Below are 57,671 nucleotides of genomic sequence, written 5' to 3'. Positions count from 1 at the left end.
CATTAATGTTAGTCGTAAATGCCTTGTCTATCAAATTCTTTTCTCGTTCAGTTAAGCTATTGTACTTTGCCAAAACTTCGTCGGCAGAAAGATTTGGAGTTACTGTTTTATCACCATTTTTTCTAAAATATGCCGACAATTTCACCCGATGCCTTTTCACATATTCCAGGGCATTGTCTCCATAGTTGCCCAACCAATCATCCGTTTCTGATGGTAGTTGCGCAGTCCAAATTTCGTTCTGGTAAACTCGCCAATCAACTCCATTATCTTCCAATAACTCTGGAAAAGTAGGCCAATCTACAAATTTATTGGTATGCGATTCGGCTTGATAATTACTCACCACAGGTCGCAAAGATTTATCGTTGGGGTTAGGCCGAACATTTCCGGTCCAATAGAACAATCTGTTTGGAGTAGTACCGGTTAAAGACGAACAAAAATGGTGATCGCAAACCGTAAAAGCATCTGCCATTGCATAATAAAATGGCACATCTTCCCGCTTATAGTAAGCTAAGGACATTACCGATTTTACGGGCACCCATTTGTCGTATTTCCCGTCGTTGCGAGCAGCAATTTGATCGGGCCACGAATGTGCCAAACCACCCTGCCAAGTCACTTTAGTTTTATTAAGGTCGATGTGAAAAGGTGTATAAGCATTTCCTTTGGCATCGCGTTGCACCCAAACTTTATCTTGATTTGGCAAAATATGAGGATGTGGGTCGTTGAAACCACGAACACCTCTCAGCGTACCAAACATATGATCAAACGAACGATTTTCCTGCATCAGAAACACCACGTGCTCTGCATCGTAAAACGTAGTTCCCGGATTGGGATTAATGGCTAAGGCCTTTTGGATCGCTTCTGGAAAAACATTTGGCAGTACCGCAGCTCCCGACAACAGGCTTGCTTGTTTAAGGAAATTTCTTCTGGTATTCACTAGCGTTGGTTGATAGTTAATGGCTCATGGTTTATAGTTGGTATCAGACGTAAGCTAGTTGTTTTAAAAACAGCAAACTTCCCAGCTGCGTTGCCAATTTTGTCCAGCTGCCAATTTCTCTATCCCTTCTTTTTCTTCTAATTTTCGGTTGTGGTTTACACCATCGGCAATGCCACACCAAGGCTCCAAACAAACAAAATTAGCATCTATTGCTGCCCAAATCCCAAAAAATGGGAAACCCTCGAAATGAAAATTGATGCCATTGTAGTTCCTAGTATTTAACAAACGGATTTGGCTGCTCTTCAATTTTTTAAAAACCAATGCGTCACCGTAAAAAAGCTCATGTGTTAAAGGCAACATTTTGTCTTTCAATTGTACCGTAGTCGTTTCATCAGCAATTAAATTATCTACGATATGATGATAAGTAAGCTCATCGTCTTCATTAAACTGCAAATAATAATCAGTGTAGATACCTTCTCCATTTAGTGGTGCCGCAAATGCGGGATGCCCACCAATTGAAAATAGCATTTCCTTATCGCTCGGATTAAAAACCTGATACGTACATTTTAAACTCGAACCCTGCAGACGATAACTGATGATCAATTCAAACTGGAAAGGATAGTTTTTTAGTGTTTCTTCAGTATGCGCTAGCTTAAATGAAATTTCCGCTTCACTCAACTTCTCATAACTAAAATCCATATCACGAGCAAAACCATGACGAGAAAGATGATATGTTTGACCTTGAAATTCGTAAGTATTATCTTTCAAAGCGCCTACAATCGGAAATAATATCGGGCTAAATTTGCCCCAAAATTTTGTATCGCCGCTCCACATATAGTTGATTTGGCTATCTGTACCAACAATGCGCTGTAGTTCGGCACCTTTTGTAGAAAAATCAATGGCTAGATGTTCGTTCTTTATGGAAACTATCATGAAATAAAAATATAATTTTTATGAATAGCTTTTTTAAATTTTAACAAACACTAACAGTTTTGCAATACTTGCCCAAATCGTCATCCCAGATTTCTTTTAGGATCGTAATGCATAATACTTTTCTAACGCTTTAAGATTCCCGTTTTCACGGGAATGACGGAATTGTTAAATTTTCAGTTGCCATAAACCTCTGGATTAATTACCTGCGGCATTCTTTCGCCTTTCAACGCAGCAACGATATTCTCTGCAGCCATCATAGCCATTTTTTCTCTAGTTTCTTTTGTGGCTGAGCCGATATGAGGCAGCACGCAAACATTTTCCATATCCAACAATGGATTGTCTTTATCCATAGGTTCTGGATTGGTCACGTCTAAACCAGCTCCCCAAATGGTTTTATTTTGCAATGCTGCTAACAGATCTTCTTCATTATGGATTGCACCACGAGCAGTATTGATAAAAATTGCATTAGGCTTCATTTTACTGAAAGCATTCTTATCGAAAATCCCTTTGGTTTGTTCAGTTAAATTTACGTGGACACTCAGTACATCGCTTTGCGACAAAAGTTCATCAAACGAGAAATATTTAGCACCAACTTCTTGCTCAGCCTGCTCGTTTCTATTTCTGTTATGATAAATGATATTCATATTGTAAGCTGCCTTTGCCTTCTTCGCCATTTCCAAACCAATCCTGCCCAAACCTAAAACGCCTAAAGTTTTACCATACAGCTCCTGCCCCAAGTTTTCCATTGGATCAAAGAATTTCCATTCGCCACGAGCAATAGTTTTGTGCATATAAAATGCCTTTCTAGCAACCGAAAGCATTAGCAAAAAAGCGGTATCGGCAGTAGCTTCACTCAGTACATCAGGTGTGTTGCTAATAGGTCTTTGATGTTTGTTGGCAGCGCCCAAATCTACTTTGTCGTAGCCCACACTCATCAAGGCAATACCTTTTAACTGCGGACAAGCACTTAAAAAACGTTCATCAATTTTATTAGGACCTACACTTAATAACGCACTGTGCCCCTCGCATAACTTAATGAGATCGTCTTGAGAAATGTTTTTAAGTTCAGTATAAATAGTAACTTCAAAACCAGAATCTTTAAGATAAGCCAAGGCATTGTCGCTAATACGACGGGTAATTAAAACTTTCTCCATAATGTAAATTGCTTATAAAAATAACGCTTTTTACTTGGTATTGTTTATTAAAATGGGCATTTGTACGATGCAAATAATCTTTTTCTCAATTAAACGACTGACGTTTTAAACTTTACATCGAAATTTCAATCTATGAAAGTATGAAACCAAACCACTTTCTAAAAGCAACCTTTTTGCTTGTATCATTTTTTCTTTGGAATATAACTTCTTCTGCACAAGAATTACCAAAAACTGTTGAATGGACAATTAATGGCGAAATCAGGAAAGCGATCATTTACGTGCCTACATCAGCAAAAACAAAACCTACACCAATCATATTTGCATTTCACGGACACGGAGGCACCATGCAAAATATGTATAGAAGCCGGGGCTTCGACAAGCTTTGGCCAGATGCAATTTTCGTTTGCCCACAGGGATTGAATACCAAGGGGGTACTAACCGACCCAGAGGGTAAAAAAAGCGGTTGGGTAATGACCAATCAAAACGACTCTAACCGAGATTTACAGTTTTTTGATGCGATGCTAAAAACACTCCGCACTGACTACAAAATAGACAATAACCGAATTTATGCCACAGGGCATTCTAACGGTGGCGGTTTCACTTACCTGCTGTGGGTTACACGACCAGATGAGTTCGCAGCATTTGCACCTACCGCAACGGCTGGAGGAAAACTCCTACCAAAATTAAAAACTCCGAAGCCCGGCTTTCATCTAATGGGCGAAAATGATCCTTTGGTAAAACCAGAATGGCAGAGAACAACCTATAATAAAATGTTGCGTATCAATGGATGTGTTGATGAGCCCTTGAAGATAGATGGTAACCTTCGCACTTATAAAGGCAAAGATGGTAATGATTTTCAGCTGTTCATACACAACGGCGGGCACGAGTATCCTAAAAGTGCAAACCAACCTATTATAGATTTCTTCAAGAAATACATTAAAAAGTAGCTATCAAAAGAGATAGCTAATGAGCCAAAAAAACAAACTAAATCTTAACTTTAGGGTTTAGTAAATATGGCAAAAAACATTCTCATCGCAGGTGCCACAGGTGTTGTTGGCGAACAACTCGTTTCAAAATTACTGGCAGAGGGGCATCAAGTTTCTATCTTGGCAAGGAAGCCGATTTCCACAGCAAACGTAAGAGTTTTCCAATGGGATGTCTATCAACAAACTATCGATAACAGCGCCTTCGAAGGAATTGACACCATCATCAACTTAACAGGCGAAGGAATTGCTGATAAACCTTGGACTGCAGAACGCAAACAGCAGATTATTGACAGTAGGGTTAAATCTGCCGAATTGATCTTTAAAGCAATAAGAGAAACTAACGCTAATGTAGAAAGTTATATTTCGGCGTCGGCAGTTGGCATTTACGGAGACAGGGCAGATGAGGTGTTAGATGAAGAAAGCTTAGCGGGAACTGGCTTCATGGCAGATTGTTGCCTAGCTTGGGAAAAAGCAGCCGACCGTGGAATTGCACTCGGAATTAGAGTAGTAAAAATTCGGATCGGGATTGTACTCAGCGAAACAGGAGGTGCTTTAGGTTCTATGGAAAAACCAATTAAGTATTTTGCAGGTGCCGCATTAGGTTCTGGAAAACAGTGGATGCCTTGGATACATATAGACGATTTGGTGAATATCTTTATTCATTCTCTTAAGGATAAAAATATGTTCGATGCTTACAATGCCACAGCACCATCTCCGGTAACGAATAAAACTTTTACCCAAGTTTTAGGCAGTGTATTGCGCCGACCAATTTGGCCTTTTAATGTTCCGAAATTTGTATTGAAGACCATTTTAGGAGAAATGAGTATCCTACCTTTAATTAGCAATAATACTTCTGCACAAAAATTATTGAATACAGGTTTCCAATTCAGATATTTGAACCTTGAAGATGCCCTAAAAGCCATTTATGAGCGAAAAAAATAAAAAACCTAAAATTAACATCTGTTGGTTAAGGAGAGATCTGAGATTAGACGACAATGCTGCGCTACACCATGCACTAAAAGCAGATAACCCTGTTCTAATGGTTTTCATTTTTGATAGAAATATCTTAAATCAACTAGAAAACAAAGCTGATGCCCGAGTAGATTTCATTCATCAGCAACTTTCGAAAATCAATGATCAACTGGTAAAAAAGGGGTCGTCTTTACTGGTAAAGTTTGATACTCCTGAAAAAGCCTGGAAAGATATAATTACGGAATTTGATGTTGAAGCAGTTTATGCTAATCACGATTACGAGCCCTACGCTAATCAGCGAGACAAAACTATAACCGTTTTTTTAAAGCAGCACAACATAGCATTACATACTTTTAAGGATCAAGTAATTTTTGAAAAAGATGAAGTGCGAAAAGCGGATGGCACACCATATACAGTTTTCACTCCTTACTATAAGCAGTGGCAACAAAAGCTCAATCCATTTTACTTAAAATCGTATCCAGTTAACAAGTACCTCAAAAACTTATATCAGACTTCCGCTTTTAAATTCTCCTCATTAACAGATTTAGGATTTACTGTTACTGATATAAAATTTCCATCTGCAAATTTTGAAGATAAGCTGGAAGGCTACGAAAAGGAAAGAGATTTTCCCGCAAAAAATGCGACTACCCACATCGGTCTTCATTTGCGATTTGGGACGGTAAGCATTAGAAAAGTTGCTAGTGAGGCTTTGACCCAAAAGGCAGACAAATGGCTTTCCGAATTAGCTTGGCGAGAGTTCTACATGATGATTTTATGGCACTTTCCACATACGGTGAACAAAGCATTCAAACCAAATTACGATCACATTCAATGGCGTAACAACGAGAAAGAATTCGAACTTTGGTGCAAAGGTGAAACTGGATATCCTTTGGTTGATGCAGGAATGAGACAGCTTAATGAAACTGGGTTCATGCACAATCGGGTGCGCATGGTAGTGGCAAGTTTTTTATGTAAGCACTTATTAATTGACTGGCGTTGGGGTGAAGCTTACTTCGCAGAAAAACTGCTCGACTACGAACAAGCCAGTAACGTTGGTGGCTGGCAATGGGCCTGTGGAAGCGGTAACGATGCTGCACCTTATTTCAGGGTGTTTAACCCGGAGCTACAGTTGAAGAAATTCGACCCGAAAATGGAGTACGTTTTTAAATGGGCACCCGAATACAAAAAGGCAATTGCTCCAATCCCAATTATAAATCATGAATTTGCTAGAAAGAGAGTTTTGGAGTCTTACAAAAAAGCTTTAAACGAAAAAATCCCGAGTTAATCGGGACTTTTTTATGTTAATTATTGGTAACTGTAGTTACCTCAATATCAAAATCTAGTGGTCTAGCACCGTAGGCTAAATGCGATGGAATAATAATTCTAATTTTTCCACCAGCAGTAATTCGATCAGGTAAAATCAATTGCCATCCTTTAACTAGTTGATCTAAACGAAAAGTTACGCCTGTACCAGAATCGAAAACTGTTCCATCTAAATATCTGCCAGTATAGTTTACAACTAAAGTAGAAAATTCGCTAATCATATCCGTGCCTGTACCCGGATTAATTATATTATAACGAATTCCAGAAACATCTGTGTTGAAAGTTAAGTTGTTTCTACTTATAAAGGTTGGAATTTCATAAGCATCAACCTCATGTCTCTTTTCATAAGTATACAAACCTAAATCAACTACAATTACTTCGTTAGAGCCTATACCAAAATTCGACAATCCATTTTTACCAAATGCCATTCTAGAAGGTAAAACGAGAGTAGCCTTGCCACCTCTATTTAATTTCGCAAGAACTTCACGTACCGGCTTAAACGAGTAAGCAGAATTACCAACTGCAAATTGATCTGTATAACCTAAAAAAGTTCCCGGTATCATTAAATCACTTGTTTGGTTATAAACTTTACCAGAGGTAGATTTGAAAGTATAAGAGTAATAAACTGAATCCGAATTAAGCACCGTATTTCCTGTACCAACATCTATGATACGGTATTTGTAACCACCTTCTCCATCAGAAAAAGTTTGCCCCGTGCTAGCTACATAAGCACTAATATTCTTGTTATCCAGCTCTTCCATGGTTTCATATTCCTTTTTACAAGAAGAAAAAAGAACAATTACACTAAAAAGTGCAATGATATATGTGGTTATTTTACGCATTAAATTTTATTGTGCTTGAAGTAAATCAATAGTGAAATCTAAAACTGAATTTTTGGCTATTGGCCCTTGTGACCTATTTCCATACGCCAAACCAGAAGGGATAATTAACCTGATACGTCCGCCAACTTTAACTAAGGGAACACCGATAGTCCAGCCTTGTATCACACCAGTTAATGGAAAGGTGATCATTTTTGTAGACTTGTCGAAAGTTGTTCCATCTAACAATTTACCTTCATAATTAACGCCTACTGTAGATGCAGCTGTAACATTAGCTCCAGTTCCTTGTGTAATAACTTGATAATATAAACCAGAACTGTGTTTTGTAGCTGGAATATTATTTTTTGCAATAAACTCGACAATTAGGGCATCATCTTTCGCAGCCTGCTTCTCCGCATCGTAATCATCTTTACTGCATGAACTTACTGCTGTAACAACCACAGCTAGCATCAGTAAAAACTTTGTTTTCAACTTCATTCAGCAAAAATAAACTTTTAAACCCGTTGCTACAATATTTAACCAAATTTAACATTACAAGGTTGAGGGCTGGAAGTTGGTATGCATAAGGTTTTAACTCAAAAAGGTGGAAGAATTGAGTATGCACCCAAACCTTCCACCTTTAAACCCTTAACCTTCTACCTCACTAAAAAGTATACTTGTTCGCTTCTATAATCTCAGCAGCAACATTCTGACGAGCTTGTTTCACATTAAATGGTTCCATTTTCGTAAAACGACGCAAGCCAACCAACATCATACGCAGTTCATCCCCTTCTCCAAAAGCCCAAAGTGCTTCTTTACCTGCTTTAGCCACGCCATCAACCGCTTCTACAAAATAGATACGCATTAAATCTAATTGGCCTTTTGCAGCTTCTTCGCCTTTTAAGCTCACTAGTTTTTCGGTTCTAAGCATCGCTGATTCAGCTACATAAACATAACTTGCCATATCGGCGATATTCATCAAAATCTCCTGCTCTTTGCTTAGGCTCATCATCAGGTTTTGCACCGCAGCACCAGCCACCATTAAAGTTGCTTTCTTTAAGTTTTGCAATGTCTTTTTCTCTGTGGCAAATAGAGTATCATCTTCCTCTCCAAAATCTGGGATAGACATTAATTCATTTGCTACAGCTGTTGCTGGCCCCATTAAATCTAGCTCGCCTTTCATTGCACGTTTCAACATCATATCAACTGTCAACAAACGATTAATCTCGTTCGTACCTTCGAAAATCCTGTTGATACGGGCATCACGGTAAGCTCTATCCATTGGTGCATCGGCACTGTAGCCCATACCACCGTAAATCTGCACACCTTCGTCTACTACATAATCTAAAGCTTCTGAACCCCAAACTTTCAAAATCGCACATTCTACAGCAAACTGCTCTACAGATTTCAGCTTTGCTTTTCCAGGCTCCATTCCATCTGCCACTAAAGCATCGTAAGTATCATCAATGTTTTGTCCGGCACGGTAGTTTGCTGCATCTACTGCATAAACTTTTGCTGCCATCTCGGCGATTTTATAACGAATAGCACCGTATTTAGAAATAGACCTACCAAACTGCTGACGCTCATTCGCGTAATTTACCGCTGTGCTAATCGTAGCCTTTGAAGCACCAATTGCCGCAGCCGAAAGTTTGATACGACCAATATTTAAGATGTTCACTGCAATCTTGAAACCATTCTGACGGTCGCTCAGCATATTTTCTACAGGCACAGGGCAATCGTTAAAAAACACCTGACGCGTAGACGAACCTTTGATACCCATTTTATGTTCTTCTGGGTTCATGGTAATGCCGCCGAAATCACGCTCTACAATAAAAGCAGTTAGGTTTTCATCATCATCAATTTTGGCAAAAACGATTAAGATATCTGCAAATCCACCATTGGTAATCCACATTTTTTGACCGTTGATGATATAGTTTTTACCATCTTCGCTGAGCTTTGCTTTTGTCTTTCCAGAGTTGGCATCAGAACCTGAGTTTGGTTCGGTTAAGCAGTAAGCTGCCTTCCATTCCCCCGTTCCCAACTTCGGAATATATTTCGCTTTTTGCTCTTCATTTCCGTAGTACAAAATTGGCAAAGTACCAATTCCAGTATGTGCCGATAAAGCCACGGCAAATGAATGTCCGGCGCCAACTACATCAGCTACCAACATCGATGTGTTGAAGTTTTTACCAAAACCTCCGTATTCTTCAGGTACTGAAACACCTAAAATACCCAATTCGCCTGCTTTGGTTAAAAGCGTTGGCATCAGTTCCGGGTCTGCGTGACTGTCTAATTTTTCTAAGTTTGGATAGACCTCAGCTGCTAAAAAATCGCGACAAGTCTGCGCAATCATTTGCTGCTCTTCATCAAACTCTTCTGGAATAAATACATCATGATAAGAAGTTTCCTTAATTAGGAATTCTCCACCTTTGATAGCTTTTTTGTCTGTTGTTTCCATTTTAAATTGGATTTTGGAGTGAAAAACTAGATTCCACTCGATATTTTATTTGAAAATCAATTTCAGTATTTCTATTTATGTAAGTCCCGCTATTCGTTTCAAGTCCTCGGCTTCGTTAACTCAGCCTACGGGCTTTTCACTTCTATCGGGTTTAACTGGCAATTACACTACAAAATTTCGAAGATCCCTGCAGCCCCCTGCCCTGTTCCTACACACATCGTAACCATGCCATATTTAGCGTTTCTTCTCTTTGCTTCGTTAAACAACTGCACCGAAAGTTTAGCTCCGGTACAACCTAGCGGATGTCCCAAAGCGATTGCTCCACCGTTAACATTGATTTTGCTCTGGTCTAAGTCTAAAGTTCTGATGATAGCCAAAGATTGCGATGCAAAAGCTTCGTTCAGCTCAATTAAGTCGATTTGGTTTTGCTCCATTCCTGCCATTTTCAAGGCTTTTGGAATTGCTTCAATTGGACCAATCCCCATAATTCTTGGCGGAACGCCCGCTACTCCATAACTTACCAAACGGGCAATTGGCTCTGCACCTAGTTCCTTCATTTTCTTTTCAGAAACTACCAATACAAAAGCAGCACCATCTGAGGTTTGAGACGAATTACCTGCCGTAATGCAACCATTCGCAGCAAACACAGGTTTCAACTTTGCTAAACGCTCAATCGTCGTATCCGCTCTCGGACCTTCATCCGTATCTACCACGTAAGATTTGGTTTTCTTTTTCAAAGCCGCATCCAAATAAGTTTCATTGACTGTAATTGGCGCAACACCTGCATTTAAATGACCGTTATTAATGGCCTCAATCGCTTTCATGTGCGATTTAAAGGCAAACTCATCTTGGTCTTCCCTGCTCACGTTGTATTCTTTTGCCACCGCTTCTGCTGTTAAGCCCATTCCCCAATACCAATCTGGGTTGGCTTTTGCTACATCTGGGTTTGGCACTAATTTCCATCCACCAAATGGCATTCCCGACATCACCTCTACACCGCCAGCAATGATACAATCAGCCATACCCGCTTTGATTTTAGCAACTGCCGTAGCAATTGTTTCTAAACCCGAAGCACAATATCGGTTTACGGTTACACCTGGTACTTTATCGGTATCCAAGCCCATCAAACTAATCATACGACCAATATTTAGTCCCTGTTCCGCTTCTGGCGTTGCGTTACCCACAATCACATCATCAATCTGCTCCTTATCTAAATTAGGTACCGACGCCACCAATTGTTTAATCACATCGGCTGCCAAATCATCAGCTCTGGTAAAACGAAATACTCCACGAGGTGCTTTACCTACGGCGGTACGCAATCCAGCAATTATATAAGCATCATTCATTTTCTTATTATTTAAGATTTGAGCCGTGACACAAATCGTTAATACTATTTCATTTTATTATCCGCATTATTTTATTCTTGCCGTCATTGCGAGGCACGAAGCAATCTTAATGCGATAGAAACACTTCTGTTATAAAGAGATTGCTTCGTACCTCGCAATGACGAGGTGGTTAGCAAGCTCCAAATTAATTACGTAGTGGCTTACCTTTAGTAACTATCGATTGTATCCTTTCCAACGTCTTCCTTTCTCCGCAAAGCGATAAAAATGCTTCCCTTTCTAAATCCAACAAATATTGTTCTGTCACTTCTGTCGGAGCCGATAAATCGCCACCGCACATTACCCAGCCTAGTTTTTCGGATATCTTCTTATCGTGTTCCGAGATATAGTTACCCGAGTACATGGTATTTGCTCCGGCGTAAACAATACCTAAACCTTGCTTACCTAAAACCTTGATATTTTTACGTTGAACTGGTTTCGTGTAACCTGCATCCGCCAGTTCGATTGCTTTAGCTTTGGCATCTGCAATTAAACGGCTCTTGTTCATACTAATTGAGTATTTATCTTTTTGCAAGTAACCCAATTCGAATGCCTCAACGGCAGATGTAGAAACTTTTGCCATACCAATAGTTAGGAAGCGGTTTTTCAACGCATTTTGTACAATCTGGTCGTCAGCAAACTCGTCAGATGCTCTTAAAGCAAACTCCTTCGTTCCTCCACCACCTGGAATTACACCCACCCCAAACTCTACCAAGCCCATATAAGTTTCCGCACTCAATTGTACGTGGTCGGCATGTAAGCTGAACTCGCAACCCCCACCTAAAGTTAAATTATGTGGCGCAACTACCACCGGAATTGAAGAATAGCGAATACGCATCGATGTATTTTGGAACATTTTAACTGCCATGTTCAACTCATCCCATTCCTGCTCTACCGCCATCATGAAAATCATTCCCACGTTCGCACCAGCAGAGAAATTAGCGCCATCATTTCCAATCACCACACCTCTGTAATCCTTCTCCGCCATGTCAATCGCTTTGTTGATAGCTGTTAAAGTATCGCCACCAATAGTGTTCATTTTCGAGTGGAATTCCACATTCAAAATACCATCGCCTAAATCAATAATTGACGCACCAGCATTTTTATAGAGTACTTTATTGTCAGCTTTTAAATTCTCAAGGATGATAAAATCGGCTGTGCCCGGAATAGCTTTATAACTTTTAGAAGGAATATCATAGAATTTCTTCACGCCATCTTCCACTTTATAGAACGAAGTATGACCTGCCGCCAACATCTCGGTTACCCAAGCCGCTGGTTCATTGCCATATTTTTTCATTCCTTCAATGGCATCGGCTACGCCAACAGCATCCCAAACCTCAAACGGACCAAGCTCCCAAGCAAAACCTGCTCGCATCGCATCGTCAATTTTATAAAGTTCATCTGCAATTTCAGGAATACGGTCAGATACATATTCGAACAACCCAAAGAAAGAAGTACGGAACAGTTCGCCTGCTTTATCTTTTCCAGCAGCAAAAACTTTCATTCTATCCGCAACTTTTTCAATGCTTTTAGTCATCTCTAAAGTAGCCGATTTGATTTTTTGCTGAGGTTTATATTCTAGCGTCTTCAGGTCGAGCGCTAAAATTTCACTCTTACCATCCGCATTTTTAATCTTTTTATAGAAACCTTGTTTGGTTTTATCTCCCAACCAATTATTCTCCGCCATTTTTTCTACGTAGGTAGGCAGCTTGAATAAATCGTGAGCTTTATCGTTTGGCACATTATCGTACAAACCTTTGGCCACCTTCATCATGGTATCTAAACCCACCACATCCGATGTACGGAACGTAGCCGATTTCGGTCTACCCAAAGCTGGACCAGTGAATTTATCCACTTCCTCAACCGTTAAATCCAGTTTTTCTACCGAATGTAATAGCGCCATGATGGAATAAACTCCAACTCTGTTGGCAATAAATGCTGGTGTATCTTTACAAAGCACTGTAGTTTTGCCTAAGAATTTATCGCCGTAGTGCATTAAAAAATCTACCACTTCTGGCTTGGTGTGCGGCGTTGGGATAATCTCCAACAATCTCAAATAACGTGGCGGATTGAAAAAGTGAGTTCCGCAGAAGTTAGCCTTAAAATCTTCGCTTCTACCCTCGGCCATTAAATGAATTGGAATACCCGAAGTGTTAGAAGTAATTAAAGTACCAGGTTTACGGTATTGCTCCACTTGCTCAAACACCTTTTTCTTGATGTCCAAGTTTTCTACCACCACTTCTATCACCCAATCGTAAGCAGCAATTTTCGACATATCATCATCGAAATTACCCGTACTAATTTTCTGTACAACTTTTTGCGAATAGATAGGTGAAGGATTACTTTTCACCGCAGCCTGCAAAGCTTCGTTTACGATTTTATTTTTCTGCTGAGGACTTTGTTGCTCGCCCTCGTTAGCCTTAGCTGCAATATCTAACAATAAGACTTCTACTCCAATATTGGCAAAGTGGCAGGCAATACGAGAACCCATAATACCCGACCCTAAAACCGCAACTTTAGTTATGTTCCTGTTCATTATTATTTTTTTGCTGGCGGATAAGCCAATGTTAACTGGTTAATTTTTTCTAAAGTGGAAATCAGTTGTTCCCTTTCCCTCACACTCAATCTTTCGTTCAAATATTCATTAAAAGAAACGACCACATCACGAGCAAGCTTTCGTTTTTCGATACCAAAAGGTGTTAAATAAACCTTTACCGAACGCTTATCTCCCTCAGAGGTTTCCCTATAAATCAACCCCGATTCTTCCATATTGTTTAGCATTCTTGATAAACTTGTAGCTTTAACACCGAGCAGTCCCGCCAAAGCAGAAACAGCAGTACCCTCGGCCTCAATGTTGATTAACATGTAGCCAATAGCTTGCGTAATGCCAAATCCGGCCGCAACTTGGTTGTAAGTGTTCGACACATTTTGCCAAACTATCTTAAGAAAATAATCTACGGTTTCTTTCTGCTTCATTAAATTACTATGCTTGCATAACAAATTTATAGAATTGATTTTTATTATGCAAGCAGAATATTAATTTTTATTCCGGATTGTTCTAGAGGCTAAGTTTCCCGCTGATGGACGCAGATAAGAACCGCAGATTTAGCAGATACCGATTTGCGTAATTTGCGTAAGTATCAGCGAAAATCTGCGGGAAAGATTTTTTTTGAAAAGCAATTGTTGTGGTGCTATCTTCCGAAAGTCCGGCTGTACGTTACAAGTCCGCACTCGTTTCTCTCGCTTGCGGGCTTTCCACTACCATCCGGTTTAGTTGGCAGTTACAAAAGTTATCCCGTCACTAAAGAATGTCGAATATCAAGGTAATTCCCGCTTTAACTTCGTTATCAGTTCACCATCCATATTCTTTTCTGAGAGCGATGATATAATAAAATCAGAGTCTAAAGTAAAATCAACAATTGGCATTGGGGTATAACCTCTGACGAGCAACATATCATCTTGTGAATAAAACAGTAATACATTTTCGTTTTCTATATTCTCACGTATCTTTATTCCTAAATTATCTCTTTCAACATTCCAAATAGGCGTCTCGCTATCATTATCCGATTCAATGTAATAACTGTCTCCTAAAACTTCAATCTTTGTAATCAAGAACTGATTAGGAAGCTCATATCTTAGGACAGGAAACTTTCCTATCACCTTCTCAAAACATTCAATTTCATTGACTTTACTTATTTTAAAAGTAATAAAGTCATCCCCAAAACTAGTTTCATCAAATTCTGCCAGTATTTTTACAAAACTATCATCACCCTTAAAAGACAAGAAAATAGCTTCAATACAATTAGTCAGACCGTGAGCATCTAACTCTTTATAATGATGATGACTGTGTATAGAAATCAAAGTTTTGCCTATTAAGTCTTGCAAAAGGCTATTTTCTTCATTCGAAAAACTGTGAACTTTATCAATTACTTTCATATCATTTCACCTCCCCAACAAACTTCCACTTTGTGGTAAAATCTTCTGTTAAAGCTTGGTTCGTTAACAGAGCTCTCACCATTTCTACAGGCATGCAGTTTTCCTTCAAAATACGGTCGTGGAAAGTAATGTTACTCATTTTACCACTTTGCACTACTTCTTTATGCAATGCTCTAAACTGCAAGCCACCCAACATATACCCAATTTGATACAGCGGACCATAATTTCCAGTAAATGACCTGCGCACTTCTGCTTCGGCATTGGCTCGCTCAAAACCTACACGTTCTACCAAGAAATCGATGCACTGCTTTGGTGTCCATTCGCCTAAATGGTATTTGGTAGAAAAAATGATACGAGCACAACGGTGCATACGCCAAAAAAGCATTCCAATTTTATCTTCTGGAGTTTTTGCGAAGTTGTTATCCCAAAGCAGCATTTCCCAATACAGCGACCAACCTTCGGTCCAAAATGGGGTACTAAAAGCCCTACGATAAGGTTTGTATCTGCTTTGCATATAATATTGTAAGTTATGTCCCGGTATCAGTTCATGAAAAACCACGGCTCTTGAGAAATGTCTGTTGTTCCCTCTCAAAGTCATCATCTTCGCTTCCTCGCTCATATCTTCTGTTGGATAAGCAATCAACACAGACTCCCCGCCTAAAAAGAAAGGTGCAAAACGTTGCTCTTCTGGTGTCAACATGCGCATGCGCCAACCTTCCTTTGCCATTGCAGGCACGGTTATCAATTTATTTTGTTCAACAAAGTTGATGGCTTCATTCGCCAACTCGTAAACTAATTCGGGCTGTTTACCTAACGGTGGATAAGCTGTTTTAACTTTTTCTAGCGCAGCTCTCCAATCGTTACCGAACCCCATTTCACGTGTAGCTTTTGCCATTTCTGCATCGCACCAAGCAAATTCTCTTTGGGCAATGGCAGCAAGCTGTTCGGGTGTGTAGGCTATCATTTCATCCTTTAACCCATCAATTAAAGCCGCCCTTCCTATTGGATTACCAACGATCCCAGTTCCATCATCTACTGAAGCACTTTGCTTTGCAATCTTCTCCAAATCTGCAGCATAGTTTTTCAATGAAGCTATTACTTCTGGATATATGTTCTTTGTTGCCTTAGTAAAAACAGGGTCATAGCCATCATAAAATTTATACGCCTCCGTAAATACAGCCAGATACTGATTAACTGTTTGTTGCGCCCATTTTGCTTGTACCGAACTAAGGGAAAGTTCCTTTTTGTCAATTGCCTTTTTCGTAGCTTCAATTTGTGATTTCAACCTTTCAAACGCCGAAGCAACTTCCACTCCGTCTTGCTGTTTTCCAATCCTTCTTTTTTGTTCAAAATCGATAATGATATTTGCGAATGGCAACAAATAATTGTTCTTGCTAAATTCTTCTGAAGCTATTTGCAAATTTCTCGCATCTGCCTTTATATCTCTCTTCAATAAAATATAATCTACCTTTTCATTTTGTGATAGCTTAGCAAAAGGCAAATTCATCACTTTTTTCTCCCATTCGGCGTAAAAACGGTGCATCCTCAAATAATATTCTTCAGTTTGCTTTAGTGCATACTTTCTATTAAGCATATTTTCATCAGCCTGATATTGATTAATGTATGGTTGTAAAACGCTGGCTTCGTTATTTGGAAGAGATACCGAATTTTGTGCATTAGCTATTAAAACAAAGCTCAGAACAATGGACAGAAGAACTTTTTTCATCATTAAGTGTTAAGGAAATCCCAATATAAGCAATGATTAGCCTAATCCACAGAAATTCATTTACTTTGTAACCGATGAAAAAATTAGCACTTACGGTTTTAATCTTTTGCTGTGCCAACCTTGCTTCGGCACAACTAGGATTTGTAAAACGTATTTTCTCGAACGAAAAAGACACTACCCGCAAGGCTAGTTTTATGCCCATCCCAGTATTCGGCTATGCCCAAGAAACAGGGTTTGAGTTTGGTATAGGAAGCATTTATTCGTTTTATGTGGATAAGTCAGACACACTTAACCGAAGCTCTAACTTTTTCGGCGCTGCTTCTTATTCTACTACCAAGACCTACAACGTAACACTACGCGGCGATGCTTGGACTAAGCGAAACGAATGGCATTTTATTGGCGAAATTCGGTTTAGAAATATGCCTTTTAACTTCTACGGTATTGGCAACAATACTTCGCACGTTGATGAAGATAAGTTGGTACAAAGAATGGCTAAAGTACAGTTTGATGCAGAGAAAGCCTTCGTCAAAAATGTTTATACTGGCATTTCGCTAGGCTTCGAAAATTACAAGTTTACCGATAAAGAAGCTGGTGGCATTTTTAGCGTTGGAAATGGCTTGCGTGACAGAGACGGAGGTTCGGTACTTTTCGTTGGTGTATCACAAAGTTACGACACCCGCAACTCTAACAACTATCCTACAAAAGGCTTTTTTGGGCGTGTGAGCTACCAATACGCCCCTCCTATATTTGGTGGAGAAAATTTCTCTGGCAGCCAAATTAGGGTTAACATACGTAATTTTTGGTCTTTAGCGCCAAAAGTTGTTTTAGGTGTGCAGGGAATGTACCACACTGTACAAAGCAATAGCACTTCATTTTATATGTTACCTCAAATGGGCAACGACGAAATGATGCGTGGCTATTATGGTGGCCGCTATCGCGATGAAAACTTTTTAGCAGCGCAGGCAGAAATCAGATATCGTTTTATGGAAAGGCTAGGAATGATTGTTTTTGGCGGTGCGGGAAAAGTTTTCGCAAATGAAGAAAATCAATTGTTAAAGAATTTTAAGCCTAATTATGGTATTGGCGGGCGTTATTTCTTTGACCCAGCAAAAGGTTTAAGTTTACGCTTAGATTATGGAGTTGGCGAAAAAAGACCAAACGAAAAGCGTCAAAGCGGGTTTTATATCAGCTTTGCTGAGGCGTTTTAACACTATTATCACCACCTAAGAAACCTAAGTACATTTTAGTTTCTTGTTTTAATTGAATACAATATTTGGCTGATGAAAAATTTACTATTTTCTCTTTTACTTCTACCTTTTTTCGTATTTGCACAAGAACCTAGTTCTAAAGAAATAGGCGATTGGGTAAAACAAGCACAGCAGATAGAAATTATTAGAGATAAATGGGGCATTGCACATATTTACGGTAAAACCGATGCTGATGCTGTTTTTGGAATGTTGTACGCCCAATGTGAAGATGATTTTAAGCGAATTGAACTCAATTACATCGAAAAACTTGGCCGATTATCAGAAATTGAGGGAGAAAAAACGCTGTACAATGATTTGCAAATTCGTTTGCTGATAGACAGCACACAGGCCATTAACGATTATAAAAAAGCAGAACCTTGGATGAAGAAATTGCTAGACGCTTATGCGGATGGCATCAATTTCTATTTGTATAAAAACCCAAGTGTTAAACCTGCTCTGCTTACCAAATTCAAGCCCTGGTATCCTTTCCTTTGGACTGACGGAAGTATTGGCGCCATTAGTACGGGCAATTTGACCATAGCAGAGCTGAAAAAATTCTATACCAATGACCATTCGCCTACTGGCTACATTCCACAAATAAAAGATCAGTTTAGCGGTTCTAATGGATTTGCATTTGCACCGAAAATGAGTAAAACTGGTAATGCAATGCTGTATATCAATCCGCATACAACATTTTATTTTAGGCCAGAAATACACATGCAAAGCCAAGAAGGATTGAATACTTATGGTGCCGTAACTTGGGGGCAGTTTTTTGTTTATCAAGGCTTTAATGAGTTTTGCGGTTGGATGCACACCTCTAATAACGTTGATGTTGCAGATATGTATGCAGAGAAAATCACGAAGCTTAAGGATACCTATTATTATACTTTCGATAAAAAATTATATCCCATAGGGAAGAAAAATATAGAGATTAAATATTTGGAGAATGGTGTTTTAAAGACAAAGAAATTTGAAACTTACTTTACCCACAACGGACCAATTATGGCTAACAGAGATGGCAAGTGGATTAGTTTGAAACATCAAAATCAAAACCCGCAAAGTTTGGTTCAAAGTTGGGTGCGCACCAAATCTAAAAGCTTCGAGGATTATCAAAAAGCAATGGATTTGACAGCAAATGCATCTAACAATACAGTTTATGCAGATGCCAAAGGAAATATCGCCTATTGGCATGGCAATTTCATCCCAAAACGTGATACGGCCTACAATTGGAGCGAGCCTGTAGATGCGACTACATCAGCAACTGCTTGGAAAGGTTTGCACCCCGTGAGTGAAAGTGTACATGTTTACAACCCAACAAATGGCTGGCTACAGAACTGTAATTCTACACCATTTACTGCGGCTGGGGTAAACAGTCCTAAAAAAGCAGATTATCCTCCTTACATGGCGCCAGATGGCGAAAACTTTAGAGGTGTAGCAGCATTAAGGTTATTGAACAAACCTAACAAGTACGATTTAGATGCTGTTATTGCCATGGGTTACGACACTTATTTGCCTGCCTTCGAGGTTTTGTTACCAGCATTGATTAAAGCTTACGAACAATTGCCTGCTGAAAATCCTTTAAAAGCGAGTTTAAAAGAAACTATTGCAGAGCTAAAAAAGTGGGATTATTATTCTTCGACCACATCTATTGCAGCAACTTTGGCTATGGAGTGGGCACAAAGGGTTAATCGCGATATCCAGAACGTTTACATTAACCAAGGTGAGAAAGATCAAGTAACCAAAACCATTGAATTTGCTAAAACCGCAAAAGCAGAAACGCTATTGCAGCCTTTAAAAACAACTATCGATGATTTAACCAAACGCTTCGGCAAATGGCAAATGCCTTGGGGCGAAGTCAATCGCTTCCAAAGATTAACTGGTGCAATGAACGAGAAATATGATGATTCTGCCCCTAGTTTTCCTGTAGCATTTGGCTCTGCTTTGTGGGGACAACTGCCATCCTACCGCAGCAATCAATTTGGCACCAACAAACGCTACGGGTATAGTGGCAATAGTTTTGTATGTGCAGTAGAATTTGGCACAAAGATTAAAGCTAAATCTATTTTGGCAGGTGGAAACAGTGGCAATCCTAAGTCGAAACACTTTAACGACCAAGCAGAAATGTACAGCAAAGGCGAGTTTAAGGATGTATTGTTTTACAGAGAAGATGTAATGAGCAATATGGAAAAAAGTTATAAACCTGGTGAGTTGTAAAGCCTTGAAGAGCTTGCAAAGTTATGGTGGGTGAGGACACCCGCCAATATATAATGTTTGAAATCAAGTTAAGCAGCTATTTTATTTCAGGTAATTTTTAGTTTTATAGCTGCTATTTGCTAAATCTATCTCGATTACCTCAGCTTCTATTTTTAAATTATTTTCGTCTTTCACAGAGCCGAGGTAAACGGTTACCATTTTCTTTAAGTTATCTAAGTGAATAACTTTACCTTTCGCTTTGTACTTCTCTATATCGAGTTCGGCTTTACCTGACAATAACATACTTTCTAAAACTCTATTTATTTTTACTGAATCTGAAGCTTGATAACGCATTTTAGCAATAGACACATTTTTACTAAGTTCTAAATTGCCCTCTTTACCTGGACCAGAAACTAATCTTTCTTTAACTTTTTCTACACTTTGCTGATTAAAGTCTCGGCTTTGCAGTATATCATCATTTACATTGGCTCCTAATGCTTGCGCAGGTTGCTTTGGCCATCTATCAAATAACAACTTTCCATCCTTCATTAACTTATAGCTTGTTAACATCGGAATCTCTACATTAGGCCAGTAACTTGCATTATAAATTTTAATACTGATTTTATCGCCTTTGTTAATCATGGCTTTAACTTGCTGAGCAAACTTTGCTTCAACATTTGCTTTTAATACCTGATGATTAGGAGTTTTAACTAAAAAGCCATCCATAGCTTTAGTTGTTGGCGAAAATGTAATTGCAGTCACCTCTCCCGTCACAGTTTTTCCATTGTAACTTTGCGCATATTCTATGTCTTTGGTCTTAGCAAAAGACAATTTTGGCTCTTGGCCAAACCAAAACACTACTGCCTCATTTTTATCATTAATCTCAGGAAAATCAAAATCGTTAACAAAAGAAAAACCTCTATTTGTTGATAATTTAGAAATGAAATCTTTATCGAATTTTAAACTTTCTTGTTCATTGAACAGCTTGCCATTTACGTAAATATAGATTTTTGCAGGCTTATGATTTTGTCCAGCGAAAACCATTTTGGCAGAAAGTATTTTACCACTGTAAGTGTTTAATGTAATTCTTTCCTCTCTGTAATCATTTCCTTTTAAGATTGAAGTTTTCGATATAAATGGTTTTTGTTCGTTTTTAAGCTCATACAAAAGTTCGCCACTAAATGACCTAATTTCAGATGCTGTTATGCAAGACGCTTCGAGGTTCTTAATAACATTTCCTTTTGCGTCAGAAACTACGATGTTATGAACTGTCCCGCTAACTTTCATGCTAAGTTCATCTCCAATTTTGACTTTTCCTTTTATTGGATTAAAAACTCTAACTACACCTTTATCATAAGCAAAGTTTAATACTTCCCCGACTTCCGTAAACAAAATGGTTTTTACCTTTCCCTTGATAGTTTTGCCAAATAATTCTTTGCCAGTTTTTTCTGTTAGTCGGTTTAACTCACTCGTAATACCACCATCAATTAGTTTATCGTCTTTAGTAGTGTTATTTATCGTCTTTAAATCTGGTAAGTTCTTATACGCAATCACCGCGTCAATAATAGATTTTGCCAATTCTTGTTGTTTCTCTTTGTTAGTAATGAATTGGAAATCGCTCTTATTAGTTAAGTAACCTAGTTCCAAGATTACAGAAGGTATTTTGCTCTCTCTAAGTAGCAGCAGGTTTTTATTTTTAGGATTACTATCGGCATCAATTCCGTTTAAGTTTTGAAATGCCTTCAGCATTTGACTTGCCAACTTGCCTGTTAAACGATTTTTTTCATTGCCCTCATCTCCAATGGCTGTAAAAATTTCTATACCGTTTGATTGTTTCGCTTTTGAGGTTGGTTCTGAATTTACATGTAGAGAAACCAAAACAGCTCCTTCTTTTGCCAAACGCTCTTTAAAACTCACATCTTCATCCGCATTTCTAGTCATTACCACTTTAATACCTTTAGACTTAGCAATAGCATTAACTTTCTGCGCAATAGCTAAAGTCAATTCTTTTTCTGTAATACCATTTACTTCGGCACCTTTTTGCTTTCCGCCGTGACCAGCATCTAGAACTAGTACGAAATCGCTTTGCTCCGTTTCGTTTGGAAAAACCTCTATCACCTTCACCGTAAATCCCCAGATTAAGCCTAAAACTATAGGCGCAACCAGTAAATACATTAATTTTTTCATATTTGTTGATTTTGAGTTGAACAACATTTTGATACGCTCTTTCACTGGGCTTTTCACGAAATTGTGTACAAGCGGAGCTCTACTTTGCTCTACCGCAAGTTTAAGTAACAGGGAAGCATATTCCTTCGAACCAAAATTATTTGAGGTGGCTTCGTCGGCTTCGTATTCGTGCACTTGCTCCAAAGCTTTATCCCACAAATAAACTATTGGGTTGAACCATAAAGCTGCCTTTGCTAACATCATCACTATTTTATCGACAGAATGATATTGTTTGGCGTGAACACTTTCGTGCTGTAGTAAAATGTTTAGCTCGGTTTTGGTTAAGCTTTGTTCGTTGATAAATACGTAGTTGAAAAAAGAGCAATTGGTAAATCCATCAGCTTTGCTTACCAATTTAAGTCCATTTACAGCTATTGCTTTTTGCTTGGTATGTTTAAGGAGCAGTGCTAATTTCTTGAGGCTAAACAATAAAATCAGCGATGCGACAATGATGTAGGCATAGGGAATTAAGGATAGCCAATCTATCGACGTTACTTCTGCTACTGTACTTTCTGCAGCAACAAAATGCGGTGCCGTTTCCATAGAATGGATTTCAGTTGCTGAAAATTTGACTGGCTCTTCTAAAACTATTGGCGCTTGCTCCACTACCCTTTCTACAGTGATTTGCAGCGATGGAATTACGAAACTCAAGAGCAACGTAGCGAGTAAATAAAACCTGTTGAATTTAAAGAAAGTAAGCTTTTTAAGCACCAACAGATAGAAGGCGAAAAACAGTACCAAACATGCACTTACTTTTAATAGGTAGTAGAACAATTCCATGTTATGAGTTTTTGTTGATGAGCGATTTTAGTTCTTCGATGTCGGCTTCACTTAATTTCTCTTGCTTTACCATAAAAGAGAGTAAACTTTTTGGTGAGTTATCGAAGTAAGCAGAAAACAGTTTGGAAAAACTAGTTTTTGCATATTCTTCTTTGCTGATCGCAGGAAAATATTCGTAGGTTTTACCGTAAGCTTTGTAGTTTACATAGCCTTTCTTCTCCAATAATCTCACAATAGACGAAATTGTATTGTAAGGTGGCTTAGGTTCATCGTCTATTTGTTCGATGATATCTTTTACAAATGCATGCTCTAATTTCCATAGAATTTGCATGATACGTTCTTCGGCTTTGGTTAATTCTTCCATAACCTAAAGTTATAACTGATTTTTCAGTTATACAACTAAAAAATCAGTTATTAATAACAAATAATTGAAAATCAATAAGATAATTTTGAATACACTTTAACTGATTAAATTGAAATGGTTGAAACCATTAATAAACAATATCAATTTAAACCCTACTTATTTAGTTTCGGAAGTTTGTCATATATAGCGTGCCGAACGATTTACGAGCGTATAAAATAGATGCCTCGAAACTCGACATGACAGGTAGCCAAAAAGAGCAAGTGCTTTATTTTATTACCCCTAAAGGGAAAAAATGACGTTAGTCGAAGATTTGGAACAATTAGTACTTCAATTTGAAATGCTCTTTGGCTTGTCCTTTTTTGAAGTACACCAAACCAATCCAAAATAGATCTACAGTTACGGTTACATCGGGATGATTTTTAATTTCCTCCCAAGCCTGCTTCATACCTTCGCTCCAGTAGATGTCGTCGAAAATAAGTAGCGAGTTTTCTGTGATTTTTGGCAGACACCAGTTGAAATAGTTGAGCGTTGCTTCTTTGGTGTGATTACCATCGATGTAAACGAAATCTAACTGTGCTCGTTCTTCGATCGCTTTTGGCAGCAAATCGTTGAAGTTACCAACCTGCAATTCCACATTCTTTAAGTTAAGCTCTTGAAAATTTTGATAAGCAACTTCGGCAGTTTGCGGACAACCTTCGATGGTTAAAACATTGGCTTCGGGCTGTGCTTTTGATAAATATGCAGAGGTAATACCTAAACAAGTGCCCAATTCTATTATGTTAGCTGGCTTATGGTTGGCCGCCAAACGATAAATTAGTTGTGCTAAACGAGGAGATTTTAATGCATTCTTTGCAATTTGCGAAACTTTCTTCGTTCTGCTTTTGTTGAGATGAGAGCCTGCGCCTAAGTCGGTTACGGTAATGAGATGTTGGTCATTCAAAAGTTTTTTTCGCTGTGCTTCGATTTCTTTGTATTCACTTTTTATGGAAAAATCGTAAATTACCTCATCTGCTAGCTTGTAGACAAATGGCGAATGTGTACCATGACGGGTTTTAGCGGTAAACTGATGTTTAAGGTAATCGGCGAAGAATTGTAAGACCATGGGACAAATTAAGGGAAAAAAGATGAAAGGTGGAAGAGGGGTGTGAAGGTGGAGGGTGTGAAGACTAAAGACCAAAGACTAAAGTTTGAAGGCTGAAGTTGGGATGAGCCGGGTGTTAAACCTTTAGCAGCGGGCATTTGTTTTGGTGTAGAAGTGGATGTGAAATAAACCCGATTGAAACGGCGTACTTTTTTGCTGCAGATGCTTCGACAAGTTCAGCATTACATGGCAACAAAAAAGACAAAGTTGAAAGCGGGACAGGTGGAAACGATGAAAAACTGACTTTGATTTTCTAAAAAAGAACACAATAATTGATAGAAAGGTATTACAGATGAAAGAGCGTGGTAATGTGACTGAAATAGATGCTTTAGTAAAGTTGCTGGACGACCCAGATGAGGAGGTGTTTTTGAATGTGCAAGAAAAATTGTTGGAATATGGCAACGATGCGATTTCACATTTAGAAACTGCTTGGGAAAAATCGTTGGATACGATGATGCAGGAGCGCATTGAGAATATTGTGCACACTATTCAGTTTACGAATGTGAAGCAAGATTTGAATTTGTGGTATCAGAGTGGTGCCTTTGATCTGCTGCAGGGCGCTTTAATTATTAATCGTTATCAGTTTCCAGATTTAGACGAACAGTTGATTATTAACCAGATTGAAGATATTAAACGTGAAATTTGGGTTGGTTTGCAGTACGAGATGAGCTCGATTGAGAAGATTAAGCTGATTAATCATGTGTTCTACAATCAGTTTGGCTTTAGCGGCAATACAAAAAATCACCACGACCCGCAAAACTCATATTTAAACCAAGTACTTGAGAGCAAAAAAGGCAACCAAATTTCGTTGGCAATTATTTACTCAACCATTGCACAGAAATTGGATATTCCTGTTTACGGCGTGAATTTACCACAGCATTTTATTCTAGGATATATTGACGAAAGTAACCCTGACAGAGAGCAGGCGGTGTTATTTTATATCAATGCTTTTAACAAGGGAGCTATTTTTGGCAAGCACGATGTTGACCAGTTCTTGCGCCAGCTGAATTTAGAACCGCAGCCTGGCTTTTATGCGCCTTGTAGCAATGCGGAAATTGTTCGTCGTATCATTAGAAATTTGATTTCGGCCTACGAAAATTTGGGAGCTGCAGAAAAGGTGACAGAGTTAAAGCAGATGCAAGATATTCTATCGGACACTAATAATTAACGATTATTTATAGCGTCGAAAGAAATCAATTTACTTCGACGCTATAAAATCACCAAGATAACTGCATTCGTAAGCTGCTTTTTTGAAGTAGGCTGTACCACTATAACGCTGTTTCAACTCTGCAAAGTAGCGATTTTGTCTATTTACATCAGCTAACATATTATCGGCTTCTTTATAGCCAAGGTCGTACCAATTATGCTGATTAAATAATTTGTTCGACTCGCTTTTTTGTTCGCATTTAGCCAGCATAAATGTACATTTTGCTTTAAACTCTGGGTCGTTACTTAAACTGCGTGCCTTTAAATACCACTGTTTCGCTTTTGCCGCCAACTTAAAGTCTTGATCAAACACATATCTAGCTGGCTCGTAAACAGAATAAGAACTCCAATTATAACTGATTAACGACCAAGCGTTGCCATAGTAACCAGTTTGATAAACACCATTAGCCATTTTAAAGTAGTGCTGAGCCGCATTTTTCTTATCTGTAATACTGAGCTTTTGTAGTCGCAACATCTCTTTGGCGAACGATTGCTTATCGTACTTTTTAGTAGCGTTGGTATATTTTTTCGGATAATCGTTTATGGTAGTTTCAAATGGATTTGCATAAAGTTTCTCGTCTTCATACCAGTCGCTTGGGGTTAAAAACTCGTAATTAGCAGGTAACTTTTCGAAACACTTTAAAGCTTTCTCATACTGATGCTCACGTAGGTAAGCAGTGCCGAAAAGTTCATAAAACCCTGTTCTGTCTATTTTAGATAAGGCATCGTTCAAATAAGCGTCGAAACTGCTCGTTGCTTTTCCTTCAAATCTTCTTTCTAATTTTGCCAAGGTAGATGAACTCAAATAATTTCTCCAAAATTCTAGTGTAGTCCAACTCATAGCGTTGGCCAAGCTACCTTGATTTGCAGTTTCAGTATTGTAATCGCCTTTCATCATCAGCAACGCGGCTGTAGCTGTATCTCCTAATTTGATATAAGTTGGTACCAACAACTCCTGATAGAAATTTCTGGTGGTTGCCAAATATCTATTCTCTCTACTCTGAGCAAAATAATCATCTTCCACAGTTGGAACATTTTTCTTACGCTTCTCATCAAGCCATTTCAAGGTTGGCACCAATTCGTCTGGGTTAATTTTTCCTTGCTTAATTTTTCTTGCGTTTAGCAGTAAATTGATGATCTGAAATTGACTTTTGTATCGATCTTTTAACTTTGAAGGATCTAACTTTTGCAACAGAGCCGCTGCCGCAACATCATCTCTTTTTAACCAATTGATATAAGCAGCGCTGATAGTTCCCAACTCGGATTCTGGATATTTTTTGTCATCCGCCAGTTTTAAAGCAAAGTTTTTGGTGAGTTCCAATTGCATTAAGCTAGCATTGTTTACAGTATCGCCTTTTGCATTTGTTTCGAAATAGTTTCTTGAAAATCCTCCAGGCTTATTGAAATCTTTCTCTAGCTTATTGATTTGCCTTATCAACAATGTTCCATTCATTAAGCTGTTTGGCATATAGCTATAAACTTTGTGCAGTGCATCGAGGTCGTAATCTGGGTTACCGAAACTTTTAATTGCAATGATGTTTGCTTTCTCTTCATCGCTTTTAGCAAATGGCAACACATCTTCTACTGCGGTAGAAGTATAATGGAAATTCTTATAAGCCTGTACTTTTCGTTCTGGATTGCTACTAAAAACCTTCGAGAATAGATATGCAGCTTCCGTTGGATTTCCTGCGTAACGAACCGAACCAGCATACACTGACATTGCCCAACCTTTGGCTAAATCTGTAGAAGAAATTGGCTCGATGTACTTTTTGTAAACAGTTTTGCAGGCTTCGTAACTTTCTGCATAATGATACATTCTAGCTGCTTGGTAAGCATAGCGAAGTTTTAGGAAATTGTCCTTTTTCACCTCGCTCAGTAGCTGTATGGCTTCTTGTGCCTTATGGATCATTTGCGAGCTATCTCGTTCAACCGGATTCCAAAGATCAAACGCTACCGTTGCAAATGGCTCACAAGTTTTGGCAAAGTCAAAATATTTTAAGGCATGTTTATTTTTACCCAGCGCTTGAAGGAATGTATTTTGCTGCAAATCTTGTGGCAAATGTTTTAAGTTCTTCTTGGTTAAACCTGCCAAAAGCACGTTCGTGGCACTATCACTTTCGTACATTACCCTACGTACGTCTTCCTTTTTCACGCTTAAATATTTAGCCCACTCTGCACTGTTCAAATCATACTCATCTACCTTTTCTTCATCGTGGTAAAGGTATTCCCACTCACTAAAATTGAATTGATCGTAATCTTTTCCCTGCACATCGTTATGAAAGTATGAGATGTAATAATCGTAGGGATCTATTTCTCCGCCACAGGCGATATTGACTACAATTTCACCAAAAAATACCGTTAAAAAACTAACGCAAAATATGAGTAATTTCTTCCAGTTCATGAGTGTTAAAATTTTTCAATGTGGTTTCATCTAAATGATAAAATAAAAGAGTAAACGGCTTATTGGATAAGTATTCGGATAAGTAAACGGCACTTTCTTTTATGTCTTCAAATTTACTTTCTTCAAATCTAATTTCATCATTTTTATAGAGTCCAAAATCAGGCAAATCTGTTTTGATTAAATACAAACCATTAGCTTGTTTCAAAAACATCGAGCTGTTAGCCAAATCTATACTTTTTAAGCGCTTAGAGATGCCAGTGTAGTTTCCATTTCTAAATACAACCGCCCAAGAAAACAGTGGCAAAGCAATATCTATCTGCATTGGATAATAACCTAAGTTTTTCCCTGCGTACTTCTCCAATTCTTTTAGGTCTAAGATGGAGTTTTGTGTACCATACTTACGAAGGTTTCCCATGTTGTAGCACATCAGCAATACCTTGTCAACGGGCGGAATACCACTTTTTTCTTGATTTTTTAGTTGATGTAGACGCAGCGTCGATGAAATTATTTTACCGTCTAATAACTTTCTGATTTCTTCTAACAGCAAAAAATAATTGGCTCTGGTGGTAGCCGTCCAATCGCAATCTATTTGTAGTTCAGTATAGCTGGATTTTCCCGACTGTTTAACCTTTCCATCCACAAATTTTACAATGTTTGCCGCCAGTTTTTTAAGCTGATTTTCGCTGATCTCTTTAAGAACATCATTAACCACAAAAACTACTGGAACCAATTCTAAGTTGGCAGGAATTTGATCTTTAAACTTGATGGGAGCTACAGGAGCAATTTCTCCATTGAGATTTCTATCTACATCTAAAATTCTAACAAATATTTTTTTGCTCTTGAAGTGCTGCAAATAGCTTTGTTCAACTGTGTTGGTTTGATAGACCGTTTTCCAAAAGTAAAAACTAGTTTCTACTGCTCGTTTTTGTTGGCAGCTTATTAATAGAATAAGAAACAATAACCCCCATCCCCCTAAAGGGGGCTTTACTAGTTTGAATTTCATTGTGACTATAAAAGTACTTAAATTGGCCGTAGAAACATCCTCAACAAGAATTAACAGAATATATTATTTGAATTTTAGAAAAAACATTCCCCTTTAGGGGACATAGGGGTATGAGAGCAGTTATACAAAGAGTAACCGAAGCAAGTTGTAAAGTAGATGGAGCAATTACGGGGGCAATTACAAATGGCTTTTTGGTTTTGTTAGGAATTGAGGATGCAGATACGCAGGAAGACCTAGAATGGTTGTCGCAAAAAATCGCCAATATGCGTGTTTTTGGAGATGAAAATGGGTTGATGAATAAAGCCTTAGCTGATATCGATGGAAATATCTTATTGATTAGTCAGTTTACTTTGTTTGCGGCTACGAAAAAAGGCAACAGACCAGGTTTTACGCGGGCAGCAAGACCAGATAAAGCCATCCCTCTTTATGAGGAAATGAAAAAGAAGTTAAGCCAGCTAATTGGAAAAGAAGTGGCTTGCGGAGTTTTTGGTGCGGATATGAAAATAAGCTTACTGAATGATGGTCCGGTTACGATTGTGATGGACACGAAGAATAAAGAGTAAAAGCCCCAAACCACTAGTGGTGCTTTTTTAAAATAAAAAAACGTCCCGAATTAACATCGGGACGTTTTACTTTTAGAGAGTGTTAATTTAGCCCTTTAAGGGTTGGAATTTAGTAAGCGCCTATGTAGCGATTACCTGCTGCATTTTTCAGTTTAGCTCCTACAGTCATAGCGCCTGTTTTTCTATTAAAGATGTATAGATTTCCATCAGTACCTATTCCTGTAACTGGAATATAAACATAATCTCCATGAACAGCTATTCCTTGGTGTTGACCAAAATCTAAAGTTGCCTCTCCAGGAATAGAGTATTTGGTGATTTTTTTATTATTTAAATCAACACGTGCAATGTAACCTCCGTCTCCGTTTACACTATAAATTACGAATCCAATACCATCTCCAGCATATCTCCAAGTTTCGATATAACTATTAGTTACGCCTAACTCCGTGTCAAGACTTAACACGTAGCTATTATCATATTGATTGTTTGTTCCTATTTTAAGGATTTTAGAACCTCCGGTACCAGCAATTTCTCTGTGAGTGGCTTGGTAAACTGCTCCGTCGGTACCAACGTAAGACATTGGGCTACGGTAACCACTGTTGTCGCCCGTAGCTTGTGTAGAAGTAATAAATCTAGGATTCTCTAAAGACGGATAATCGACCACTAGTGTGCGGGTCGCTAGCCTTGGAAGAGTACCTGTAGCGTAAACTGGTGTACCAGAAGCATTATAAGTTACAAAGGCATTCATATTGTACTGACGCATCCAAGTGCCAATATATAATTTATCGCCTGCTTTGTTTAATACAGGAGCATCAAAACGGAAAACATGATATCCTTTGGCAATTTCATCAGCACTTAATGCTGGCAACTCAAAATACTCTTTGTTAACATTGCTGATACGAGGGTTATTTAGGTCTAACGTAAGGATGATACCTGAGCTTTTAATAGTATTAATCGTTTCGTTTGGTGCAGTACCTTTTCTAGTTACATCCACTTTTACATCCACAGCTACACCAACGCCTTCTGCTGCTTTTACCCAACGAGGTGAAGTACCAACATACACAGACGTATTGATAGCAGAGCCTACTTCTTTGTAAACGTTACCTCCACCTACTTCATATTTATTAAATACTCCTCCATCAGCGCCAGTATATTGTATATTATATAGATATTTACCATCAGCTGAAGCCTGTAGTCTTGCTGTACGCGAAGATTTCACGCCAAAACCAATATCATTTCCGTTAGCACTTTTTCCAAAAACATCTATTGTAAAATTTGAGTTGTGGGCATCTTCCAAATTAACGCTGTACACTTTAGTTCCGCCATCACCATCGCCAGGATTAGTTCTCATTAATGCTCCCGATAGCGTAATCCAGCGATCTGCCTGACCTGATTCATCAGGTCCAGCACTACTTTTTTTACAACTGCTTAGAGATACTGCTGTTGCTACAGTACCCATCAAAACCATTTTAAAAAGGTTCTTTTTCATATTTGTTGAATTAAAATTTATCTATAATGTAATTTAATTTGAAGTAAATGGCACGGCCTGGTTTCTGTACCGCAAAGTTGTCGTACACTTCTGCATTGAAAGCATTTTTAAGGTCTAAACTTGCTACTAATTTGCGGTTTGGGAAACGGTAGCTGGCTCCAAAATCGTGTGCCAATTGTGTTGGAGTAGTTCCGTAATCAGTTTTGATCCAGCCAGTGCTAAAAGGAGCTACATAACCAAAGTTGTAATATAAGCTCAAAATAGATAACTTTTGAATCACGTTATTTAACCTATATTGTGCATTTCCATTAATTGTAAAAAATGGCTCATTAGGGATTTGTTGGTTATAATATTCCAAGCGCAAACCAGAATTAGGATCAACCTCTTGTTTAAATAAAGAGTTGAATTTTGAAAAGTTGAGCATGAAATTGAAATTGTTATTATACCTATAAGACACTTCACCCTCAAAGCCTAAAGATTGTGCAAGCCCTAAGTTGACGAATGGCGCAAACTCGAGGTCGTCTTCTATACGTCGAATATTGGTTTGGCGCATGATTTTATCGGTTACGTTACGCCAAAAGGCATTTGAGGAAATTGATAGCTTATGTTTGCCAAAATCAAACGTCCCTAACCTAAATCCAATATTGAGGTTATTGCTTAACTCTGGTCTAATACCTACATTGGCAGTTACATTTTCATCTGGGCTACCAAAAATTTCTGTTTCGGACGGCATACGTACCGCTTTTTCTGCTGATGCAATTAATACATATTTTGGTGTAATGGAGTAAGAAACAGCTAAGCCGTAACCAGTGATGCTTTTGCTACTTTTAATTTCTTCACGAAAAAATGTATTCTGACCATTTATCAATTTTCGTGTAGGATTTAGCATAGTCATATCTTGCATGTATCGCTTTCCAAACAAATTTGTCTTTAAACGACCTTCAAAGAAGCCAGCCTCGTAATTAAGTGATAGCACATTTTTTTGCAAATCATTCTCTGCCCTATACATTCTATCTACAACCACCTTAAGAATATCCTCGTCAAATCTATCTACAGTGTAATAAACATGATTAAGAGACAATCGATGTCCGTTGATGATGGTATAACCAAGATTAGATCTTACTGTACTAATTGTTCTGTCGATGGTATTCATTGTAGGTTCACCCTGCTGTCCTCCCAATCTAGTTTTTACAGGTGTGCCATGAAAACCGATCATCTTTTCTCCACTCCAATTGTATACCCAGCTTACCGTATCCTGCACATAGGTTTCTCTTTTACTATAATTGGCATTTACCGTCAAATCCAAACCTTCGGTAAAAAGATTGCTTTTGTTATAATTTAAGCTGAACACATTTGAACGAGCTTCAGTAAACCTTCCCATATAAGGCTGCGACATGGTTTGTCCGTGCTGTAATTCACGATAGGTGTCTCCACCGTTAAAACCTATAAAAAACTGATCGGCCCATTTTACATTAGTAAAACCTGCTTCAAATCTACCCCCAACCGAACGATATCCATCCCAAAATCTTTTGGCAGTTACATATTCCATTGTTCCGTCTGGCCTGGTGTTACGAGCAAATTTGCCCCAAATTTTGTAGCTATTATCGGTATGGGTATAGAAACCTGACGCCCTTACTGTTAAACCTGTTTTATCATGGCGGTACATCGCCGAAGCATCACTTTGGAAGGTGTTAAAAGATCCGTAAGATGCAGCTACCGTAATGTTATTATGTGAAAATCCTTTCTTCAATACCACGTTAATTGCGCCTCCAAGCAAATCTCCGGTTAAATGCGCTGGCAATACTCCTTTGTAAACCTCTATCCGTTCAATCATTGCCGGAGGGATATTATTTAAGTTGAAAGATGACCCATAGGTAGAAATTTCTATTCCATCAATAAAAATCCCTACGGCTCTACCCGACATACCATTCAAGTTATACTCCACATTAGATCCCAACCCCCCGTTTTGTCTAATCCTTACCCCTACGCTTCTATCTAATAATTCGTTCGTTTGTAAATTCCTTAAGGAAGCTTCCTTAGTATCAATCACATTTACGGCAAAGCCTTGGGTTTCGATCTGGCGTTTTTCGGTTTTCCCAGTAATGGCAACTTCATTTAACACACTATTATCTTTCGCCTTTGTAGTGATATTGAAGGTCTGCTCTGGTTTATTTACAGTAATTTCTTGTCTTTTAGATACGATCTCCATAGAGCCGATTTCTAAAGTATAGCTACCGTATGGGATGCTTTTTAAAACGTAATTTCCTTTTTCGTCGGTTAAAGTGTGTTTGTTTAATGATTTAATATTCACTACAGCGCCTACAACGGGCTCTCTGTTGTCCATCACAATTTTCCCAGAAATACTGCCATTTTGTGCATTAACAATAGAATTAAACGTAAACGCAAATAATAGCGATAGTAAAAAGTGCTTCATCTTTCCAAATAATTTCACATTTTAATTTAGAAGAAGTCTAAATAAACGTAAATTGCGGCAAATATAGCCGCCAGCATTTTTTAAGATATGACCGCATCCGAAAATTTAGTAACGCAAAAAGAAAAAGCAGCCCAAGCAAAAGCGACGTTGACCATCACCGAGCAAAGCCATCAATCGCAGCAATTGGCTACTGAACTAACACTCGATAAATTTTTGGTGAAAGAATTTTCCACAGCTGAAAATGGCAAAAATCCTATTGTAATTGCTGTAAAGCAAGATACCCTGCTACTGCAATACTGCATTCAAGGGCAAGCTAGCATTAAAAACATTGAAAAACCAAAATCAATATTGTTTAAGCAGGCAGAGTACAATGTGCTATCACTAAAGGCAGGCGAATGGTCTATCAATTTAGATGATGAAGATGCCAAATTGATTCATATCTACCTTAGTGAAGATTTTTTCCATCGTTACACCCCTAACGACTATAGTGCTCCTCTTCATAATTTGGTGGCTTTAGGTAAATTATTTCCAAGAAACCTGTATTTGGGACCTCGGTTAAAAAGCGTTTTACACGAAATAGACCAATGTGAGTTTAGCGATCATTTAAAACAACTCTACATTAAGGCAAAAATTATAGAACTACTTACGCTCCAATTGGCGCAATACGAGGAAGAAAAGCTTATCCCATCTGCACTAAAACCGCAGGAAGTAGAAAAAATGATCGTAGTTAAAGAACTAATCGAAAACGACCTCAGTAATTCACCAACTATTTCTGCCTTGGCAAGAGCCGCTGGAACCAATGAACAGTACTTAAAAAAACACTTCAAATTGCTATTCGGAAATACAGTTTTTGGGTACATCACTTCTTGTAAAATGGAAAAAGCAAAAGAACTCTTGCTAAGCGAAAAATACCGTATCACCGAAATTTCTGAAATTGTGGGCTATAAGCATGCTACCCATTTTACCACTGCATTCAAGAAATTCTTTGGCTATCTACCTCAGTCTCTAAAAACAACACTGATATTTGGAAGCTACGTTTCTTTTGTTGAAAAGCTGCAAACCATAGAGATGGTGATGTTGGTTCACTAATTTTTGGTTAATTGTTTGAATTGGTTAACTATTTAATTGCTTTATTGCTGTTTAACTGGAAACTGTGAACTATTCAATCATTTACTCATTCAATCATTATATTTGCTCATGACCATTACCGAAGCACAAGAAACCATAGACCGCTGGATCAACACCACTGGTATCCGCTATTTTAACGAACTAACCAATACTGCCATTTTAATGGAAGAAGTAGGCGAAGTTGCCCGTATCATGGCCCGTAAATATGGTGAACAATCTTTTAAGAAAAGCGATGAAGAAATAAATTTAGCCGATGAAATGGCCGATGTACTTTTTGTATTGATGTGCTTGGCTAATCAAACAGGTATCAACCTAGATGAAGCATTGGTAAAAAACTTGGAGAAAAAGTCCATCCGTGATGCGGAAAGGCATCAAAATAACGAGAAATTAAAAGGTTAGATTGTCATTCCGAACATAGTTAGGAATCTAAGAATAGATTTCTCGTCCCTCGAAATAACATAAGAGAAACCTACAGCTGCGCCTTAATCTTCGCAGCAACCTCAGCCAATTGCTCTTGGCTCAGTTTCAATTTTGCATTGGCAAAGTTCATATCGTTCATGGTGTTAATTGGAATTAAATGCACATGCGCATGTGGCACTTCCAAACCAATTACAGCCACACCTACCCTATCACACGGATAAGCTTTTTTAATACCAGCAGCTACCTTTTTAGCAAACAACATCAAATCTTGGTACAACTTATCTTCAATATCAAAAATATAGTCAACCTCTTTTTTAGGTATTACCAAAACGTGTCCGTAAACCAACGGACTGATATCCAGAAAGGCCAGAAATTCATCCGTTTCGGCTACTTTATGCGCCGGAATATCACCTGCTATTATTTTAGAGAAAATGCTGCTCATGATGTGGGGTATAAGAAAAACGTTTGGCATTAAGCGTTTATCGCTCTACGCCAAACATCTATTCGCTTAACGCGAAATTTCCAAAATTTCGAATTCAATTTTGCCTGCTGGCACTTCAATTTCCGTTTTATCACCTACAGATTTACCCAACAAGCCTTGGGCAATAGGAGATTTCACAGAAATTTTTCCCGATTTTAAATCAGCTTCACTTTCTGCCACCAATTGATAGGTCATCGTAGCACCGTTTTTTATATTTTTAATTTTTACGATAGACAGCGCCAATACTTTCGTTAAATCCAATTTCGACTCATCCAACAATCTAGAATTAGCCAAAACTGTCTCTAATTTTGCAATTTTTGCTTCATGTAAACCTTGCGCCTCTTTCGCCGCATCATATTCTGCATTTTCAGATAAATCGCCTTTATCGCGAGCTTCTGCAATTGCTTTTGCTATCGAAGATCTACCCTCAGTCTTCAACTGATGTAGTTCTTCCTTTAATTTATCTAATCCTTCTTTAGTGTAATAGGTAATTTCTGCCATAGCGCTATTTCTTTTCTTTAATCCTATAAAAAACAAACAAGACTACATAGGTAATTACCCTACATAGTCTTGCTTTGTGTAAAAACGAAGATATAAGCCTTAAACCAAAAAAGCAAATAAATGCTTCAAAATTTAGCTCAAATTGGCAAGGCCGTGACCAAAATCACTAGTCCATTTTTTTGAAAAGCAAAACCTGCATTCCATTGGTCCCGATAGCCCTGCTTTCAACTTTGTCTTTTTTGTTTTCGGTTCATTGTCATTTCGAACGATAGTGAGAAATCTTTAAACTAGTAGCTGTAACTAACAGATTTCTCAGTCGTACCTCCTTCGAAATGACGGAACAAAAAAGTACGCCGTTTCAATCAAGTTTAGGCAACTCCTTTTTTCCCGCAGATCTCACAGATTTTACTGCAGATTAAAGAAGATGCAGATCAGCGAATATCTACGGTTTCTTATCTGCGAACATCAGCGGGAAATTAGGTTACCCAATAATTACCATACAAACCGCCTTATGATAAGAGAGTTGTCATCCAAAGCGTAGCGAAGGAATTTAGGAAAAATTTAAAAATAGATGCTTCATAAACTCAGCATGACAAGGGAGCTTAAAATAAATTCCAACTTCACAAATTATCTGCGCAACACTAGCCACCAATTGCAGTACAAACTGCCTTATGCTTCACCGGAAAGTTCAGCGAACTTGCTATAAAACACATTCTATTAGCTTCTGCATGTAAAGAGTTTGCCCAAGAAATATCTTCAGGCTTAGAAATTACCACTTCTGGACGTAAAAGTATCTCGGTAAACTTACCGCTTCCGTCAGGATTTTCGGTCATGGTTCCTTTAGCTCTATCCTTATATTCAATTACCACAATTCCGTTTTTAGAGCACAGGTGCAAATACCACAACATGTGGCACGAAGAAACAGAACTCAACATCATATCTTCTGGATTGTACTTCGATTTATCGCCCAAGAAAATAGAATCCGATGAGCCAGAAAGAGATTCCTTGCCATCAATTTCTACTGTAAAATCTCTATCGTAAGAACGGTAGTCCATCGTACCCGAACCTTTGTTACCAGTCCAAACCAAATTGGTTTCGTAAATATGTTGCTTTGCCATAAATTAGATATTTAGTCCCAATAGTTATCGGGATAAGATATGATCTCCGATAGTTATCAGAATGAGACTAGGCTCATATTCATATCTTTTGCCTTAAAATTGTTTTGTTTATAGCAGCAATTTAGAAATTTATCTGCTGATTTCAGCCAGTTTATCAGCTAAAACCTCAGAAATTTTACGGTACGAATCGAAAGTCCAGCCAGCCACATGAGGAGTTAAAATCACTTTCTCATTGATTTTCAGCGAATCATACCAATCTTGCTCTGCCAACACTGGAAATTTTTCGGCCTCCAAAACATCTAATCCAGCACCTAATATTCTGCCATTAGCAATATTATTCAGCACTGCTTTTACACTTACAATTTCACCACGAGCAGTATTGATAAAGAAAATAGGTCTCTTGAAATGAAAGAAATATTCATCATCCACCATTTGCTTGGTTTCTTTGGTTAAAGGAATATGTAAGCTGAGCACATCACTATGCTTCACAATTTCTTCCATACTTACTTCCCTAGCAAAATCATCGCTAAAGCCCGTTTTATATTTATCGTAGGCAATTACGTTCACGCCAAACCCCGAAAGTTTACGAGCAAAACTCTGGCCCATAAAACCATAACCGATAATACCAACTGTCTTGCCTGTCAACTCGTAGCCACGGTTTGCTTCCCTATCCCAAATACCGTTTCTAATTTCTACATCCGCTTTGCGAAAATTATTCATTAACGATAACAGTAAACCAACAGCATGTTCACCTACTGCATCCATATTACCTTCATTAGCTGCCAAAAGCGCAATACCTTTTTCCTTTGCAATGTCGATATCGATATTATCCAAGCCAGCACCAGCTCTGGCTACAAACTTTAATTTCGGAGCAACATCAAAAATTTCTTTATCTATCCTAAATTTGGTACGTACCGCAATGCCCTCATAATCCTTAACCATAGCCAAAGTTTCTGCTCTGGTAATCTCAGGTCTGTCATCAACTTGGTAACCTAAAGCTTCTGCCCTTTCTTTAAAAATGAGATGTAAATCGTCAACTATTAATATCTTTTTGCTCATGCTTTTAAGGTTTCTTTTTAATGTATTCCAGAGCTTGTGTAATCCAATCACCTTTAAAAACATCTAGCGCAACATCTGGATCAACACCTTTACTTTCGTAAACCAGCTCTTTGGCTAAACCATTCATATCTGTTGGTGAGAAAACAAACCTGCCGCTAGGCAAATCTATTTTTTTGCCATAATTACTACCATAAGTAACAGTTCCTTTAGTGGTTTCTCCTAGGGTTGTGATATTCTTTCTACCTTTTAGGTTAATTAGAAATTGTTCGGCGTTACTAACACTAAAACCGTTCTGAAGAATATAAACATGACCTTTATAACTCTTCAAGAAATTGATGAACTGTTTAGATGTTTTATAACCTCCGCCACCGTTATTTCTAACATCAACAATTAAATGCTGCGCTGTAATTAATGGCTTTGTTTCATTGAAGAACTCAGTAGCTTTCTTTATGTTGGCAGGTCTTGCAGAGAAATTACTCAGCCTCAAATAATCAACTCCCTCTTCTAGTTTTTTATACTCAAAATTCTCGCTGCCCTTTACTAGTTCGTTATACGGAGTTTTTTGTGTCTTGATGTATCCTAAATCATCTATCCTGCCGTTTCTAAATCTCACATTTCTGTACAATACGTAAGGTACAGGTGGATTTAAAAAGCGAATAACATCAAAACTATCCGAACTGGTGCGATGTAAGATACTTTCGACGACGTTGGTGTTCAAATTCTGCAAATAAAAAACGTTTGGCGATTGCTCGTACACTACAACTTTGGTTTTCCCGTTAGGAGAAGAATAAAAGCCTGTAATATCGTTCAGTTCAGTGTTGGCATACTTCCTTTCCAATTCGCTCTTATCTAAAGCGGGTCTTAGGTAATTAAATTTATAAGTCGAATCTGATTTACGAGAAAAACTTAAATGATTGTCTTTTAAAGGATAGATCAGTTTCAACAACTGCTGATAAATCACAAAATCATCTTCAGATTTTAAATCTTTTCTAATCGTCTGGTAAAACTGGACGTAGCTTTTATCGCTTTTCAGCTGATCTTTATAAGACGGCGTTTGTTTAATCGCTTGATATAAAAAGTCTAAATCGGCGATATTTTTTTCCTCTTGTGCCTTTACAAAAAGGACAGCCAAACTAAGGATTGCGGTTAATAAGATTTTCTTCATACCTAGAAGACGTGTAAAAAACGGTTATAGTTGCATCACCTTGTTGCTACAAAATTTGTAAGTTCCACAAAATCTTGCACACTTAGGGTTTCTGCCCTTTTTTCATAAAATGGATGTTCGCCTAATCTATCTTTCGGCACCACTGCAGAAAGTGCATTTCTTAAAGTTTTTCTACGTTGGTTAAAACCTGCCTTAACCACCCTCCAGAACAGCTTTTCATCGCAATCTAGTTCTTCAACTTCGTTTCTAGTTAAGCGAATAACGCCAGAATTAACCTTTGGTGGAGGATTAAAAGTTCCAGGTTTTACCGTAAACAAATACTCGATATTGTAGTAAGCTTGGATAAACACACTTAAAATACCATACTCCTTAGTACCAGGTTTAGAAGCACAACGTTCTGCAACTTCTTTCTGAAACATACCAACCATCTCTACAATATTTTGGCGGTTTTCTAAAATCTTGAACAAAATCTGTGATGAAATATTGTAGGGGAAATTACCAATCACAGCGAACTTTCCAGGAAAGATATCGGCGAAGTTTAACTTTAAAAAATCACCATTAATTAGCCTATCACCCAGTTGGGGATATTTTTCTTTCAAGAAATGAAAAGATTCAACGTCAATATCAATGAGAAAAGTTTCTAAATCTTCGCGTTGCAGCAAAATATCAGACAAAATTCCCATTCCCGGACCAACCTCTAATACTTGGTTGTATTTATCGGTATGGATCAAACCATCCACAATTCGCTGTGCAATGTTTTTATCCGTTAGAAAATGTTGTCCTAAATGTTTCTTCGCTTTAACTAAACTCATGTGGCAAAGGTACGTTTTTATGAATTACGATTTTAGATTTACGAATTACGATTGGCCATATAAAAGCTCAATTTATTTATCAATAAACACTTTGTGTTCTTCGTGTCTTTGTGGTTAAACTTAATAATCCTTATTTTGCGCTAAATTTTAAACATCAACATGAGCAACAAAGTTAAGATAGGCATTAGTATAGGCGACGTAAATGGTATTGGTTTAGAGGTAATTTTAAAAACACTTGCCGAAAGCAAGATTTTAGATTACTGCACTCCAATTGTTTACGGACACACTAAAGTTGCGTCTTTTCATCGCAAGGCTTTACATCTTAGCGATTTCACGTTCAATGTAATCCCAAATGCAGAAGCTGCGGCAGCACATAAGCCAAATATGATTAACTGCTGGGAAGAAGATGTTAAAATTGAATTAGGTGAGGCCAACGAAACAGGTGGCAAATACGCTTTTATTTCGTTGCAAAAAGCTACCGACGATCTAGTTCGTGGAGCTATTGATGCTTTGGTAACTGCCCCAATTAACAAAAACAATATCCAGTCTGCAGATTTTAAATTCCCGGGACATACAGAATATTTGCAAGAAAGAAGCGGTAGCAACGATGTGCTGATGTTCTTGGTAAGTGATACATTGCGTGTTGGTGTAGTAACTGGTCATATCCCCGTAACGGAAGTAGCAAAAAGCATTACCAAAGAGAAAATCGTTAAAAAACTACAATTGATTAACGAGAGCTTGAAAAAGGATTTTTGGATTGAAAAACCAAAAATTGCAGTGTTGGGTTTAAATCCACATGCTAGCGACAATGGTTTATTGGGCAACGAAGAAGCTGAGATTATCTCTCCGGCAATTCAAGAAGCTTTCGACAAAGGTATCATCAGTTTTGGTCCGTATTCTGCTGATGGCTTTTTTGGAAATGGCACCTACAAACAGTTCGATGCTGTTTTAGCGATGTACCACGATCAAGGCTTAATTCCTTTTAAAACCATTGCTTTTGAAACTGGTGTAAATTACACCGCTGGTTTAAAATTTGTACGCACTTCTCCAGATCATGGCACGGGTTACGGCATTGCTGGTAAAAACCAAGCAGATCCAACTTCTTTTATGGAGGCGCTTTTCTCAGCTATCCACATTGTAAAAAACCGTAGAGAACAAGAAGGTTTGCTACGTAATCAGCTAAGAAGCGGCGGTAAAATCATTGAAACTGCTGGCGATATTAAGGATGATGCGAATTAGTTTTAATATTAAGCACTTTACTAGCAACCAACATAGTAGTCGCTGAATTTTATATAGGTTTGCCGTCATGCTGAATTTATTTCAGCATCGGCTTGCAAGGCTAAAGCTACAGTTTACTTACACTTCTCTTTCTGATAAGCTACATACTCGGCATACAAAGGTTCATTTACCATACGCTTTAAAGCTCGCACATGCGGATCGCCTACCTCATCGCTTTTACTACGCTGTAACATAAAATGCAAACCGGCTTTTAAGGGCAGGCAGTCTTTGTTGACCGCCATTTCCTTCGTTCTTTGTAACGAATACTCGAACGCGGCTTTCTCACTGTCTTCAGGGTTTCTTTTGCCTTTTGGTGTAGCATTAAAATAATGCAGATGCCCAATTTCATGGTAAAGCACAACAACCAAACGGTCATCATCGAAACGGGGCTTCTTATTAACGAAGTAATCTAGGTTTAAAGTTACAGTTCCGTTTGGATGGGCAAAGCCTGGTCCTTTTGCCTTTTGGTTAATGAAAACGATTTGTTTGAGCAAAGTATCATTTTCCAACAGCTGGTGAAAAAGTTGATGAAACTTGGGAAATGTTTTTTGATTGTCTTTGATAATACGATAACCTGCAGTATCCGGAACTTTTGGATGTTGGGCTTTAGCACCAAAACTTGCAGTGCATAATAAAACAATAACTATTAATATTTTCATTTTTGTTTGGCTTGTTAATTGACGTATGGACAAGCTAATGTCTGTATGGTTTAATGGCAGAATGATTTATTTAATCTGTGCAGGTCTTTCTTTGCCAAGGACTCATAATTTTGTTACTTAAACCTTATTGAAGCGAACACGCAGCGAAGTGCAACGAGCGCAGTAAAGCGGAAAGAAGGGCTGGTTTTGCCAAAATACACTAACATTGTTTTTCAAATCATTATCCAACTTTATATGATGTAAAAAATCCATTCCTCATTTTTCTAAAAATATTTTCATATCAAAAAATAATTCATACCTTTGCAGGCTAAAATTTAGTTACAATTGAAAGCATTAAAACAATTTTCTATCCCCTTTACAGGTTTAAAATTGGGAAAGCACTCTTTCGATTTTGAGATCGATAAAAGCTTTTTTGATGCGTTTGAGCACTCATTGGTAAAAGATGGAACGCTTAAAGCCGTAGTTGAACTAGATAAACAAGAAACTATGTTGATTTTAGGTATCCATATTGATGGAACGATAAAATTAAACTGCGACACATGTTTATCTGATTTTGACCAGCAGATTGAACTGAATGAGAGGCAGATTGTGAAATTTGCTGAAGAGGTAGATGAAGATGAACCCGAAGATTTGGAAATCATCGTATTACCTAGAAAGGAAACCGCAATTGACGTTTCTGAATTGATTTATGAATTCATTACCGTTGCAGTACCTTTTATTAACAAGTGCGAGCAAGCAGGACAAAATTGTGACGAGCAAATGCTTAGCACATTAGAAAAACTGTCGGCAGGCAGCGACAACGAAGAAGAAGAACAAAGTAGCGACCCACGCTGGGAAGCTTTAAAAAAATTAAAATAGCAATTAAAAAAATCAAGCAATGGCACATCCAAAACGCAAGGTTTCTAAACAAAGAAGAGATAAAAGAAGAACTCACTACAAAGCTGTAGCTCCTTCATTAACTACTTGCCAAACTACTGGTGCGATACACGTACCTCATACAGCTTACAACGTTGATGGTAACCTTTACTACAACGGTAAATTAGTAATAGAAAACACTTCGATAGGTTAATTTTCTGAAAAATTTTTGTGTTTTCCGTTAGTTTAAGATTAACTTAGCCTAATAGAAACAGAGCCTTTGGCTTTAACACAAAAGATTTTTTACTATGAAAATAGGTCTCGATATTATGGGTGGAGACTATGCTCCCAAAGCAATTGTTTTGGGAGCAATAGCTGCCCATCAATCACTGTCTGCTAATGAGCACTTGGTGTTAATTGGCGATACACAGCAGATTAAACCTCTTCTTTCTGAGCAAGGATTCAACCCGGATCACTTCGAATATGTACATACCGAGGAAGTTATTGGTATGGGCGAACATGCAACGAAAGCAATTCTTCAAAAACCAAATTCTAGCATTTCTGTAGGCTTCCAATTATTGAAGGAAGGCAAGATAGATTCATTTGCCAGCGCAGGTAATTCTGGCGCTATGTTGGTAGGTGCTGTTTTTAGCGTAAAGCCAATTGCAGGCATTTCTAGACCTTGCTTATGCACTATTGTACCTAAATTAAAGGGCGGTGTTGGCTTGCTTCTAGACGTTGGCGCCAATGCAGATTGCAAACCAGACAATTTACTGGAGTTTGGCGTTTTAGGCAGTTTGTACGCAGAGCACATTATGCAGATAAACAACCCAAAAGTTGCTTTAATGAACATTGGAGAAGAAGATGAAAAAGGCAATATGCTTACTTTAGCTAGTCACCGTTTGATGAAAGAAAAAGCAACTTTCAATTTTGTGGGAAACGTAGAAGGTAGAGATTTGTTCAATGATAAAGCTGATGTAATTGTTTGCGATGGTTCTACTGGAAATATTATGCTGAAATTGGCAGAATCTTTCTACGTATTGACCATTAAAAAAGGATTGAAAGATGAATTTTTTGACCGTTTCAATTATGAAAACTATGGTGGAAGCCCTGTTTTAGGGGTAAATGCGCCAGTTTTAATTGGACACGGCATATCGAGCCCAGAAGCTGTGAAGAATATGATCTTCCAATCTAGGGACATGATTAATACTGGATTGGTCGGAAAAATACAAGCCGCATTCCAACAATAAACTAACAAAGAAAATGAGTAAAATTCACGCTGCTATTACCGCAGTTAATGGTTACGTTCCTGATTATGTGTTAACCAACAAGGAACTAGAAACAATCGTTGATACTAACGACGAATGGATTACTACCAGAACGGGTATTAAAGAGCGAAGAATACTAAAAGGCGAAGGCTTAGGCACGTCAGACATGGCTGTACCAGCCGTAAATGGCCTTTTAAAGAAAAGGGGAATTGACGCTAAAGAGATTGACCTTATCATTTTTTGTACTACTACCCCAGATTTTACTTTCCCAGCCACTGCAAATGTACTTGCCGATAAAATTGGTGCGGTAAATGCTTGGGGTTACGACCTACAAGCTGCTTGTTCTGGTTTTGTGTTCGGTTTAACTACAGGTGCACAATTCATCGAATCGGGCAAACACAAAAAAGTACTGGTAGTTGGTGGCGATAAAATGTCATCAATCATAAACTATGAAGACCGTGCCACTTGTATCATTTTTGGTGATGGATGTGGTTGCGCATTATTAGAACCAAACGAGGAAGGCTTGGGTGTACAAGATTCGATTTTAAGGAGTGATGGTTCTGGCGGAAAATATTTAGGTATGAAAGCGGGTGGTTCTGTTAGACCTGCTACGCACGAGAGTATTGATGCCAAAGAACATTTCGCCTATCAAGAAGGGCAAACCGTATTTAAATTTGCGGTAACCAACATGGCAGATGTAGCTGCAGAAATCATGGAGAGAAATAGTCTTTCTGCTGACGATGTGGCTTGGTTAGTTCCTCATCAAGCTAATAAACGTATTATAGACGCTACTGCCTCTAGAATGGGTGTTAGCAGCGAAAAGGTAATGGTAAACATAGAACGTTACGGAAATACAACCAATGGTACCATTCCACTTTGTTTATGGGAGTGGGAAAAAGATCTCAAAAAAGGCGACAACATTATCATTGCTGCTTTTGGAGGTGGTTTTACCTGGGGTTCTGTTTATCTTAAATGGGCTTATAATAGTTAATTTGCTCATTAGTTTATTAGTTCATTTGGCTAGGAGCCTATATAAATGAGCCAATGAACAAGTGAACTTATGAACCATTGAACAAGCAGAAAAAATCCTTACCTTCGCTAATTCAAACAAGACACAACAATTATTTAACATAACCAAAAGAGAATGGATATTAAACAAATTCAGGAACTTATAAAATTTGTTTCTCGGTCGGGAGTAAATGAAGTTTCGTTGGAACAAGAAAACTTCAAAATTACCATCAAAACTAACCAAAATCCAGTTTATGTAAATGCAGCAGTACCTGCGCCAGCACCAGTTGCAGCGGCTCCGGTAGCACCAGCGGCGGCACCTGCTACAACAGCAGCGCCTGCAGCACCAGCGGCGGCTTCAGCTACAGAAGACACATCTAAATATATTACGATAAAATCTCCAATGATCGGTACTTTTTACCGCTCTGCTAGCCCTGAAAAACCTTCGTTTGTAAACGTTGGTGATGAAATAGGTACTGGCAAAGTAGTATGTATCATCGAAGCAATGAAATTATTCAACGAAATTGAAAGCGAAGTTTCTGGCCGTATCGTTAAAATCTTGGTAGACAATGCGTCGCCAGTAGAGTACGACCAACCGTTATTCTTAGTTGAACCTATGTAATTGTACTTGATTACACAGATTTAAAGATTACACAGATTAATCGGTGAAATCAAAAAATCGGTGAAATCAAAAAATCAAAGCTATGTTTAAAAAAATATTAATTGCCAACAGGGGCGAAATCGCTTTGCGTATTATCCGTACCTGTAAGGAGATGGGTATTAAAACCGTGGCGGTTTACTCTACAGCTGATAGAGAAAGCTTACACGTACGTTTTGCTGATGAGGCTGTATGTATTGGCCCGCCACCAAGCAAAGACTCTTATTTAAGTATCCCAAACATTATATCTGCAGCTGAATTAACTAATGCAGATGCGATACACCCAGGTTACGGTTTCTTGTCAGAAAATGCTAAATTTTCTTCAGTTTGCCGCGATTACGGGATTAAATTTATTGGTGCTACACCAGAGCAAATCAACGACATGGGCGATAAATCATCGGCCAAAGAAACGATGAAAAAAGCCGGTGTACCAACTATTCCAGGCTCTGAAGGCTTATTGGAAAGCGTAAAAGATGGCATTGTAATGGCCAACGAAATGGGCTATCCAGTAATATTAAAAGCTACTGCTGGCGGTGGTGGCCGTGGTATGCGTGTAGTTTGGAAAGATGAAGAATTCGAAAATGCTTGGGACAGTGCCCGTCAGGAATCTGGTGCTGCTTTTGGTAACGATGGTCTTTATTTAGAGAAATACATCGAAGATCCACGTCACATTGAAATCCAAATCATTGGTGATCAGTTTGGCAAGGCTTGTCACTTATCAGAAAGAGATTGTTCGATTCAACGTCGTCACCAAAAATTAGTAGAAGAGGCTCCTTCTCCTTTCATGACTGAGGAATTACGTCAGCAAATGGGCGAAGCTGCTATTAAAGGTGCCTTAGCAGTTAACTACGAAGGCGCTGGAACAGTAGAGTTCTTGGTAGACAAACACCGTAATTTCTACTTCATGGAAATGAATACTCGTATCCAAGTAGAGCACCCGGTTACCGAAGAAGTAATTAACTTTGATTTGATTAAAGAACAGATTAAAGTAGCTGCAGGTATTCCAATTTCTGGCAAAAACTATACACCAGATATGCACGCTATCGAGTGCCGTATCAATGCAGAAGATCCGTTCAATAACTTCCGTCCTTCACCGGGAAAAATTACTAATTTCCATTCACCAGGTGGTCATGGTGTACGTGTAGATACACACGTTTATGCAGGTTATCAAATTCCACCTAACTACGATTCGATGATTGCAAAGCTGATTTGTGTTGCACAAACTAGAGAAGAGGCAATTTGTACAATGGAACGTGCTTTAAGCGAATTCGTAATTGAAGGCATTAAAACAACAATTCCATTCCATTTGAAATTAATGAAAGACCCTAACTTTAGAGCTGGTAATTTTACCACTAAGTTTATGGAAACTTTCGATTTCGCGGATTAAGAAGTAATAGAATTTTAGAAGATGCCTCGACAAATTGTTGAGGCATTTTTATTTATCCCCTCTCTGCCCTTTGGGCATCTCTCCCTAAGAGGGAGAGAATAGCGTATAGTAAAAGGCAATACTACTTTGAACTTTTTACTTTTCACTTTCAACTTTTAGTTACCTTTACCCAGAATATGCAGGGCTTAGTCATTAAATCTACAGGAAGTTGGTACCAAGTATTTGCCGAAGATGGCAACACCTATTCATGCCGAATTAAAGGCAAATTTAGAATTAAGGGCATACAAACTACCAACCCTATTGCTGTGGGCGACCAAGTAAATTTTGAATTGGAACCCAATGCAGATACTGGTGTAATAGACAAGTTGCACGATCGCAAAAACTACATTATCCGCAAGTCGATTAACCTGAGCAAGCAATCGCAAATTATTGCAGCCAATTTAGATCAGGCTTTCCTTATAGTAACACTAGCTTCTCCCCGCACCTCTTTGGGTTTTATCGACCGATTTTTGGTGGTTGCCGAAGCTTATGATATTCCAACTTCATTGGTATTTAACAAACTAGATTTATACAGTGAAGATGGTTTGGAAATATTAGCAGATTATAAATCTATCTACGAAAATATTGGCTACCCTTGTTACGAAGTTTCCGCTTTGGAAGGCACCAATATTCCACAAATTGAAGCACTGCTTAAAGATAAAACTACTTTGTTTTCCGGCCACTCTGGTGTAGGAAAATCCAGCCTAATTAACGCAATTCTCCCAGATTTCGAATTAAAAACTGGCGAGGTAAGCGAATGGAGCGACAAAGGTCAGCATACTACAACTTTTGCCGAAATGCACCATTTACCTTTTGGCGGTTATTTGGTAGACACACCTGGCATTAGAGAACTGGGTATTGTTGACATCGAAAAAGAAGAGCTGAGCCACTTTTTTGTGGAAATGAGAGAAAGGCTTAACCAATGCCGATTTAACAACTGCAGGCATATTAACGAGCCTGGTTGCGCCGTTGTTAAAGCTGTAGAAGAAGGAGAAATTGAACCTTCTCGCTACGACAGCTACCAAAGCATCTATTTCGGCAACGATACGAGAGCGTAGGCAATTGGCAATGTTCAGTTAACCGATTAACCAGTTCAAACAGTTAACCTTAAATTTTTATCTCAAACAAGTTCAAAGTTATTCCTTCGTAGTGCTTAGGCAAGCCGCTGTTAGGCGCTATCTTAATTCCGCCAACGTGGTTAAAACCACAACTGGTATAGTATTTCAACAAGCGCTCATTATCTGCCCAAGTATCCATGCGTATATAATCTAGCGGCTTGGTTTTACTGTATTCTTTTGCCCAATCTATAATTATCTTCACAAAGCCATAGCCACGATAGTCTGGATGGGTAACAATACGATGGATGTACACCGCAGCTTCGTCATCTTTACCCAACCAAATTTGCGGATCGCTATAAGTTACTGCAAAAATTGCTGCAACCTTTCCATCTACCAAGATTTTATATTGTCTACCATCGGCAATTTCTTCCTTTACCAATTCTCTATCAAAACCCTGCCATTGCTTAGGCGAAACCTTCTTTTGGTGTTCAATCGCCATATCATAAAACTCAAAAATGATATCGATATCGTTTGGCAGACTGTTGAGGACTTGGATAGAATTTTGCATAGCGTAAAATTAGTAAAGTTATTTTTTTGAAGCGAAGCTGCAGTAGTAATATTTGTGTCAGTCCTTTTTTTCGCTTTATTTCAAGCTCGTTTGAAGATGCCGCTGCAATAAGGGCTAGTTAACTTAGGCTTGCGCAAAGGAAAACCCCTCATAGTAGTAAAGGCCTGAGTAAAATAAACCTGATGGCAGCGGATATATTTTTGTTGAGCCACCATACATCGGCTTGTCATGCTGAGTTTACGAAGCATCTGTAGCCATGAAAAACCCTTCGAAAAGCTCAGGATGACAGGAGTTATCAACAAAAATATTAGAGCATACAGCAGGGCTGATGTAGCAAATTAGCAATGAAATTGCTTTTCTACTTTTCTAACAAGATAGATAGAGATTGCTTCGTCGTACCTCCTCGCAATGACGGTAAATCTACTTCTGTCTGAAGAAAATTTGAATTGGCACTCCAGAAAAATCGAAATTTTCACGGAGTTTATTTTCTAAGAAACGCTTATATGGATCTTTAATATACTGCGGCAGGTTACAGAAAAATGCAAACATTGGCGCCACACCATTAATTTGGGTAATATACTTGATCTTGATAAACTTACCTTTAAGTGCAGGCGGCGGAAAAGCCTCGATAATTGGCAATAACACGTCGTTCAGCTTAGAAGTTGGTATTTTCTTTCCTCTGTTTTTTTGAACCTCTAGCGCAGTTTCAATGGCTTTGAAAATACGTTGTTTGTTCAGTACAGATACGAAAAGAATTGGCACATCTGTAAATGGCTGTAATTTGTGCTTAATCTGCTCTTCGAAAGCTTTCATGGTTTTGTCGTTCTTTTCGATCAAATCCCACTTATTCACTAAAATGACTACACCCTTTTTATTTTTCTCTGCCAAGTGGAAGATATTGATATCCTGCGATTCTAAACCTTCCTGAGCATCTAGCATTAAAATTACAACGTCAGAATCTTCTAAGGCTTTAATGGTACGCATTACCGAATAAAACTCAATGTTCTCTTTTACCTTGGTTTTTTTACGCAAACCAGCAGTATCGATAAACATAAATTCGTGACCAAATTGGTTGTAATGAATATGGATCGAATCTCTTGTAGTACCTGCAATTGGCGTTACAATGTTTCTGTCTTTACCAATTAAAGCGTTTATTAGCGAAGATTTACCTACGTTTGGTCTACCTACAATGGTAATTTTAGGCAATGTGTTTTCTTCTTCAACAACGTCTTCGAAGTTCTTAACTACATCATCCAACAAATCTCCAGTTCCAGAACCTGTCATAGAAGAAATGGTATAGATTTCACCTAAACCGAAGCTGTAAAATACAGATGCTTCGTTTTCTAGCGCCGTGTTATCAACCTTATTTACAACTACGAAAACAGGTTTTTTACCTTTACGCAGTAAATTTGCAATTTCATCATCTAAATCGGTGATACCAGTGGTAACATCAACCATGAATATGATTACAGTAGCTTCTTCTATGGCAATTACTACTTGCTCGCGAATAGCAACTTCAAACAAATCTTCTGAATTTGCAACGTAACCACCTGTATCAATTACCGTAAATTCTTTATCGGTCCACTCGGCTTTACCGTAATGTCTATCTCTGGTTACACCACTAAAATCATCTACAATAGCCTTACGACTTTCGGTTAAGCGGTTAAAAAGTGTTGATTTGCCTACGTTTGGTCTACCTACTATGGCTATTATGTTACTCATGTGAAATACGATTTTTGAATTACGATTTTAGATTTGATTGCCATTGCCAAAAAACTTAAAACCGTAAACAGGTGCACCCATACTTGGGTTTGAACTCGCAAAGGTACGCTTTATTTTTTGATTAAAGGGCAATGAACTAGAATGTGTGCTTCAGTTATTTAGCAGATGCTTAACCGTCGTAACCGAAATTCTTTAAATAATTTTTCTTGCTTCTCCAATCAGGAATTACTTTCACGAAAGTTTCTAGGAATACTTTGCCATCAATAAATTTCTCGATGTCTTTACGAGCTTCCATTCCAACTTTCTTTAAGCTTGCGCCGCCTTTTCCTATCAGGATATTTTTTTGAGAGTCGCGTTCAACAATAATCTCTGCACTAATTCTCGTAATGTTATCTTCTTCCTTAAAAGCGGTAATAATTACTTCGGTACTGTAAGGAATTTCCTTTTGATAGTTATTGAAGATTTTCTCGCGAATAATTTCTGAAGCAAAGAAACGAACATGTCTATCAGTTAAGTCTTCTTTATCATAATAAGCTGGATGTTCTGGTATAACATCTAAAATTAAAGGCAGTAAACCTGCTAAGTTATATCCGTGCAATGCAGAAATAGCAAAAACTTGCATCGGATTTAATTTCTCTTGCCAATATTTTGTCTTCTCCAACACTTCTTCCTGTTTGGCATTATCTACTTTATTAATTAGAACTATTACAGGAATTTTAGTGTTCACTATTTTTTCGAGCACATCATTTTCATCATGGCGCTCGTGAATATCTGTCACAAAAAAGATCAAATCTGCATCTTGTAGGGCTCCACCTACTGCTGTCATCATCGAATCTTGCAAACCATATTTCGGTTTAATTACCCCTGGCGTATCAGAAAATACGATCTGAAAATCCTCTTCATTTACGATGCCCAATATACGGTGGCGGGTAGTTTGTGCCTTTGGAGTGATGATAGAGAGCTTTTCTCCTACTAATGCATTCATCAATGTAGACTTGCCAACATTAGGCTTTCCAATAATACTAACGAAACCTGCTTTGTGTGCCATAAAATATTTTTTAAAAAAAATTTGCGTTACAAAGAAACGAATTATATCTTTGCATTCCAATTCGGAAACAGTGTTAAGGATTTAACCAAAGAAAAAACGAATTGTTTAGAGTGCGGGGTGGAGCAGTTGGTAGCTCGTCGGGCTCATAACCCGAAGGTCGCACGTTCGAGTCGTGTCCCCGCTACCCAAGTAGATCTACATAGTAGATTGAAAATGGTCCATTCGTCTAGGGGTGAGGACGCCAGATTTTCATTCTGGAAACAGGGGTTCGATTCCCCTATGGACTACAAGAGGGGAAAGGTTCTTAAAAGAGAACTTTTCCCCTTTTTTTATGCTCGATAATCACTTTATCAACAAGATAAGAACAAGTGGTTCGCTCATACGAGGAAAGGTGGTGGTTACTTCTGACGAAATCTACAAGCTATACCCAACTCTTCATCCAGGAATTTTTCCAATCTATTTGGCATCCATGACTCCGAAACAGAAATTGGAAATGCAGTATGACCGCCTCTTTTGGGCATTTCAAGAAAAATATAATCAGATGTGTTTGCTACACCTATGGGGTAAGAAGTATCGGACAAAAAAGGATCATTTTGAGCATTCACCACTAAGGTAGGGATGCAGATCTTTGATAGGGAATTTAAGCAGCTGCCTGATGAATAGAAATCATCTAGTGAGTTAAATCCAGAAAATGGGGCCGTGAAATTTTCAGAGAAATCTCTAATAGATATAATTTGATCCAAAGTATCCACATCGAATATTCCGGGATGGTTTATTTCCAGCTTTCGCACTTTGTTCTTTAGTTTGCTCAAGAATTTTTGGGCGAAGACGCGGTTAATAAATCGATCAATTTTTTGCTCAGACTTGCGTAAATCACAAGGCACAGAAAAGGCAGCAATAGCCCTTAAGTTAGGTGGCGTGCTATGCCTAGCAGCAAAATTTAGTAACATGTTGGCACCTAACGAAAACCCAACCAGCACTAGCGAATCGTATTGGTTGGCATATGCAGATGTTACTGCCGCGATGTCGCTGGTTGATCCACCATGGTAAAGCACTGGTAAACGGTTCATTTCTCGCCCACAACTCCGGGCATGCATAGCCAAGATATCCCAGCCCAAACTACTAAAGTATTGTGCCATTTGCTGTACATAATGACTTCTCGAATTACCTTCTAGCCCATGACAGATCATCATAAGTCTATGATTACCACCTCGAACCCAATCAAGCTCCAGAAAATCCCTATCCGGCAATTCCAACTTTTCAGTTTTGTAAAGCGCATTATCACGTTTTACGCCAAAAAAGGGGGCAATGGTCTGTAATTGTCCGTTAAAAAGATATGCTGGAGAGCGATAGTTTGATGGTATGATAGGCATAGTTGCGAAAATGGCGAAAAAATATCTGCTGAACAACAGTGATGAAAATATTGTAACCAATATGGTAAAACAAATATCAGTTGTAAAGGAGATAATCGTTGATCGTTTTGGCAGACTACAGGAAAGAACTATCTTTATCCTATATAGCTCCGAAGCCATGAATTAGCGAATCATTTATTTAAGGCTTTACGGTGCTAGTAGTGTTGATGCTTATGATTAAAGACAGGTCTAATAAATTCTTGAAATGGATCGCTAGAGGAATTGGAGAGCGATGGGTTTTACGTCATTTTTCTGCTGTGAAATTTATTGGAGAGTTGTCAGTAGACCAAGACCGTTCTTGCTTGATGTTAATGAACCATTACAGCTTTAATGATGGGGCAATTCTGCATCGGCTATGTCGAACCATCTTGAAAAAGCAATTGAGGGCAATGGTGGTCGATTCACAATTAAAGGCATTTCCGATGTTGAAATATGTGGGTTGCTTTTCAGTCGACAAAAAGTCGAGAAAAATGATTGAATCACTAAATTATGCTGCCGACTTGTTGCAAGACCCAACGATCATGTTGGGTATTTATCCGCAAGGAGGATTATTCTCGATGCATTTAAACAAAATCCATTTTGTAAGTGGGTTTGACTATATCTTTAAGCGCACTCATACCACACCATTTCAGATTTTTTTCGGGGTAACCTTGCTAGACTATCTGGAAAGTTTCAAGCCAATAGCACGCGTATATTTATGCGAATATCATGGCGAACGAAGTACAGCGCAGATGGAAGAAGCCTACAACCTATTTTATAACGAGTGCAAACAAAAGCATCAACGCTTATACCATCCTCCTGAAAGAGTAATCGACTCGAACAATAGCTTTTTTTTGAAAGCTGCTAAAAAACATTTTTTCTAAAGGGTATTTTGTTGATTTATTTATTGCTTAATACTGAAAATAATGGTTGCTATTAATATTAACAAGAACAGCATCCTATATAAATCGCATCTATTTTCCGTTTCAATAATTTTCATTTTTAAAGATTTAGGTGAGATTAATTTTATTCTAACTAGTTTTTAGACTTTTATTATCAATCACATAGGAAACTATTTTTGAAATTTTATCGTCATTAAAATAGTAAACATCGCAGAAATAGCCTATGTATTCGGTTCCATCCTTTCCATTGCCCGTACTTTTTCCTTGCACAGAAGCAATGTCTCCCTCTATTACAACGTTGTTAAATTCGAAACTAGTATGCTCTGGCATATCACTGCCATCCATATTTTCTACTTCACTTTTTCCGTTCATTACCATATTGCCAGATGAAGTATACATTTCCCATACCACATCATCTGTTAGGTAATCCATAAAGCGCTCCATATCTCCGTCTACAAAAAGCTTATTAATTTCTTCTATTTTTTCTTTTGTACTTTTCATAGCTAATAAACAACTGTACGGAGAAGATTGTTCTTATTCTAAATTTCTTATGGCGTTAAAAAACTTTCTGTGCAAAATCAATATTACTATTGACAAAATAAACTGAAACTCCTACCTTTGCAGACCATTCGGTCAAAAGATCGTTAAAATGGCCCGTTCGTCTAGGGGTTAGGACGCCAGATTTTCATTCTGGAAACAGGGGTTCGATTCCCCTACGGGCTACAGATTTCAATATCAAAACGTTCAAAAGGCTGTAAATTCAAGATTTACGGCCTTTTTTGTTTTATGGGCATGATAAAAGGTTCAAGAATTCTCATAAAATCAGTGAGTCATTCAGTGAGTACCTCTAACCAAAATAGGTACTCACTGAAAAGGGGATAAACAACTGATTTACAACAGGTCCAGTATTTGGACATCTTGATTACGTTTGACCGCATTGCTAGTTTTGTTTCACCTTAAAACGACTAGATTATGAGTCAAAATTATTCTCTTCACTTTTTTTTGAAGAAACCAAAGTATTACAAAGGCGGTGCTAAAGCTGTTTATATGCGTATTACAGTTAACAACAGTATTGCAAAAGAAGCGTCCGTTGGCAGAATGTGTGAGCCAAAAGGCTGGATTTCTAGCGTAAACCGCGCTAAAGGAACATCCGAACCTGCACGTACGTTGAACAGCTATTTGGATGCCATTGACAGAAAAGTGGAACAGATCCACACCCACCTCAAAAAGATGGGAATGGAAATTACCGCCGAAACCATCATGAACAAATATCTCGGCAAAGAAGAAAAGCCAAAATTTCTGATGGAGATATTTGCAGACCACAATCATAAAATGGAAACATTGATTGGAAAAGGATTTAAGGCAAATACATTAAAGGGGTATAAATCTTCGGTAATCCACCTTACAGCTTATCTAGTAAAGGATCACAAGACAACGGACATTGATATCAGAAAAATTGACCATGCTTTTATCACCGGCTATGAATTCTTTCTGCGTACCGAAAAGGCAATTAGTGAAATATCAGTGGCGAAATACATGAAGCATTTCAGAAAGATTGTCAACTTGTCTCTTGCTCATCGCTGGATAGAATACAATCCTTTCGTTTTCTACAAGAATAAAGCGAAGGCGAAGGACAAAGAGTTTCTGTCAAAGGATGAATTGTCTCGTATTGCTGATAAAGAATTCGGGATTGAAAGACTGGATCGGGTAAAGGATATCTTTCTGTTCAGCTGTTACACGGGTCTATCCTATGCTGATGTGAAGAAGCTGACACGCTCAGAAATCAAAAAAGGTAACGATGGCAAGCTTTGGATTTTTACCAATCGGGAAAAGAATGAAATCGCATCCAACGTACCGCTGTTAGCTATACCAAAAAAATTGATGGAAAAGTATGAGGATCACCCAAGCTGCAGGTTGAAAGGCATGGTTCTTCCTGTATTGAGCAACCAGAAAATGAATAGTTATTTAAAGGAGATTGCGGATCACTGCGGCATTAAGAAAACACTTACATTTCACATTGCTAGGCACACTTTTGCGACAACGGTAACACTGAACAACAATGTACCCATTGAGACTGTTTCGAAGATGCTTGGGCATAGAGATCTGAAAACTACACAGCATTATGCGAAGGTACTAGATGCTAAAGTTGGCAGGGATATGGCTGAACTAGAGGAAAAATTGCGATAGTGCTTCAGCCCACTCCGGACCGCTACTTAGAGTAGCAAAATTTACAAAACCCTGTTTTTCTAAAGAAAACAGGGTTTTTTGTTTTCTAGACAATCCAAAACATCCACGAATTCCCATATTTCCAGTGAGTAATTCGTGAGTTCATGCTCTTGTACAACATGACTCACTGGAAAGGTGCTAGTTTGTTGATTGACAGCTAGTTTGCTTATTGAACATCTTGACCATAATGGCCATCAAAGCTAAATTTGTTTAATCTTTAATTGAGTGATTATGGACACTAGCTTGAGCCTGCTCTTCTATCTGAAGAAGCCAAAAAATTATTTATCCGGCCCTCAGCCCATCTACATGCGTATTACGGTCGCTGGACCGCCTAAGGAACTTTCTATAGGGAGGGACTGTGAACCCTTGAAATGGAACAGGATCCTTGGAAAAATGAACGGACGGGACGAGGCCGTTAAAACCCTGAACAATTATATCGATACCCTTAGGATCAAGATCGAGGATATCCACCTGAAACTGTTGCGTTCGGAAAGTGAGGTTACTGCGGAAGCAATCCGAAATATGTTCTTGGGCGTGAAAACCGAGACCAAGAAACTAATGGAAGTCTTTGGCGAGCATAATGATAAGCTTGAGGCCCTGATTGGAAATGGTTTCACTAAGGGTACGCTTACCAAATACAAGACGACGGAAAAGCATTTGGTAGCATTTATGCGTACCACCTATAGATTTTCAGATATTGATATCAGGAAAATAGAATATAGCTTTATCACTGACTTTGATTTTTATCTGCGAAGCAAGTGTGGTTGTGCCAATAATTCTGCGATCAAGCATCTCAAATGTTTGAGTAAGATCATGCGGGAATGCCTAGCCAAAAAATGGATTGTCTTCAATCCATTTGAAGGGCATAAGAACAGGTTGCAAAAGGTCGAGAGGGTCAAGCTGTCAGAAAGCGAGCTTTCGTTGCTCTACGCGAAGGAGATTGCCAATCCGCGTATCGAGCAGGTCAGGGATGTGTTTCTTTTTTGCTGCTTTACTGGATTATCCTTTATCGACGTGCAGAAGTTGTCTCCCTCGCATATTCGAATTGGAGCTGATGGTCATAAGTGGATCATCACGAAAAGAGAAAAGACTTCCGTTGCCGCACATATTCCCTTGCTTCCTACAGCTTTGGAGATTTTGGATAAATATGATGGTCATCCTGTTTGTGAGGATAAGGGTGGAGATTTCGCTGAAATTGACCATCTGATTTCGGTTTAAGCTGACCACCTATTCCGCGGCAAACTGACCACCTCA

Annotated in this window: 50 protein-coding genes and 3 tRNA genes (1 of these 53 running past the window's edge); 23 read left to right on the top strand and 30 right to left on the bottom strand. The window is 38.3% G+C overall.

Annotated elements, in window-relative coordinates:
* The 3 genes from AC23ME_RS15480 to AC23ME_RS15470 all read right to left on the bottom strand — a co-directional run.
* Positions 1-934 carry the start of a phosphocholine-specific phospholipase C gene (locus AC23ME_RS15480; protein WP_487728682.1) on the bottom strand. 1,424 nt of this gene lie to the left of the window's left edge, so the window shows 934 of its 2,358 coding nt (coding positions 1-934); it begins with the start codon at positions 932-934; its stop codon lies off the left edge, out of view.
* 63 nt (positions 935-997) lie between these two features.
* A complete protein-coding gene (locus tag AC23ME_RS15475; RefSeq protein WP_487728681.1) occupies positions 998-1,867 on the bottom strand; it encodes an aldose 1-epimerase family protein in 870 nt (289 codons plus the stop codon).
* A 173-nt stretch (positions 1,868-2,040) separates the two neighbouring features.
* The gene (locus AC23ME_RS15470) at positions 2,041-3,021 is read right to left on the bottom strand and encodes a 2-hydroxyacid dehydrogenase (protein ID WP_487728680.1); all 981 of its coding nucleotides are present in this window, start codon (positions 3,019-3,021) and stop codon (positions 2,041-2,043) included.
* Positions 3,022-3,161: 140 nt separating this feature from the next.
* Between AC23ME_RS15470 and AC23ME_RS15465 the strand changes: the two genes are divergently transcribed.
* The 3 genes from AC23ME_RS15465 (at position 3,162) to AC23ME_RS15455 (ending at position 6,264) form a co-directional block, all read left to right on the top strand.
* Positions 3,162-3,968, top strand: coding sequence for a CE1 family esterase (locus tag AC23ME_RS15465; protein WP_487728679.1), 807 nt, complete (start codon positions 3,162-3,164; stop codon positions 3,966-3,968).
* Between the two features lie 66 nt (positions 3,969-4,034).
* On the top strand, positions 4,035-4,949 hold the full coding sequence (locus AC23ME_RS15460; protein ID WP_487728678.1) for a TIGR01777 family oxidoreductase: 915 nt from the start codon (positions 4,035-4,037) through the stop codon (positions 4,947-4,949).
* A complete protein-coding gene (locus AC23ME_RS15455; RefSeq protein WP_487728677.1) occupies positions 4,933-6,264 on the top strand; it encodes a cryptochrome/photolyase family protein in 1,332 nt (443 codons plus the stop codon). Before AC23ME_RS15460 ends, AC23ME_RS15455 begins: the two co-directional genes overlap by 17 nt.
* 16 nt (positions 6,265-6,280) lie before the next feature.
* On the opposite strand, the gene AC23ME_RS15450 is transcribed toward AC23ME_RS15455, so the two are convergent.
* The 8 genes from AC23ME_RS15450 to AC23ME_RS15415 all read right to left on the bottom strand — a co-directional run bounded on the left by AC23ME_RS15450 (position 6,281) and on the right by AC23ME_RS15415 (position 16,622).
* Positions 6,281-7,144, bottom strand: a complete 864-nt coding sequence (locus AC23ME_RS15450) for an FKBP-type peptidyl-prolyl cis-trans isomerase (protein WP_487728676.1) — start codon at positions 7,142-7,144, stop codon at positions 6,281-6,283.
* A gap of 6 nt (positions 7,145-7,150) precedes the next feature.
* Positions 7,151-7,618, bottom strand: coding sequence for an FKBP-type peptidyl-prolyl cis-trans isomerase (locus AC23ME_RS15445; RefSeq protein ID WP_487728675.1), 468 nt, complete (start codon positions 7,616-7,618; stop codon positions 7,151-7,153).
* Between the two features lie 166 nt (positions 7,619-7,784).
* Positions 7,785-9,578: an acyl-CoA dehydrogenase family protein gene (locus AC23ME_RS15440; protein ID WP_487728674.1), complete on the bottom strand. Its 1,794-nt coding sequence runs from the start codon at positions 9,576-9,578 to the stop codon at positions 7,785-7,787.
* A 167-nt stretch (positions 9,579-9,745) separates the two neighbouring features.
* A complete protein-coding gene (locus AC23ME_RS15435; RefSeq protein ID WP_487728673.1) occupies positions 9,746-10,924 on the bottom strand; it encodes an acetyl-CoA C-acyltransferase in 1,179 nt (392 codons plus the stop codon).
* 184 nt (positions 10,925-11,108) lie between these two features.
* A complete protein-coding gene (locus AC23ME_RS15430) occupies positions 11,109-13,496 on the bottom strand; it encodes a 3-hydroxyacyl-CoA dehydrogenase NAD-binding domain-containing protein (RefSeq protein ID WP_487728672.1) in 2,388 nt (795 codons plus the stop codon).
* A 2-nt stretch (positions 13,497-13,498) separates the two neighbouring features.
* The gene (locus AC23ME_RS15425; protein ID WP_487728671.1) at positions 13,499-13,936 is read right to left on the bottom strand and encodes a MarR family winged helix-turn-helix transcriptional regulator; all 438 of its coding nucleotides are present in this window, start codon (positions 13,934-13,936) and stop codon (positions 13,499-13,501) included.
* A 342-nt stretch (positions 13,937-14,278) separates the two neighbouring features.
* Positions 14,279-14,896 (bottom strand): hypothetical protein, encoded by a 618-nt coding sequence (locus AC23ME_RS15420; RefSeq protein ID WP_487728670.1) that lies wholly within the window; start codon positions 14,894-14,896, stop codon positions 14,279-14,281.
* A 1-nt stretch (position 14,897) separates the two neighbouring features.
* Entirely contained in the window at positions 14,898-16,622 is a 1,725-nt protein-coding gene (locus AC23ME_RS15415; protein WP_487728669.1) for a DUF885 family protein, read from the bottom strand.
* 74 nt (positions 16,623-16,696) lie between these two features.
* Between AC23ME_RS15415 and AC23ME_RS15410 the strand changes: the two genes are divergently transcribed.
* Together AC23ME_RS15410 and AC23ME_RS15405 are read left to right on the top strand one after the other, a co-directional pair.
* Positions 16,697-17,830, top strand: a complete 1,134-nt coding sequence (locus tag AC23ME_RS15410; protein ID WP_487728668.1) for a BamA/TamA family outer membrane protein — start codon at positions 16,697-16,699, stop codon at positions 17,828-17,830.
* A gap of 72 nt (positions 17,831-17,902) precedes the next feature.
* Positions 17,903-20,083 (top strand): penicillin acylase family protein, encoded by a 2,181-nt coding sequence (locus AC23ME_RS15405; RefSeq protein WP_487728667.1) that lies wholly within the window; start codon positions 17,903-17,905, stop codon positions 20,081-20,083.
* A gap of 81 nt (positions 20,084-20,164) precedes the next feature.
* Here AC23ME_RS15405 and AC23ME_RS15400 read toward each other — a convergent pair whose 3' ends face one another.
* From AC23ME_RS15400 to AC23ME_RS15390, 3 genes are all read right to left on the bottom strand, one after another.
* Entirely contained in the window at positions 20,165-23,068 is a 2,904-nt protein-coding gene (locus AC23ME_RS15400) for an N-acetylmuramoyl-L-alanine amidase (RefSeq protein WP_487728666.1), read from the bottom strand.
* Between the two features lies 1 nt (position 23,069).
* Positions 23,070-23,432 carry a BlaI/MecI/CopY family transcriptional regulator gene (locus AC23ME_RS15395; RefSeq protein WP_487728665.1) on the bottom strand — a complete coding sequence of 121 codons (363 nt, stop codon included), beginning with the start codon at positions 23,430-23,432 and terminating at the stop codon, positions 23,070-23,072.
* 319 nt (positions 23,433-23,751) lie between these two features.
* Positions 23,752-24,534, bottom strand: coding sequence for an O-methyltransferase (locus AC23ME_RS15390; RefSeq protein WP_487728664.1), 783 nt, complete (start codon positions 24,532-24,534; stop codon positions 23,752-23,754).
* Positions 24,535-24,865: 331 nt separating this feature from the next.
* On the opposite strand from AC23ME_RS15390, the gene AC23ME_RS15385 reads away from it, so the two are divergent.
* On the top strand, positions 24,866-25,741 hold the full coding sequence (locus AC23ME_RS15385) for a transglutaminase-like domain-containing protein (RefSeq protein WP_487728663.1): 876 nt from the start codon (positions 24,866-24,868) through the stop codon (positions 25,739-25,741).
* 30 nt (positions 25,742-25,771) lie between these two features.
* Here AC23ME_RS15385 and AC23ME_RS15380 read toward each other — a convergent pair whose 3' ends face one another.
* Together AC23ME_RS15380 and AC23ME_RS15375 are read right to left on the bottom strand one after the other, a co-directional pair.
* Positions 25,772-28,180 carry a hypothetical protein gene (locus AC23ME_RS15380; protein WP_487728662.1) on the bottom strand — a complete coding sequence of 803 codons (2,409 nt, stop codon included), beginning with the start codon at positions 28,178-28,180 and terminating at the stop codon, positions 25,772-25,774.
* Complete coding sequence (locus AC23ME_RS15375; RefSeq protein WP_487728661.1) at positions 28,146-29,183, bottom strand: hypothetical protein; 1,038 nt, start codon at positions 29,181-29,183, stop codon at positions 28,146-28,148. Before AC23ME_RS15375 ends, AC23ME_RS15380 begins: the two co-directional genes overlap by 35 nt.
* A gap of 110 nt (positions 29,184-29,293) precedes the next feature.
* On the opposite strand from AC23ME_RS15375, the gene dtd reads away from it, so the two are divergent.
* Positions 29,294-29,746 carry a D-aminoacyl-tRNA deacylase gene (dtd, locus tag AC23ME_RS15370; protein ID WP_487728660.1) on the top strand — a complete coding sequence of 151 codons (453 nt, stop codon included), beginning with the start codon at positions 29,294-29,296 and terminating at the stop codon, positions 29,744-29,746.
* A 109-nt stretch (positions 29,747-29,855) separates the two neighbouring features.
* On the opposite strand, the gene AC23ME_RS15365 is transcribed toward dtd, so the two are convergent.
* A complete protein-coding gene (locus AC23ME_RS15365) occupies positions 29,856-31,232 on the bottom strand; it encodes a hypothetical protein (RefSeq protein WP_487728659.1) in 1,377 nt (458 codons plus the stop codon).
* A 10-nt stretch (positions 31,233-31,242) separates the two neighbouring features.
* Positions 31,243-33,666: a TonB-dependent receptor gene (locus AC23ME_RS15360; RefSeq protein WP_487728658.1), complete on the bottom strand. Its 2,424-nt coding sequence runs from the start codon at positions 33,664-33,666 to the stop codon at positions 31,243-31,245.
* Positions 33,667-33,753: 87 nt separating this feature from the next.
* Here AC23ME_RS15360 and AC23ME_RS15355 point away from each other — a divergent pair, with 87 nt between their 5' ends.
* Together AC23ME_RS15355 and AC23ME_RS15350 are read left to right on the top strand one after the other, a co-directional pair.
* Positions 33,754-34,755 (top strand): helix-turn-helix domain-containing protein, encoded by a 1,002-nt coding sequence (locus AC23ME_RS15355; protein ID WP_487728657.1) that lies wholly within the window; start codon positions 33,754-33,756, stop codon positions 34,753-34,755.
* A gap of 108 nt (positions 34,756-34,863) precedes the next feature.
* Positions 34,864-35,193 (top strand): nucleotide pyrophosphohydrolase, encoded by a 330-nt coding sequence (locus tag AC23ME_RS15350; protein WP_487728656.1) that lies wholly within the window; start codon positions 34,864-34,866, stop codon positions 35,191-35,193.
* A gap of 70 nt (positions 35,194-35,263) precedes the next feature.
* On the opposite strand, the gene AC23ME_RS15345 is transcribed toward AC23ME_RS15350, so the two are convergent.
* The 6 genes from AC23ME_RS15345 to rsmA all read right to left on the bottom strand — a co-directional run bounded on the left by AC23ME_RS15345 (position 35,264) and on the right by rsmA (position 40,350).
* Positions 35,264-35,656: an HIT family protein gene (locus AC23ME_RS15345; protein ID WP_487728655.1), complete on the bottom strand. Its 393-nt coding sequence runs from the start codon at positions 35,654-35,656 to the stop codon at positions 35,264-35,266.
* 66 nt (positions 35,657-35,722) lie between these two features.
* Positions 35,723-36,196 carry a transcription elongation factor GreA gene (gene greA, locus AC23ME_RS15340; protein ID WP_487728654.1) on the bottom strand — a complete coding sequence of 158 codons (474 nt, stop codon included), beginning with the start codon at positions 36,194-36,196 and terminating at the stop codon, positions 35,723-35,725.
* Between the two features lie 641 nt (positions 36,197-36,837).
* Positions 36,838-37,314: an OsmC family protein gene (locus AC23ME_RS15335; protein WP_487728653.1), complete on the bottom strand. Its 477-nt coding sequence runs from the start codon at positions 37,312-37,314 to the stop codon at positions 36,838-36,840.
* A gap of 129 nt (positions 37,315-37,443) precedes the next feature.
* A complete protein-coding gene (locus AC23ME_RS15330) occupies positions 37,444-38,373 on the bottom strand; it encodes an NAD(P)-dependent oxidoreductase (RefSeq protein WP_487728652.1) in 930 nt (309 codons plus the stop codon).
* Between the two features lie 4 nt (positions 38,374-38,377).
* Entirely contained in the window at positions 38,378-39,538 is a 1,161-nt protein-coding gene (locus tag AC23ME_RS15325) for a S41 family peptidase (protein WP_487728651.1), read from the bottom strand.
* Between the two features lie 35 nt (positions 39,539-39,573).
* Positions 39,574-40,350 carry a 16S rRNA (adenine(1518)-N(6)/adenine(1519)-N(6))-dimethyltransferase RsmA gene (rsmA, locus tag AC23ME_RS15320; RefSeq protein WP_487728650.1) on the bottom strand — a complete coding sequence of 259 codons (777 nt, stop codon included), beginning with the start codon at positions 40,348-40,350 and terminating at the stop codon, positions 39,574-39,576.
* A 159-nt stretch (positions 40,351-40,509) separates the two neighbouring features.
* Between rsmA and pdxA the strand changes: the two genes are divergently transcribed.
* A complete protein-coding gene (gene pdxA, locus AC23ME_RS15315; RefSeq protein WP_487728649.1) occupies positions 40,510-41,589 on the top strand; it encodes a 4-hydroxythreonine-4-phosphate dehydrogenase PdxA in 1,080 nt (359 codons plus the stop codon).
* Positions 41,590-41,702: 113 nt separating this feature from the next.
* On the opposite strand, the gene AC23ME_RS15310 is transcribed toward pdxA, so the two are convergent.
* Positions 41,703-42,287, bottom strand: coding sequence for a hypothetical protein (locus tag AC23ME_RS15310; protein WP_487728648.1), 585 nt, complete (start codon positions 42,285-42,287; stop codon positions 41,703-41,705).
* Between the two features lie 324 nt (positions 42,288-42,611).
* On the opposite strand from AC23ME_RS15310, the gene AC23ME_RS15305 reads away from it, so the two are divergent.
* From AC23ME_RS15305 to rsgA, 7 genes are all read left to right on the top strand, one after another.
* Complete coding sequence (locus AC23ME_RS15305) at positions 42,612-43,145, top strand: YceD family protein (protein WP_487728647.1); 534 nt, start codon at positions 42,612-42,614, stop codon at positions 43,143-43,145.
* 19 nt (positions 43,146-43,164) lie between these two features.
* Positions 43,165-43,356 carry a 50S ribosomal protein L32 gene (gene rpmF / locus AC23ME_RS15300; RefSeq protein WP_487728646.1) on the top strand — a complete coding sequence of 64 codons (192 nt, stop codon included), beginning with the start codon at positions 43,165-43,167 and terminating at the stop codon, positions 43,354-43,356.
* A 94-nt stretch (positions 43,357-43,450) separates the two neighbouring features.
* Positions 43,451-44,392: a phosphate acyltransferase PlsX gene (gene plsX / locus AC23ME_RS15295; RefSeq protein WP_487728645.1), complete on the top strand. Its 942-nt coding sequence runs from the start codon at positions 43,451-43,453 to the stop codon at positions 44,390-44,392.
* A gap of 13 nt (positions 44,393-44,405) precedes the next feature.
* Positions 44,406-45,401 (top strand): beta-ketoacyl-ACP synthase III, encoded by a 996-nt coding sequence (locus AC23ME_RS15290; protein ID WP_487728644.1) that lies wholly within the window; start codon positions 44,406-44,408, stop codon positions 45,399-45,401.
* A gap of 153 nt (positions 45,402-45,554) precedes the next feature.
* The gene (gene accB / locus AC23ME_RS15285; protein WP_487728643.1) at positions 45,555-46,040 is read left to right on the top strand and encodes an acetyl-CoA carboxylase biotin carboxyl carrier protein; all 486 of its coding nucleotides are present in this window, start codon (positions 45,555-45,557) and stop codon (positions 46,038-46,040) included.
* An 82-nt stretch (positions 46,041-46,122) separates the two neighbouring features.
* A complete protein-coding gene (accC, locus tag AC23ME_RS15280; protein WP_487728642.1) occupies positions 46,123-47,463 on the top strand; it encodes an acetyl-CoA carboxylase biotin carboxylase subunit in 1,341 nt (446 codons plus the stop codon).
* Between the two features lie 176 nt (positions 47,464-47,639).
* The gene (gene rsgA, locus AC23ME_RS15275) at positions 47,640-48,560 is read left to right on the top strand and encodes a ribosome small subunit-dependent GTPase A (RefSeq protein ID WP_487728641.1); all 921 of its coding nucleotides are present in this window, start codon (positions 47,640-47,642) and stop codon (positions 48,558-48,560) included.
* Positions 48,561-48,609: 49 nt separating this feature from the next.
* On the opposite strand, the gene AC23ME_RS15270 is transcribed toward rsgA, so the two are convergent.
* The 3 genes from AC23ME_RS15270 to era form a co-directional block, all read right to left on the bottom strand.
* Entirely contained in the window at positions 48,610-49,128 is a 519-nt protein-coding gene (locus tag AC23ME_RS15270) for a GNAT family N-acetyltransferase (RefSeq protein ID WP_487728640.1), read from the bottom strand.
* Between the two features lie 420 nt (positions 49,129-49,548).
* Positions 49,549-50,850 carry a ribosome biogenesis GTPase Der gene (gene der, locus AC23ME_RS15265; protein WP_487728639.1) on the bottom strand — a complete coding sequence of 434 codons (1,302 nt, stop codon included), beginning with the start codon at positions 50,848-50,850 and terminating at the stop codon, positions 49,549-49,551.
* Between the two features lie 169 nt (positions 50,851-51,019).
* Positions 51,020-51,898, bottom strand: coding sequence for a GTPase Era (gene era / locus AC23ME_RS15260; protein ID WP_487728638.1), 879 nt, complete (start codon positions 51,896-51,898; stop codon positions 51,020-51,022).
* A 111-nt stretch (positions 51,899-52,009) separates the two neighbouring features.
* Between era and AC23ME_RS15255 the strand changes: the two genes are divergently transcribed.
* Together AC23ME_RS15255 and AC23ME_RS15250 are read left to right on the top strand one after the other, a co-directional pair.
* Positions 52,010-52,086, top strand: a tRNA-Met gene (locus tag AC23ME_RS15255).
* 27 nt (positions 52,087-52,113) lie between these two features.
* Positions 52,114-52,185: transfer RNA gene (locus tag AC23ME_RS15250), tRNA-Glu, on the top strand.
* A gap of 111 nt (positions 52,186-52,296) precedes the next feature.
* Here AC23ME_RS15250 and AC23ME_RS15245 read toward each other — a convergent pair.
* Entirely contained in the window at positions 52,297-53,271 is a 975-nt protein-coding gene (locus AC23ME_RS15245; protein WP_487728637.1) for a YheT family hydrolase, read from the bottom strand.
* Positions 53,272-53,477: 206 nt separating this feature from the next.
* On the opposite strand from AC23ME_RS15245, the gene AC23ME_RS15240 reads away from it, so the two are divergent.
* Positions 53,478-54,173: a 1-acyl-sn-glycerol-3-phosphate acyltransferase gene (locus AC23ME_RS15240; protein ID WP_487728636.1), complete on the top strand. Its 696-nt coding sequence runs from the start codon at positions 53,478-53,480 to the stop codon at positions 54,171-54,173.
* Positions 54,174-54,320: 147 nt separating this feature from the next.
* Here AC23ME_RS15240 and AC23ME_RS15235 read toward each other — a convergent pair whose 3' ends face one another.
* On the bottom strand, positions 54,321-54,692 hold the full coding sequence (locus tag AC23ME_RS15235; protein WP_487728635.1) for a nuclear transport factor 2 family protein: 372 nt from the start codon (positions 54,690-54,692) through the stop codon (positions 54,321-54,323).
* Between the two features lie 150 nt (positions 54,693-54,842).
* On the opposite strand from AC23ME_RS15235, the gene AC23ME_RS15230 reads away from it, so the two are divergent.
* The 3 genes from AC23ME_RS15230 (at position 54,843) to AC23ME_RS15220 (ending at position 57,635) form a co-directional block, all read left to right on the top strand.
* Positions 54,843-54,914 (top strand) — tRNA-Glu (locus AC23ME_RS15230).
* A 249-nt stretch (positions 54,915-55,163) separates the two neighbouring features.
* On the top strand, positions 55,164-56,378 hold the full coding sequence (locus tag AC23ME_RS15225) for a site-specific integrase (protein WP_487728634.1): 1,215 nt from the start codon (positions 55,164-55,166) through the stop codon (positions 56,376-56,378).
* A 270-nt stretch (positions 56,379-56,648) separates the two neighbouring features.
* Complete coding sequence (locus AC23ME_RS15220) at positions 56,649-57,635, top strand: phage integrase SAM-like domain-containing protein (RefSeq protein WP_487728633.1); 987 nt, start codon at positions 56,649-56,651, stop codon at positions 57,633-57,635.
* Positions 57,636-57,671: the final 36 nt, after the last annotated feature.

It is taken from the genome of Pedobacter sp. T50_32, from assembly GCF_057652195.1.
This window is presented reverse-complemented; position numbering and strand designations above follow the sequence as displayed.

Excerpts from the sequence above, each read along its gene's own strand:
- AC23ME_RS15380 (WP_487728662.1), bottom strand. The coding sequence starts at position 28,180 with ATGAACTGGAAGAAATTACTCATATTTTGCGTTAGTTTTTTAACGGTA.
- AC23ME_RS15350 (WP_487728656.1), top strand. The coding sequence starts at position 34,864 with ATGACCATTACCGAAGCACAAGAAACCATAGACCGCTGGATCAACACC.
- AC23ME_RS15235 (WP_487728635.1), bottom strand. The coding sequence starts at position 54,692 with ATGAAAAGTACAAAAGAAAAAATAGAAGAAATTAATAAGCTTTTTGTA.
- AC23ME_RS15355 (WP_487728657.1), top strand. The coding sequence starts at position 33,754 with ATGACCGCATCCGAAAATTTAGTAACGCAAAAAGAAAAAGCAGCCCAA.
- rsgA (WP_487728641.1), top strand. The coding sequence starts at position 47,640 with ATGCAGGGCTTAGTCATTAAATCTACAGGAAGTTGGTACCAAGTATTT.
- AC23ME_RS15220 (WP_487728633.1), top strand. The coding sequence starts at position 56,649 with ATGGACACTAGCTTGAGCCTGCTCTTCTATCTGAAGAAGCCAAAAAAT.
- AC23ME_RS15410 (WP_487728668.1), top strand. The coding sequence starts at position 16,697 with ATGAAAAAATTAGCACTTACGGTTTTAATCTTTTGCTGTGCCAACCTT.
- AC23ME_RS15330 (WP_487728652.1), bottom strand. The coding sequence starts at position 38,373 with ATGAGCAAAAAGATATTAATAGTTGACGATTTACATCTCATTTTTAAA.
- AC23ME_RS15245 (WP_487728637.1), bottom strand. The coding sequence starts at position 53,271 with ATGCCTATCATACCATCAAACTATCGCTCTCCAGCATATCTTTTTAAC.
- dtd (WP_487728660.1), top strand. The coding sequence starts at position 29,294 with ATGAGAGCAGTTATACAAAGAGTAACCGAAGCAAGTTGTAAAGTAGAT.
- AC23ME_RS15240 (WP_487728636.1), top strand. The coding sequence starts at position 53,478 with ATGCTTATGATTAAAGACAGGTCTAATAAATTCTTGAAATGGATCGCT.
- AC23ME_RS15225 (WP_487728634.1), top strand. The coding sequence starts at position 55,164 with ATGAGTCAAAATTATTCTCTTCACTTTTTTTTGAAGAAACCAAAGTAT.
- AC23ME_RS15270 (WP_487728640.1), bottom strand. The coding sequence starts at position 49,128 with ATGCAAAATTCTATCCAAGTCCTCAACAGTCTGCCAAACGATATCGAT.
- AC23ME_RS15360 (WP_487728658.1), bottom strand. The coding sequence starts at position 33,666 with ATGAAGCACTTTTTACTATCGCTATTATTTGCGTTTACGTTTAATTCT.
- AC23ME_RS15435 (WP_487728673.1), bottom strand. The coding sequence starts at position 10,924 with ATGAATGATGCTTATATAATTGCTGGATTGCGTACCGCCGTAGGTAAA.
- AC23ME_RS15430 (WP_487728672.1), bottom strand. The coding sequence starts at position 13,496 with ATGAACAGGAACATAACTAAAGTTGCGGTTTTAGGGTCGGGTATTATG.
- AC23ME_RS15290 (WP_487728644.1), top strand. The coding sequence starts at position 44,406 with ATGAGTAAAATTCACGCTGCTATTACCGCAGTTAATGGTTACGTTCCT.
- AC23ME_RS15365 (WP_487728659.1), bottom strand. The coding sequence starts at position 31,232 with ATGAAAAAGAACCTTTTTAAAATGGTTTTGATGGGTACTGTAGCAACA.
- AC23ME_RS15445 (WP_487728675.1), bottom strand. The coding sequence starts at position 7,618 with ATGAAGTTGAAAACAAAGTTTTTACTGATGCTAGCTGTGGTTGTTACA.
- accB (WP_487728643.1), top strand. The coding sequence starts at position 45,555 with ATGGATATTAAACAAATTCAGGAACTTATAAAATTTGTTTCTCGGTCG.
- AC23ME_RS15465 (WP_487728679.1), top strand. The coding sequence starts at position 3,162 with ATGAAACCAAACCACTTTCTAAAAGCAACCTTTTTGCTTGTATCATTT.
- AC23ME_RS15415 (WP_487728669.1), bottom strand. The coding sequence starts at position 16,622 with ATGAAAAAAGTTCTTCTGTCCATTGTTCTGAGCTTTGTTTTAATAGCT.
- AC23ME_RS15400 (WP_487728666.1), bottom strand. The coding sequence starts at position 23,068 with ATGGAATTGTTCTACTACCTATTAAAAGTAAGTGCATGTTTGGTACTG.
- AC23ME_RS15470 (WP_487728680.1), bottom strand. The coding sequence starts at position 3,021 with ATGGAGAAAGTTTTAATTACCCGTCGTATTAGCGACAATGCCTTGGCT.
- era (WP_487728638.1), bottom strand. The coding sequence starts at position 51,898 with ATGGCACACAAAGCAGGTTTCGTTAGTATTATTGGAAAGCCTAATGTT.
- AC23ME_RS15450 (WP_487728676.1), bottom strand. The coding sequence starts at position 7,144 with ATGCGTAAAATAACCACATATATCATTGCACTTTTTAGTGTAATTGTT.
- AC23ME_RS15325 (WP_487728651.1), bottom strand. The coding sequence starts at position 39,538 with ATGAAGAAAATCTTATTAACCGCAATCCTTAGTTTGGCTGTCCTTTTT.
- AC23ME_RS15475 (WP_487728681.1), bottom strand. The coding sequence starts at position 1,867 with ATGATAGTTTCCATAAAGAACGAACATCTAGCCATTGATTTTTCTACA.
- AC23ME_RS15310 (WP_487728648.1), bottom strand. The coding sequence starts at position 42,287 with ATGAAAATATTAATAGTTATTGTTTTATTATGCACTGCAAGTTTTGGT.
- AC23ME_RS15420 (WP_487728670.1), bottom strand. The coding sequence starts at position 14,896 with ATGAAAGTAATTGATAAAGTTCACAGTTTTTCGAATGAAGAAAATAGC.
- AC23ME_RS15405 (WP_487728667.1), top strand. The coding sequence starts at position 17,903 with ATGAAAAATTTACTATTTTCTCTTTTACTTCTACCTTTTTTCGTATTT.
- plsX (WP_487728645.1), top strand. The coding sequence starts at position 43,451 with ATGAAAATAGGTCTCGATATTATGGGTGGAGACTATGCTCCCAAAGCA.
- rpmF (WP_487728646.1), top strand. The coding sequence starts at position 43,165 with ATGGCACATCCAAAACGCAAGGTTTCTAAACAAAGAAGAGATAAAAGA.
- AC23ME_RS15375 (WP_487728661.1), bottom strand. The coding sequence starts at position 29,183 with ATGAAATTCAAACTAGTAAAGCCCCCTTTAGGGGGATGGGGGTTATTG.
- AC23ME_RS15440 (WP_487728674.1), bottom strand. The coding sequence starts at position 9,578 with ATGGAAACAACAGACAAAAAAGCTATCAAAGGTGGAGAATTCCTAATT.
- AC23ME_RS15385 (WP_487728663.1), top strand. The coding sequence starts at position 24,866 with ATGAAAGAGCGTGGTAATGTGACTGAAATAGATGCTTTAGTAAAGTTG.
- AC23ME_RS15345 (WP_487728655.1), bottom strand. The coding sequence starts at position 35,656 with ATGAGCAGCATTTTCTCTAAAATAATAGCAGGTGATATTCCGGCGCAT.
- pdxA (WP_487728649.1), top strand. The coding sequence starts at position 40,510 with ATGAGCAACAAAGTTAAGATAGGCATTAGTATAGGCGACGTAAATGGT.
- AC23ME_RS15425 (WP_487728671.1), bottom strand. The coding sequence starts at position 13,936 with ATGAAGCAGAAAGAAACCGTAGATTATTTTCTTAAGATAGTTTGGCAA.
- AC23ME_RS15335 (WP_487728653.1), bottom strand. The coding sequence starts at position 37,314 with ATGGCAAAGCAACATATTTACGAAACCAATTTGGTTTGGACTGGTAAC.
- AC23ME_RS15395 (WP_487728665.1), bottom strand. The coding sequence starts at position 23,432 with ATGGAAGAATTAACCAAAGCCGAAGAACGTATCATGCAAATTCTATGG.
- greA (WP_487728654.1), bottom strand. The coding sequence starts at position 36,196 with ATGGCAGAAATTACCTATTACACTAAAGAAGGATTAGATAAATTAAAG.
- AC23ME_RS15455 (WP_487728677.1), top strand. The coding sequence starts at position 4,933 with ATGAGCGAAAAAAATAAAAAACCTAAAATTAACATCTGTTGGTTAAGG.
- rsmA (WP_487728650.1), bottom strand. The coding sequence starts at position 40,350 with ATGAGTTTAGTTAAAGCGAAGAAACATTTAGGACAACATTTTCTAACG.
- AC23ME_RS15460 (WP_487728678.1), top strand. The coding sequence starts at position 4,035 with ATGGCAAAAAACATTCTCATCGCAGGTGCCACAGGTGTTGTTGGCGAA.
- der (WP_487728639.1), bottom strand. The coding sequence starts at position 50,850 with ATGAGTAACATAATAGCCATAGTAGGTAGACCAAACGTAGGCAAATCA.
- AC23ME_RS15390 (WP_487728664.1), bottom strand. The coding sequence starts at position 24,534 with ATGGTCTTACAATTCTTCGCCGATTACCTTAAACATCAGTTTACCGCT.
- accC (WP_487728642.1), top strand. The coding sequence starts at position 46,123 with ATGTTTAAAAAAATATTAATTGCCAACAGGGGCGAAATCGCTTTGCGT.